This is a genomic window from Pedobacter suwonensis, from assembly GCF_044762335.1.
Taxonomy (GTDB): Bacteria; Bacteroidota; Bacteroidia; order Sphingobacteriales; family Sphingobacteriaceae; genus Pedobacter.
On the sequence record NZ_JBIWEB010000003.1, the window covers coordinates 403,080 to 459,302 of the forward strand.

Consider the following 56,223-nt stretch of genomic DNA (forward strand, 5'->3'; position numbering starts at 1 on the left):
AACCATAAAGCAACTTAAACGATTTAGTCCTAAACGTTAAATCTATTTGGATTTATTCTAAATAAATATACCTTTGCAAAAAAATGCCACAGCGGACCTGAACTCCGTGTGGCATTACCGGATTTAACCCGGATACCTTTAACGTCTAATTAAAAGTAAATGCAATTTAAGAAAATTTTATTCTTAGGTATGTGCTGCACCGGAATATTTGCAGCTCATGCCAGTTCTGGGAATCTACTGACAGGATATTGCGTAATTCCTACAGATAGCCTTGTTAAAAACCCCAATGATGAGCAAACCGGTGCAGTGAGAGGAAGAATTACTACTGCCGATGGTAGTGTAGCGGCGGGTGTAAGCGTGGTGTTGAAAGGCACCCGTTATGGCTCGGTTACTGACGAAGATGGATTTTACCAGATCAGGCGTGTGCCGGTTGGTAATTATACACTAGTGGTTTCGGCAGTTGGCCTTTATCCAAAAGAAAAGCAAATACAGATTTCATCACGTGGTACCGTGATTGCTGATTTCTCTTTGAAAGAAAACCGTTCTGAATTAGACGAGGTACAAATCAGTACAAACAAAAAAAGATATAAAGTCGATAAAGTATCCCCTTCACTGCGCTTACAATCCCCCTTGATCGAGGTACCACAGAATATCCAGGTAGTCACCAGCAAAATACTGGCAGACCAACAGGTATTTGATATTGTTGATGGTGTAACCAGAAATGTGAGCGGTACCTTACGGGTAGGCCATTGGGATGCACAATACGCCAATATTTTTATGCGCGGCACCAGCATTCCGGCTTTCCGGAACGGCATGAACCAAAAAATGCCATGGGGCCCATTAGCTGATGACGCTGCAACAATCGATCGCATCGAATTTGTAAAAGGTCCCTCCGGCTTTATGATGGCTAACGGCGAACCCGGTGGTATTTATAATGTGGTAACCAAGAAGCCTACCGGTCAAAACCGCAGTTCGGTAAGCGTGGCTGGCGGAGGTTACAACCTCGGCCGTGTAGCTGCCGATTTGGACGGTAAGTTAAGCCGCGATGGCCGTTTACTGTTCCGCCTGAATGTGGCCGCACAAACCAAAGATAGTTACAACAAATACAACTACACGGATAAATACATTATTGCTCCCGTGGTTAGCTACCAGGTAGATAGCAATACCTTGATCACTGCTGAATATACTACGCAGCATGTGGAAGCGCAGGCATTAGGTTCTTACGGTTTTTCGCCAAAAGGATTTGGTGATACAGACCCTAGTTTCTTTCTGGGCGATCCGGCGCTTGATCCTGCAAAACTTTATGACCACAATGCCACTGTTTATATAACCCACCGTTTAAATAATAATTGGAAAATTAACGGCCAGGCAGCCTATCTGCGTTATGGTTTAGATGGCGGTACACCGTGGCCATCTAAAATAGCAGCCAATGGCGATATGCGCCGCTACCTGAACATCAGTGAAGAACTGGCCATTAATAAAAATATCCAGGTAAGCCTGATGGGCGACCTGACTACCGGCCCCATTGTACACCGTATTTTGGCTGGACTTGATATGGGCAACCTGAAAACCTGGGGCGATTTTTCCAGCAAACAGGAGCCTGATCTGCAGTTGGCAAACAATGCTACCTTTAATATTTATAACCCGGTTTATGGTATTCCTTTTGACAAGATTCCTGTCTTCGATCGTTCGCGCAGCATTCAGAACCGTTCGGGATCAAATGTATATGCCACTAACCTGACCTATACCGGCGCCTACCTGCAGGATGAGCTTCGCATGCTGGATGGACGTGTTCGTTTAACCCTGGCCGGCCGATTTACACATGCCGTAACCGTGGGAAAAACAAACCTGACGCAACTATCTGATAATGTGTTTAGCCCAAGGGCCGGCTTGAGCGTAACCCTGGCAAAAGATTTTAGTGCCTATACCCTTTACGACCAGAGCTTCTTGCCTGTTGCCGGCCAGGATTATGCCGGAAACCCTTTCAAGCCGATCCGTGGCAATAATATCGAACTGGGTCTTAAAAAAGATTTCTTCGATGGCAAATGGAACGTCACTGCTGCTGCCTTCCGCATCAAAAAGAAGAATGTATTAACTGCCGACCTGGATCCGGCACACCTTGCGCTGAATCCAAATGCCCAGATCCAATTGGGTGGTATCATCTCCAAAGGTATTGAACTGGATATCAATGGCGAAATTACCCCTGGATTAAACGTTGTGTTAAACTATGCGCTAACGGATGCCATGGTAAGTGAAGATGCTAAACCGGAACTGGTAGGCAGGCATACGCCTAACTCGGCGAAACACATTACCAATGGCTGGTTGTCTTACCGCTACCAGAAGCAAGGCGCCTTACTGAACGGTTTTGGATTGAGTGCAGGCTACCAGATCCAATTGGATCGTTATGCCGGATCTACTTCGGTTCCGTTAATGTTACCAGCCTATTATCGTTTTGATGCAGGCGTTTCATACGAAAAAGGTAAAATAACGATTGCCGCGTTAGTAAATAACCTGTTGGACCGCAGGCTGCTGACGCAGGGATCATATACCAAACTGGCTACCGAAACGGCAACATCTGTTTCGTACTACACCTATATTTATGAGGTTCCACGCAATGCAAGATTGAGCATTACCTACCGGTTTAAATAATCTATTTCCGATCAATAAAACAGGCACCATGACCAAGACCCGAAATCAAGGAAAGAAAAAGCAAAAAGACACGCTTTTAAAGCGCATCAACAATTGGCTACACTTGTGGCTGGGTTTGATATCCGGCGCCATTGTACTCATCGTGTGCCTCACCGGTTGTATCTGGGTATTTAATGAAGAAATTACCGGGCTGCTGGAACCGGAAACAAAAGTAACCTGGCAGGATAAGCCCGTGGTTAAACCCTCTGAACTGATGCAGATTGCATCAAAACTCTACCCGGAAAAAGTACCGTCGTACGCCAATTACCAGCAAGGCAGGGCCATTAACTTAAATTTGAGGGCCGCCAATGCTGGTCCGAAAGATCGCCGTACGGGCAATACCATCCTGAAAGTAAACCCTTATACGGGCGAAGTGATTAGTACCGAAGTGCACAAACCCGGTGAATCGGATTTCTTCAGATTTATTTTAAACGGACACCGCTTTCTCTGGATGCCGGCTAAAATAGGACGAGCCATTGTCAATTATGGTACGCTTATTTTTGTTGTTTTACTGATTACCGGGCTGATCTGGTGGTACCCGAAGAAATGGAATCAATCCACGCGTGATAAGAGTTTTAAGATTAAATGGGGTGCCTCTTTTAAACGGGTAAATCTCGACCTGCACAACGTACTGGGCTTTTATGCTTTATTGTTCCTGCTGGCAATAGCGCTTACCGGAATGGTATATGGTATTAAATGGTATAGTGAGGGCGTATATTGGGTTACATCGGGTGGCGATAAGCTGGCAGAATACAAACGCCTGGATTCAGATTCCACACTAAAAGGAAAAGGTTACGCACCGGAAAAAGCGATGGATATGGCCTGGAACCAGGTCATCACGCGCCACCCTAAATCAATGGGCTTTTATTATAGTTTTGCGGATACGGCAGATGAAAAGGCCGCCATTAACATTACGGTATATCCAAATAAAGGGCAGTTTTACAATAGCCAGGGCTACACGTTTGACCAGCATAGCTTAAAGGAACTAAAGCGGCAAGATGCCTATTCAGTAGCGTATGCGCAAGCTTCTTTTGGGGAGAAATTGCGGAAGATGAATTACGATATTCACGTAGGTAGTATTTTAGGCTTTCCTGGTAAGGTACTCGCCTTTTTGGCTTCACTTATTGGTGCCAGCTTACCGATTACCGGATTTCTGGTATGGTATGGAAGAAAATTTAAGAAAAAGAAACCGGGTAAAGTTTTGGCGAAGCAGCCCAACGCTATCCGTCCGGAACCAGCGGAAAAATTACTTGTGAAAATATAAAAATGGAAGGCCCCGGACGTAAAAAGCCGGGGCTTCCATTTTTAAAATCTGAATGAACGAATTTGCCCATGCGGAGCCAATTATAAAAGTTAATGAGCCAAAGTGCTGCCTGTCAGATAGCGGTGCCGAGACCAACAAGCAGCTATATTGAAGCAGCCTGCCCCAGGTGAACATGACAGGGCATACAGTAAATATTTACCATAATAAAACACATTGTTTACCTTTTAGGTAATGAATAGGTAAAGGATAGGTAAAGAATAGGTAACCATAGGGTATCCCTGGGGTAAGCCTGGTACCAAGAAAAGGTAAACAACAGGTAAAGAATAGGTAACCAAATCTAGCCGTGCCACTTGCCCCATAAGCGGCGCTGAAAGCTTTTCAAATGTTTACAATGACAAAAGTTTCCCTCCGTGAGCAAGGGCAATGCAACTCAAAATTGAATAACAAAAAATGAAAGCATTAATAATTTCTAAATTCTGAGGCTTTATTTGATATTGCTCTTTTAAAATCACTTAACTGTGCGTGATCTGCAACAACTTCAGTTAAGTCAAAAGGGTAATCTTCTTTTTGATTTGCACTGATCCATCTTCCAGTGATTTTATTTTTTCTAATTGTACCTAAAAAAGTTCCCGTGAAATTTACGGATGACCATTCAATCAAACTGATATCACCATCATTATTTTTATGTCCGTTCAACAAAATGTATCCCTTTCCCTTGTCATACTGATAACTTCCGATAATGGGATCGGCGTTTGTTCCTTCATTTAATCCTTCGAGATAAAAGGCGATTTTTATTTTATGATTGATAGTGCCTTTAAATAATTTGCCTGTTTGGCAAAATGTTAGGCCAGGTAGACTCAAAATTAAAAAAGTAATGATGATTTTCATCGTTTAAAACATTTTATCATGTACAGACTAAACCGCTGTGCGCATTGCCGCCCGTCTCGACATTATTTTTTCGATCAGGCCATGCAAACGGCTCCTGTAGTCGCTTCCCAACCACTTAATATAGTTTTTGGTTACAGAACCCAGGCATTTCGCGTATTGTTTTATCCTCCAGTCGATTTCCTTATCAAGTTCAGTTACCAATGCTAATGCATTGCTCACCGTGTCAGCATTGTCAATGCACATCATGGCATGTTGCCTGATAGAATCGCGGAGCACTGTTTTTGATTTTTCCCCTTTATCCATAGCTGTTTGGTAAGCGGCAAGCACATCGAATGCGATCTCCGTGCTATTGGGAAAGCTGTTTCTCATTTCGGCAGGCATCTGATGGATATCCTCGCTGGCCTTTGCCAGGATCTGGTGGTAGATTTCGGGGTTTTCGAATACATGCTGCCAATCCACCGGAGCATCCCATTCTCCAAACCTTTCTGCATTATTACCCAGGTCGATAATATTAAAAGTCTTTTTACCCGACAAACGCCTTGCTCCCCTGCCGATCATCTGGTGATAAAGTGTAAGTGAGGTAGTGGCACGGTTGAGGATAACCGACTGCACAGACGGTTCATCAAAACCGGTAGTTAATATCGATACTGATGTTAATATCGCACCTTTTGTCTTTTTAAACCATTTTAATATTTCAATCCTTTCTGCATTTTCGGTATGGTTATCGAGATGTCGGATGGGATAACCTGCCTGCTCAAAAACTTCCAATACCTTTCGGGAGGTAAATATGCCGTTATTGAAAATCAACGTCTTTTTCCCAATGGCATGTTCCCTGTAGGCATGAACCAAAAGATCGAGCATTACTTTCGACGAATATAGCTCATCTGAGCTGCTCACCGTATAATCGCCATGTATGCCCCTGTTCAGCGTATTGAGTTCTACATCATAGGCAAAACTCTTTGGTTTTGCCAGAAAACCCTTTTCGATCAGTGAGTTGATCTGCTCTCCAAGCACCAGCTCAGTATAAAAACTCTTCATCGGCAGCGCTGCATCTGCCGAAAAGGGTGTGGCTGTAACCCCTATTATCCTGGCAAACGGAAATTTTTTAAGCAGTTTATGGAAGGAATTGTGATGGGCCTCATCTACAATGACGAGGCCTACCCCGTTAGTATCGATCAGACCATCATCTATTCTGTGTTTCAGGGTTTCCACCATGGCTACATAGCAGTGATAATAATCTTTTTTAGGTATCCGTTTAACTTTCCTGTCTACCACCTTATTAAAAACGCCGGCATTTTTCATGGCAAGCGAAGTTTGTTTGCATAACTCTTGCCTGTGTGTGAGCACGATGACCTTTTCTCCAAATTGCTTTATAAAACGATTGGCAATTTCAGAAAAGATAACCGTTTTACCCCCGCCCGTAGGCAACTGGAAGAGCAAACGCAGCTGCTCACTGCCGGCCTGCATTTTTTCGAACAGGGTTTCTATCGCATACTGCTGATAGGGATATAATTTTTTCGCTGACTCCTGCGCAGCCGTAGGGGATAAAATCTGCATGGTGTTACAACCAACGAAACTGACTGAAAGTTTTAAGACAAGCCTGCCTTTTCTAAAACCTTTATCGCGGAAGCATTTTCAGTATAACCTCACCTCTTATTTCGGCAATGACCTGGAATCTTATCCAAACCAGCGGTGAAGTTTCCGGTAGCTGGCTTATTGGGGGCCACGCCGGACAGAGCGGATAACCTTTGCATAACGGATAGCAGCAAAAATTTGCGCTCAATCCGATATCTTCGTCTGGAACTCCTTCGGATAAGAATCTTTATAATAATTTCTCTATCTTAAACACGCATTTTTTGGCTTGCCCGTCGTTGTCAATATAGCTTACTTCAACCTCTTTATTTTCATTCAAAAGCATTTTCCGATAGTCCTTTAAATCTTTGGATTCCAATTTATTGATTGCAGTAATTACCTGGCCCTTCCGAAGGACGCAACGGTAGGCTGCAGATTGCTCCATGATTTCGTCTATCATCACCTTCCCTCCCTGCAGGATAATTTTAAAAGGCGCAACAGCGGTAGTAAAATCCTGTTGATATAAAAAATTTGGTTTCAGGTAGAGTTTCCTGGCACTAAAGTCCAAAATAAAATCATAACGATGTATAATCTGGCTGCCCAATATACCCAGGTACTTTTCAGAAGCACTCACCCCCTCCCCGTCTGACGATATACTTACAGGCAGTTTCCCTTTGAAAATATATGGACCAATAGAAAGAGAAGCAATGACTGCAAGTGTAGTGGCACTTTTGGTGGTTAAACTGTTCTGCGTACTCGAAACAGTTTTGCCTATTTTTGTTAATAAATCATGTTGTTGCTGGAAAGGGGTATTAAAAAGCAGTCCCAGGCCCGCGCCGCTATCAAACAATATATCTCCGGAAAACTTTTCCCCATTCAATAAATGCACATCAACGCCAAAACGTGGGATAGGTATTCCGTCATCCAGAACAAATCGATGGTCTTATAATCAGCCGTGTTTAATTGTGTTTTAAAAGGATACAACAATATCTGTCTTTTTGTAATATTTACCACAGTTAAATAATTGCTCAGGATATCATTCCCAATAATACCGTCAAACTTTCTACCAACCGTTGCATTAAGTCTGGAAAGATCATCAAGAACAAAATTTAAATGATCAATACTTACCGATTCATTTAGAAAAATTTTTTGTCCCGTAGTATAGCTGTACATTTTAATGCCCCCTGCCCCGCGGATCTCCTGGTGAAGATCTGCCTTAATCTTGAATTTTTCGGCTACATGGCTATCGAGTAAAATGGTCGAGGCACCTGTATCAAAAAAGAAAGTTAACGAATCCTTGCCGTTCAATGCAGGCAGTTTGATCAGAATACTTTTATTATCATATAATTCAAAAGGAAGTATAATCTGTGAAAAAGTTACTGAATGCAATAAATTGAACAGGAGAAAAAAAATAAGGGCTGTATTAAATTTCGACAGCATTTTAAGGGAGTTTAAGTGAATTGTACAAGACCAGTCTTGCTTAATTTATATAAATAAATCATTTTATTTATAATATTGAAAAACTAATTTATAGCTGAACTCAGCAGAGCAAATTATCTAATTAATATTAAAATAAATAAATTTTAACTTGAACGATGAAACATATTACCGAAGTAATTTCTACGGATAATTTTTAAAATATTGCAACGATATACATTTTAAAGTGTCTGTTAAAATAAAAACATGTTTAAATTATTTACCGTTCTATTTATTTTACTGCACGCTGTTTCCTATGCTCAGAATTTTGTTGATTTTAAGCAGAATGATAAAAAGACTGCATTTAGTGGCGAAAACGAATTAAACTATAATGTACGGCTTAAAAAGGGTGAAGTTTATCTGATTAAGGTTTATCAGGAAAATATTGATATTGAAATTAATCTCTATAATGAAGCTGGTGAAAAAATCCTATCAACAGATCTTGCCGACGGAAATAAAGGAACCGACAAGTTGGAGTATGAACCCGCAAAAGGCGGACTTTATAAAATCAACATCAAATCAGTCTCTCCAAAACCTTCACCAGATGGGGTAATCAGTATGAATTTTGCCCGGCTAAGTAAAAGTGTGCTGGAGCGGAGAAGAAAGATTGCCAAAGCCCTTGAACCCGAAAACGCCAAAGATGTTTCAACTATTGACATCAAGCATTTCTGGGAAGCATTCGATGCCTTAAAAGCTGCTAAAACCTATGGCGACAGCGTTAATATTATTCAAAGTAAATATCTTGACAGGGCTACAAACGGTTTGAAGGAATTTGCGAAAGTCAGGTATTTTTCGCCCGAATTTTATACTGACAGGATTAGAAAATATAAAAAATTTTATGAAAGCGTACGTCAAAACACCCTGTTATTTTCAGATTCGGAACGCTTATCGGATATCATCAGGCAGACCCGTTCGTTATATCCCAATGGAAAGGAGGCCAAGATAGCCATCACTATCGGACCAATGTCTTCTGGAGGTACCATTTCCAACAATTATGTTTTAATAGGGCTGGAGATGATCGCCGGGGATAAGAATTGTGATGTTTCAGAAATCACTAATGAAAATTTAAGATCAGATATATTAGCGCGATCAGATCAGGCAGACGTTTTAAATTTTGTAAGGGAGACCATTGCCCACGAATATATTCATACCCAACAGCGAAAAATGAATCCGACAGCCTGTGAGTGTGTTTTACTTGAAAATGTGATTAAAGAGGGTATTGCCAGTTTTATTTCTGAGGTGTTGATTATGAGGAGAAATCAGGAAACCGGTAGCCGCGCTTCGCTGTATGCAACTGCACACGAAAAGGAACTTTGGCAGGAAATGAAGAGCGAACTCTGCGCCAAAAATCTCCAGAATTGGTTATTCAATGCGGCAAGCAGCAAAAACAGGCCTGGCGATCTGGGCTATAGAATCGGATATAAAATAGCGGAATCTTTTTATAACAAGTCTGACGATAAAAAGATGGCCATTAAAGAGATGATTGAGACCGATAATCCGCTTGTCTTTTTGGACAAAAGTGAATATGATTTAAAATTTCGATAAGCTGTAAAGCTTGCTCTATGATCAATAATACATCAATCCTCATTGTTAAAACCGGAAATAAAGGTTTAAAAGAGAAAGATATTGTTCAGTAATATAACCTGAGACCAGGGCAGGATTGTAAAGACCAATACGAATTAAACGGACCATGAAACATTTGATTATTTTACTTTTAGCACTCACCGCCTGCAACAACCGCAAACAACAACATTTTGAACTCAAGCCCTTAAGTCAAGATGTTAAACAATTTAAATCAGGAACAAATAACAATCGCATTGACTATTTTTATATCAGGGGAAACTTTTTCTATAAAAAATCAACCTATGCACTGCTTGGGGATAAAATCAGCAGGAAAATCAATTCTGCGATTTTACCAGACTATGATTTCTATTCCGTTTATGTTTACCGCGATTTAGATCTGCCAAATAAAAAAGATGAAGGTAGTAGTAATACTTTCGATGGACAAAACAAAAACCTGGTTGCGTATATCCGGTATAAACGAGGGCAGATGGATATTTTTTATATTATTAAAAATGGGAAAGTAGTGTATAACCTTATATCCGGAAAAGAAATGGATTTTGAGTTTGATCAGTAATAAGTCGAGAACTGACCTGCTTACCCTTTAATGATTAGCATATCAATCATGTTCAAAAACAATCAGAAAGAAAAAGCAAAGTAAATGTCATATTAACTCATGCTAAGCTTAGTATGAATGCCAAACCATCATTTCGAAAGCACGTGTCAGCAGATTATCAACATCAAAAGGTTTACCCATAAAGCCGTCTGCTCCGCATTCCCGTGCTAAAATATCTCCGTCAGACTCAGCCGACATCAATAAAACAGGTGTTTTATTGTTAGGATAGCTCGATTTGAACAATCTGCATAATTCATTACCATTATATCGTGATCCGATGAGTCTGATATCCATTACAATCAAATGGAAGCCTCCCTTATCGATAAATTCAGGATTAGGTGCAATGTTCAATACAGTAGTATGATAACCTACCGTTTCAAAGATCATTTGAAATAATTCACTGATTTCTTGATCATCTTCAATGATGAGTATGTGTTTTTCCATCGGTATCGATTTTAAGTGATTCCAATACGGTCACAGCGATCGATTTTCGATGGCGATAGTAGTATCTGCGTTTGTTAACGTATAACAGCGTTGAAAGTTTTGATTTTCTACCAATCTGTTGAGAATCTTTTCGGTGTATGTTTTTAATAGAGCTGCCTCCTTCCCGCTCCATGTTGCTCATCATTGACATCACTTCAAATCTGCCGGGTATCTGATGAATTGTGCGACCGGTCTGTTAAGTTTTCCAGCAAGCTTATCCAACTGTCAACAACAAACTGCTAGCTCATTTCTTTCATTGCTTCCAACGTATCAATTCCTTGTTGAGCATGTTGAGCGAACGGTAGATCTAAAAAAAATGATCAGTTAGTACCAAACCAACTTAATATATTTTTGTAAAATGCTTGCCGGAGCATCACCGGCATCTGCTGGGATGGCAAGTCCCGTAAAGCCGAACGTCGGCTATGATACAATAAGGAGTTAAAAGATCAATAAATATATGTTAATTTGTATTTCATGTCATAAATGTGCTTTACATGTTTATGGATATTATAAGATCAACATTCAGGCAAATTGAAAACCGCAAAATATTACCTTGCTGCTATATTCGCATATGCGACCTGGGGCTTTTTTAGCTTAGTTTTAAAACCGCTGAGCGGATATGCTTCGGTAGATATTTTATTTTACCGCATTTTTAGCTGCGCCATATTAATGGTTTTCATTACCGCCTTATTTAAGCGTGCCGATTTGCTTAAAGCTTTCTCAGATATTAAAGCTTTACCTGCTAAACAAAAACGAAATATGCTTTTACTGAATGTAAGTGGAAGTATTCTTTTAAATATTAACTGGTTCTCATTTATTTACGTGCTCAACCACGTAAGCATTAAGGCCACCTCACTTGCCTATCTCGTGTGCCCGATTATTACGACATTGCTTGCTTACTGGCTTTTGCACGAAAAGCTCAATAAAATACAATGGATAGCTGTTGCATTGAGCATACTTGGATGTTTACTCCTATCTTATGCCAATATTATGGATATGGTTTATGGTATCATTATTGGATCAAGTTATGCCGCGTACCTGGTAAGCCAGCGTAAAAATGTTGGGTTTGATCAGTTCATCACCCTCACCTTCCATATTGTACTTTCTGCCCTGCTGCTGCTTCCATTTTACCCTGCCTACAGTGGGCGTATACCTAGCAAGACGACGTTTTGGGTACTGATAGAATTGATAGCACTTGGCTTTACAGTAATTCCATTATTTCTGAATTTGTATGCCTTAAAGGGTTTAAATTCATCAACAGTGGGCATGTTGCTTAATATCAATCCCATTATTGCATTTGCTATAGCAGCTCTGGTATATCTTGAGCCGATCAGTCCCTTGCAAATGGCGGCCTACAGTATTATCTTCCTGTCGGTTATCGTTTTTAATGCGCATTACCTTTTTAAAAATAAGCAAAGGCAGATGCATGGCAGAGATCAGCCTGATTTTGCCAAAGATTCCGGTTACTCAGAGACATAAAGATATTGCTGCTTTTCGATGTAACTGCATAAGGAAGGCCGGCTATATATGCATTCCGTAGGGAAGCCTGTCATTTAATTTAAATTAATCACTCCGCCTTTGATGCCACCATTATCCCCAAAATTTTAATTTCTTTTAATCGTTTGTATATCATACAGAAACAAGAAAGCGGAAAAAACCAAAGGCTCTTCCCGCTTATCTAAATTAACGCTCTCAGTATATAAACATCATTATCGCCAATATGTTTGCTGCGATTTTAAAAAAAAATCGAATTCGGCTATCTCCAACCAAGTCCTGGCGCAACATGCTCCAGAATGGCAGATAAAATATGAATGTTGTAATCTACACCCAGCGTGTTTGGAATGGTCAACAATACCGTATCTGCTTCCTGTATGGCCTCGTCTGCTGCCAGTTGCTTTATCAGCTGATCGGGTTCAGCGGCATACCCCCTGCCGAAAACTGCCCGTTGAGTGGGTTCAATATAACCAAAACTATCTGCAGCCTTCCCCTGCTGTCCGAAATAATACCTGTCCTGATCGTTCATCAGCGCAAATATAGAACGGCTGACAGACACCCTTGGCTCGCGATCATGTCCAGCCTTTTTCCAGGCTTCCTTATACAACCTGATCTGCTCAGCCTGCTGAACGCTGAAGGGCTTGCCATTTTCATCAAACTTCAATGTAGAACTCTGCAGGTACATGCCGTGCTCTGCCGCCCACACCGCAGTGGCATTAGAAGCAGCTCCCCACCAGATGCGTTTGCGCAGCCCCTCAGAATAGGGCTCTAACCTTAACAATCCCGGAGGATTGGGAAACATTGGATTTGGATTCGGCCTTGCAAAACCTTCGCCATTCAGTCTTTCCAAAAACTCCAAAGCCTTTTGCCTGCCCATATCCGCATCGTTCTCGCCGTCCTTTGGCGAAAAACCGAAATGCCGCCAGCCTTCAACCACCTGCTCGGGCGAACCCCTGCTGATGCCCAGTTGTAACCTGCCACCAGAGATCAGGTCGGCGGCACCCGCATCCTCAACCATATACAAAGGGTTTTCATAGCGCATATCGATAACCCCCGTTCCGATTTCGATCTTTGAAGTTTTTGCACCAATTGCCGAAAGCAGCGGAAAGGGCGATGCCAGTTGTCTCGCAAAATGGTGTACCCTAAAATACGCGCCGTCGAGCCCGATCTCTTCAGCCGCAACGGCCAAATCTATAGACTGCAGCAAAGTATCACTGGCGGTACGAGCCTGATATGAGGGATGTTCGGACCAATGCCCGAAAGATAAAAATCCGATTTTCTTCATTTCATTAATTGCTAAATTCAAAGTTAGCATTACGCTCATTGCCCGAGGGTCATCGTGTAGTCATAACCACTACTGTCTTTTATCAAACAATAGCCCTGGCTAATTGTTCCGAAATCAGTTATGTTTAGACGAAAACAGATACAGTCAAAGGAGCAGTTTGATGCTGCGCTCGAACTGGAAAGAGCGGGCGATAGCGCTGCCGCATTAAAACGCTACCAGCAAGCTTCGCGGACAGACCCCACAAATTCTCATGCATGGAACAGGCAGATGGTACTGTTGCGCAAAGCTAAATCAAAAGAGGATGAAATCGAGCTCATTCAAAAGGCCATAGCCGAATACCGGAAAGCCTACGAAACGAAACAACAAGACTGGATGAAAGAAAACAAGGCCAAAGCAGACAGCACACGTGAGCTGGCGCATGTACTTGGTCTGTTAGAATCAACAGGCTTTCCAAAAAACATAGATACCACCATCGAAAAATGGCAGACCAGACTCTACTTGCTTGAATACCGGGTCAAAAATGCCCCAAAGAAGAAAACTTCGTCAAGAAAGCCTGTAAGCAAATCATCAAAAAGCACAACTGCTGCAACGATAAAGTCTAAGCAAAACGCCGCTACCAAACCCAGGCTTAACAAAAAGCAATAAGATCAGTCCGATATGAATAGGACTCAATAGCCCTAACCAACGATTATTTAAATCTGATTTTTTAATAGCTCAAATGTCCGGATTTGTTCAAAATGCTTCTTTCGTAGCCTAAATTATTTTTTTCTGCCATCGCTGGTGGATAATAGCCCCTTAAGTTGGAATGATCTCCTAATTCTCCTTGTTATAATTGATTATCCAATAGCTGTCTCTATCGTAATTTCACAGGAATAAAAACATAACCATAAGCGGATATGTTGCTTAGCTATGCCAGTAACAGGAAAGCCAACTTACCTTGATTTTGACAACCAAAAATATCCTTGGAAAAAAGATATCAATTATAGAAGTAATCCCGAAAAATACAGGGTTGGCAAAGGCGAACAAGGTGTTCTGATCTGCGAGCCTTATAAATCTGAGATTGGCCAGTTTTGGAGGTTTCGGACGCCAGAACTCGCAAAAGATAGCAGTGAAAAGATATTTAAAATGTTCCTTTTTTTTCTAATGTTTAAGAATTTTTTATGCAGTTTACCCATATTTGAATACGCTAATTAAATCGTTACTCTTCTAAAATTTTCGAACATCAATGTTTCAATTAATCCCACCACAAAAATAGTTCGAATGACGCACCACTACTTAGCCAGAGTTTCAAAGCAGTTCTGAAAAAAAGCTGTTTTTTTGTTTTAGGGATTTTTAAATTAATGCCTAGCGCAGCCTTTCTTCTGATCTGGCCGTTCAACAATTTTTCTATTCTACTTGTTTAGTTCATATGGACATCGCTTTTGAAAACTATTACTCGGGTACCAGCGGGCTGTTGTTGCCCGTTCCCAATAAATTGCACTACCCCAAAGAATTTCAAGAGAAGAGCAGGCTGTGCTATTATGCCTCGCTGATGGATTCTATCGAGATCAATTCTTCCTTTTATAAAATACCGCAGGCTTCCACGATGAAAAAATGGGCAGCTGATGTGCCTGAGAAATTTCGGTTCACTTTTAAGCTTTTTAAGGAGGTGACCCACAATAAGGACCTGTCCTTTGATCCCGAGATTGTATCCAGATTCTTTTCAGTTATTTCGCATGTGGAGGATAAAAAGGCCTGTCTTTTGGTGCAGTTCCCCCCGAGCATAAGGATTGCTCATTTTGCGCAGTTGCGCTTTCTCATGTCGGTGCTTAGAACTCATGATCCTTTTTTTGAGTGGAAGATCGCTTTGGAATTTCGACATCCCTCCTTATATATAGATGAGGTGTATGAACTTTTGGACGAGTTTGAGCTTGGTATGGTGATACATGATAAGTCGCCTGCCAGTTCTCCGGTAAGGGAAAGCCATCCCGGTTTTATCTACCTCAGGTTTCATGGTCCGGGAGGAAACTACAGGGGAAGTTACGCTGACGACGTAATGTACGAGTATGCAAGTTATGTGACCGAGTGGCTTTCAGAAGGTAAAAAGGTATTCGTGTATTTCAATAACACGATGGGGGAGGCACATGCCAACCTGAATATGCTGCGCCAGATCGTTAGGGATACCTATTAGTATCTGCTGAAGGGTAGGTCTAAAACTTTCGGGCATGAACAGTGTTTCAATCCTGCACATCGATCAGTAAGATCCGTAAGAATATAAAAATTGGCGTGTTTAATCTTAAAATATGTTATGGCTGAACTACCAGACTTAGAAGTGTTTGCGCAGATCCTTTCGCGCCGGTTCAAGGGTAAAACCCTAAAGGAATTGGAAGTAAAAGTGATAAAAAAGCTAAACGTGACTGCTGCACAGCTCAAGGCCAAGCTCGAAGGAAAAAAGCTTTCGAATGTTTTACGCTATGGAAAAACTTTGCACTTTCATTTCGGTAAGGAAATTCTACAGGTTCATCTGATGCTTAGGGGCGAACTGGAGGCGATGCATAGCGATTCGGAGCTGCCAAAATATACCATACTTGCTTTTCATTTTTTCAGGGGGTGAGGGCTTTGCCTTAGTAGATAGCTTGCGTGCGGCAACACCTACCTTAAATCCTGACGCTGCTAAGGCACCAGATGCGCTTGAAATGGATAAAGATTATTTTACCGGGGTGCTGTTCAAGAGCAAGAAAATGGTTAAGGAGGTGCTGATGGACCAGAAGAAGATACAGGGCATTGGTAATTCATATGCAGATGAGATCCTGTGGGATGCCAGAGTATCTCCGTTTTCGATCAGCTCAACCATACCGGAAAAAATCGTCAATAAATTGTTCCATAGTTTGAAGTCTGTTTTGAAAGAAGCCATTACAGCTATTGCAAAAGAGAACGGAGATGAGCTTCGCGGCGAGCTGCGCGACTTTATGAAAGTACATGGGGCAAAGCTGAAAAAATCTCCTTCCGGAGCAGTCGTGAAGTCAGAAAAGATCGGCGGAAGGACCAGTTATTATACCGATGAACAGCAATTATATTCCTAAAAAGCAATTCTGAATATTACCGGACAAATCTTGCTTTCAATTATGGTGGCATTTGAATTTGTTATCCCAGCCGTTTTTTCCAGACTGCCTTCATTGACTTGTAAACCGGATGGGCCTCTGCTAATTTATAGGTGGCGTAGAATATTGCTGCGGATTTAGCTTTCTCTATCGACCCAGTGCCCCGCTCAAGTGGCGTATAATCCTGGTTTTATCGTATTTCTTTCCGCCTTTATAATTGGCGTATCGCCTGGCGCGGGTATAACCCATCTGCAAGTATTTTCTTGCCATGTCTGCCCCAACAAAATTATTTTCTTGTATATAGTTAAGGAACAATAAGTCGCAACAAAATGAGGTAATTGTGTTTTGAACTAAGTCAATTCAAAGAACGCCTGAAATCCAGGGGCGAGACACTGGTTTCATTTTTTAATGATTTAAAATTTGATATAGTACAAAGGTCAGCAACCATGGATTCCCTGACGTAGTGAAATCGGGGCATTTTAGCCAATTCAGGGAAAGGTAATTTCATCGCTTGATTAAGAATTATAAAAGCTTAGGCTGTATCAAAAAGGCAGCCTCTTTCGGGTCAATGTCGCTACGTATTTGAAAACATTTATTAGTAAACTGATGGAAACAGGCCACTTTTTTTTTGAAAATTTTAGAAAAAAAACAAGCCAGTTTATGTTCATAATTTTGCTAGCCTAATACCGATAACAAAAGATATGACTTTCTAAACAAAGCAAATTGACACGCCAAACAAAATCCACCGTTAATCAACCTCCTACATTTGTCTTATCACATTTAATCAAAACAAAATGAAAAAGAACAACTATCAAGGCGCGTTACAACACCCATTGGGTTCAGGTTTTTGCGCTAACTCAACAGCAACCGAAGTCATCAAAGGCATAGACCTCACAGGAAAGATCGCTATTGTAACCGGTGGTAACACCGGCATTGGTCTCGAAACTACAAAAGTACTGGCAGCAGCTGGCGCAACTGTAATTGTACCAGCAAGGGACATCGAAAAAGCGAAGAAAAACCTAAAAGGCATTCAAAAAGTGGAAACCGAAACAATGGACCTTGCCAGACCCGAAACCATCGATGCATTCGCTGAAAAATTCCTGGAATCTGGCAGGCCATTGCACTTGCTCATCAATAATGCTGGAATCATGTGGATGCCTTTACAAAGAGACAGCCGCAGTTTCGAATCACAACTGTCTACCAATTACTTTGGACAGTTCCAATTGGTAGCAAGATTATGGCCAGCACTAAAAAACGCCAAAGGCGCACGCGTTGTCAATGTCTCCTCATTGGGACATCACATTTCTCCTTTCAATTTCGACGACCCCAACTTCGAGCACAGGGAATACCAAACACTTATTGGATACGGACAATCAAAAACGGCGAGCAATCTATTTGCATTGGAACTTGATAACCGCGCAAAAGCGCACCAGGTAAGAGCATACTCCCTGCACCCTGGATCAATCGCCGGAACAGAACTGGCCAGGGATGCTGATATGGAACTTTTCAAACAGATGGGCTTTTTTGATGAAACTGGGAACATACGTCCGGACATCTTGGCCAGCCTGAAAAAAATTCAACAGGGTGCGGCAACATCCGTTTGGGCTGCTACCAGTCCGCTGCTCAATAACATCGGCGGCGTGTACTGCGAAGATACCGATATCGCCGAACTGATATCGGAAGATCCCGCCATACAGACAGTCGCTAAACCGCATCAAACTGGCGTAATGGAATATTCGCTGGACGAAAACAGTGCTAAAAAACTGTGGAATTTGACCGAGGAAATGACCGGTATAAAATTTAACGTGAACTAAGCCGTGAAAAACTTAAAAGGATAAACCACCCAGATTACTGGCGGCAATGGTGGTATAGGCTGTGCCACTGCCAAACAGCTAAAAGCAAACGGCGAACAGTTGATCATCACCGGCAAGTAAAGCGGCCTTGAATGCGGTCATGAAAATCGTGGAACTGGAACTTTACGGACGCAAGATTAGGGTCAATGCCGTTAGCCCTTTCCTGTGGAAGATCATGGATAAGATCGGGTTGAACCAATCCCTTGAAGAGTAAATGATCGGTACCATTCCATTGTCTGGGTTCGGTAAAGCGGAAGAACTGGTCAAACTGATTGCCTCTCTAGCCAGTGGCGAGGCCACTTTCATCACAGGTTCGGAGTACCTGATCGACGGCGGCCAGTGTATCTAATGGAATCTAATTAAAAACCAATAACTTTATCACAATGGAACATATCTCTAAATATCTGACAAATGACATCAAGCTCTCCAGCTACGAAGACAAACTGTTCAAATCCGACCTGATGTTTCATGATCACATGCTGGTATGGTTTATTTCAGGGGAAACCAAAATCATACAGGCAGAATCTACCTTCAATTTCAAAACAGGGGATATTTTTCTGATCCCAAGGAACGAACTTGCCACGATCATCAACTATCCTAAAAACGGATTGCCACATAAGACCGTGGTCATGCATCTGTCTACAGAAAGATTGAAGAAGTTCTATGAAAAAACCGAGCCTAAAAAGAAAACAACTCCCCTGCAGAAAATATACCGGTTCTGTAACCACCCGCTGTTGGAAAGTTGCCTGGCATCATTAATACCCTATTTTGATGTGAAAAGTGAATTCCCGGAAAGTTTGGCCAACCTTAAAATCGAAGAGGCCATCAATATCCTAAGGCTGATTGAACCTAGCGTAGATAGCGTCCTGGCCAATTTTGATGTACCCGGCAAGATCGATCTGATTGATTTTATGCAGCGCAACTTTATGTTCAACATGTCACTGGAAAAATTGGGCTATCTAACAGGCCGTAGCCTATCAACCTTTAACAGGGACTTCAGGAAGCTGTTCCACACTACTCCCCAAAAATGGTTAACCGACAAAAGATTGGAGCTGGCTTATTACCATCTGGTTGAAAAAAAGAAAAAGCCAACGGAGATTTATCTGGAGGTCGGTTTTGAAGACCTTTCTCATTTTTCATTTATCTTCAAAAAGAAATTTGGTGTTTCACCTAATCAGCTTCTCTTAAAAAGTTATTGATTGAGTTTATCAAAACACCCCAAATCAGTAACGGGACTCGAACCTAAAAATCAACGTCCCAGACTAAGGTGCATTGTTTTTATCCTACTCCACAACTTTTGGCATTTATCCGTGTTGATCCATTGTTATAAACTACAAAAGAAAGAAATTATTTAATTCTCCCCAACTTTTCCGCTTGATCCCTAACTCAATGGTATGCCTAAAAAAATTATCCCACAACTTTTGGTATTGATCCATGACGACGGTAGGTAAAAACAAAAAAAGCAGCTCTTTTCAGAACTGCTTTTAAAACTCGGGGTCGCTAACAAGACATTTCTCGAGCTCTGATATTGCTCAAATCGCTCAAATCGCATCACTTTTTGAAAAACTTGAAAATCCTGAAAATGGATCAAATTCATAATTTAAAAACAGTAAAATAATTAAAAAAGAGAAGCATATGAAAACAGCAGATTTATATATAAGAGTAAGTACGGATGAACAAGCAGAAAAAGGCTACTCATTAAACCTACAAAAACATATACTTGAAAAGTATTGCGAGCTAAATAAAATTAATATCAGACAGATAGTAATAGAAGATTTTTCCGCAAAAACCTTCAATCGTCCTGAGTGGAACAATTTATTAGCATTCTTAAAAAGAAATAGAAACGAGTCCAACCTTTTATTATTTACCAGGTGGGACAGATTCAGTCGGAATACAAGTGACGCATACCAAACGATAGCCGCATTGAAAAAGTTAGGCATAGAGGCTCAGGCTGTTGAACAACCCTTAAACCTCAATGTGCCAGAGAACAAATTAATGCTTGCTATTTATCTTACAATGCCGGAAATTGAAAATGATCGCAAAGGACTAAGTACTCAGGCAGGGTTGAGAAGAGCGAAAAAAGAAGGTAGATGGACCGGACCTGCCCCCTTAGGCTATATAAACAAAACAACCGAGGAAGGGAAAAAGTATGTGGCAATAAAAGAACCACAAGCATCTATAGTGCAATGGATTTTTTATTGCCTTGAAAATTACGACTTTGCTCCAGAAAACGTATTGCATATAGCAAATAAAAAGGGTTTGGTTTGCAGCAAAAATAACTTTTACTGCATAATCAATAACCCAATGTATTGTGGCAAAGTTAGTGTCCCAAAATACCAAAATGAAGAAGCCTATTATGTAATTGGAAGGCATCAACCACTCATTACAGAAGAACAATTTGATAGTATTCAAAAAAAACTTAAAATAAAATCAAAGTCTCATGGCATTGGAATCCTAGAGCCGGAGCAACTACTAATGCGTGGATTTTTATATTGCAGTAAGTGCAATAAAAAGCTAACCGGCAGCGCTCCAGGAGGAAGTAAAACAAAAATTTATTATTACCACTGTACCTCCAAATGCGGAATGAGATTCAGAGCTAGTTTGACTAATCAAAAATTTATTGAACTGATCAATGATTTGTTTGTAGATAAGGAAGTAATAAGACTTTTCATCAAAATGATGATCCAGGCGCATACCAGTCAGGTAGGCCCAATACCCGAAAAAAGAAAACAGCTGTCGTCAGAGATAAAAGCAGTAAACAGAAAAGCCGTTAGGGCTAGAGAACTAATGCTGGAAAAACAATTAGAAAGTGAAGAATATGAGCTAATAAAAAATTCCAGCGACAAAAAGATCAGGCACCTTGAATGGGAGCTTGATGAAATAAAGGCAGAGCAAATTTCCTGGAAAAAGTTAAAGTCCGTATCAAAATCCGCCCTTCAGTCATTTTCTGATTTAAGCAACCTCTTCGCAGACGCAAATATAGGCGGGAAGAGACTGTTGATTTCGACCATCATAAAACCTAAATTAATATCTGATGGAAAAGAGTTTCGCCCAGATCAGTTTAACGAAGTTGTTCAGATTCTGATATACATTAATACTTTAATTAAAAGGAATTATAAAAAAGATTGTCAGGAACCTGCAATCACAATCAATAGCTCATTTGTTTCAAAACTCAAAGCTATAGGAGATTTATACGTAACTGTGCCAGAATTTGACAGCTACGCAGAGTTGATAAAAGAGAGGCGAGAACTCCAAAATCTAGAACCAAAAACAAATACAAAAAAATCGAAAATTAGAAAAAAAAGATTGGCAAGGAAAGTAATTATCAGAAAATGGATTATGGAAAGTTCAGAGTTTAGGGACGCATAAATGGAAATCCAATAAACATAAGACGTGATAATACCTGGTGGGTCAAGGCTCCTATAGATTAAACAACCTATTATCAAAACCTTAAAATTGAAGATTTTGATAATAGGTTTCTAAGGGCCAAGAGTTTAGGCACCAAAACTTTAGTTTACGGAACTTACATAAAGTATCTAAATTCGTAAGGTTTGTTAATGAGTTTGTTCATCCTTTTTATTGTAGTTGCAAGTGACTGGGCGTAACCCAGCGTCACGGGTAACCTGTCGTAAAGTGCATCGTGGTTCCAGTTCATTTTGGTAAGCCCAAGAATGGCTTGACAGTTCCTGTCCCAACCACCGTCTCCAGCGAATCTTCGGATGAGGATTGGCGAGGGAATGTTTTTTCCTTCCTTAAAATATTTTTTATTATTGAGATCAACATTACCTTGTGTCCATAAAAGCACTTCCTGAGGTCCGATCTGAAAATAAGTACCTCTGTTCAATGGATAGCCATCGGCACCTTTCTCCCCGTTTTTGTCAAGATAATGAATCCCCCTAAAATTGGTGTTCTGCACAATCTGTAAAAGCTCCAAATTAATGTTTCCGGGGATAGCATCAAAGGCACCGTCAATCTCACTTTGTGTAAAATGGCTTGTTTTATGAACAATTAGACGTTCAGGTCTTCTTCCTGCATGCTTGCGCTGGTAGAGCTCGAGGCTTCTTGACATCAATTTCCTCATTTCTGCCCTGGTGAGGTAGGGATTCTCCCCGACCCTGGTTTCAATCTCGGCTGCATCGTAAGCTACAAATTCCAGTCCTGTACCGTCTGCATCAAAGACCTGACTGCAACAGGTAGTATAGTCATATTGGTTTGTATTTGGGTTAAGCCGTGTGGCATAACTCAGGCCTATAAACGCTGAATTTTGGTCGATGTTTGAGAGTTTCCAAGGAATTCCGCCAGTCTTAACATATAGGGCGATAGAAAGTCTCCACATTACACTGCATCGGCACTTATATTTAATTGCACTGCCCTCTCTTATAACCTGGCTGGCAATATTGAGCATTGCCGATGTGGCCTTGATAAAATCATGCAGATCAAATCCTTTTTCGAGGTCCTCAAATCCCGGAGACCAAAAATCCGGAAGATAGATCATCAGCACGTCGTATTCGAGTTTTCGTTTGGACATTTCCCTTATGCATCCGCTGATGGATTCGCTCAATGAAATATATGGAGCTACGCCCTCCTTAAATACATCTTGCGTGGATAAAGAGATAGATGTAGCTTCTGGAACCAGTTCTACTTTTACTCCGAAAATATCCTCAATACCGGTAAAACTTTCCAGATATGCGGTCCGTTCCTTTGGCAAGTGGGTTGAACGAAGTTCTGTTATTAGATTTGATATGATATGGTAAGATCCTTCAGGATAAATAGCAGCAATTCTGATCTTACCGATGGGGTTTAGTTTACTAGAATAGGGCTTGAACGTTTTAAGTCCCCTTAATGGATGTATGTCATGCGCATTGGATAGCGCTTCGAAAGTTAGTTTTGGTTCGGGAATAATATGATATGCTGGAAATTCCATCTTTAGAGCGTTTTAGTGAATGCGGTAGTTTTTGAAATGGTGAATGATGCGTTTACGCCTTCGATGGGCCTTGTGAACGCAGAGATAGTAACTTCTTTTTCGTCTCCAAATAAAATTTTCAGCCAGCTATTTAAAATTCCGTCATATTTCTGATTGTACCATCTTGCGGTTATTTCTTTAACGAATGGCGCTACGAGTTTACTCTCTGTCCGCTCTGATGTCTTAGAGGCGATTATAGTAGGGTTAAGTACCAGCAGAGGTTTGGAAAGAACATATTGTATGCTAATTTCAAGCGCTGCAACCCAAGTTAATTTTGACCGGGGAATTGTTCCGGATATGCTTAACATTGAATTCTTTAGAACCACGAAAGCAGGGTCACTGATCTTTTTCAGATCGGGAAAGATGAAATACCGATCCCTCTTTTTTGTCAATCTAAGTGGTTTTCCATCAATCAGTGCCATTTGCAGTGCAGTTGTTAAGAGGCTTTTCGTTGCAGAATCGTCATACATTAAATGTTTTTCGCCTACCTGAAAAAGATCTGTATCAAATTCACCATAAGACTCAAACGCCTTTTCGAAACTAATATCAGGTCCAAACCCCACAATACCGGATTGCTTCCTGATTCCAATGATTTGGGTCTTGCTCTCGGCAATAAGTTTTTTAACCTCCTTTGTATTCCCTGCCTCGCATTTATAAAGTCTTGCCGTAGCGGGATAATTTATGATTGGGATAGCGTTTAAGCGAATCAAGGGATATTTGATTCCAGCATCGGGGATGGGCTGATTAGTAGATCGATGGTAGTGTTCGTTCAGCTTTTCCATATCTGAGATAGGAATATCATCAAATCCTTTTATAAGATCTGCCCAAGCTGTATCAAATGTTTCTATCTCCACTATCTCGGCCTGTTTTCCATTCGATTTTGCGAGTTCTATAAGATCTATTACTTCCTGAGCAGGACTTCCTCCTGCCCTGTTGAACCAGAAAAGACCATTTGATAGCGCACTGGATTTAACAGCAGATTCTCTCAATACGTCCATAATTGACTTGTCTCTTCCACTATAGCCCATAACACAAAGGCCGTTTGTGTCCAGTGACATTGAAAGTATATCGCGGAGCCGCCTATCCTGGCCCTGGAGTTCCATACTGGTATTTTTTATTTTGTCGGAAAAATAGTCCCCATGGAGCTTTACAATCAGTGGCCGCTTGCCGGACTGAAAGAACTTTAATCCATTGTCTCCGCTATCCAGGTCTGCGGCATACCAGTTTTCCAGTTTTTCAAACTGGGCACTGGCAATGTTTTCAAATGCCTTGTCAAAGTTTGTTGTGAAAATTAGATTTAATTTGGCATGCTTCATTAGTATACCCATTACCTTATGGCCATAAGTGAGCTGCATGCCAGATGTTTGCCTGGCAATATAGTCACTCCTATCCCTAGGACTCAGGAATGCACGTTCGAAATAATAAGAATATTCTTCTGAACTATCTCTTTTGGGACAGCCAGTCTGTTTATCAAAATAGCTCTGGATCTGCTCACGGATACCATTATCTGTCAGATTGCTAAAAAGATGTAGTGGATATGCCTGTTCTGCACAATAGATCCGTCTTTTAAAGTCCCAAGTTAAGTCATATGCCGAAGGGACACCAGCGGACACGGAGCTGCCCGCGCCAAATAGCCAAGCCATGGAGCTTGCGCGCAAAGGATAGAATTTTACAAATTCTGAAAGTGAGATTGCCAATGTAGAATATTAATTTAGTGATAATTTATGTACTGCAATATAAACTATAAATCTATTTTACAGAATAAATCATTTTATCAAAAAATTATATTGCCATCCAATGACCAATTATCATTTAAAAAATTAGCCTTGATTTAAAGAGAGCTATCAAACGGGGCTTATATCGGGAAAGTCAACACCGATATCACTACAAAGTTTCCGCACCTTTCTTCTATAACTTGACTGTGCCATCCTCCAGTTCTTTTTACCTGGCTGGGGTAAAATCCTGTAATCACTATGATTAGGCCGATTTCTAGCCGCCGCGGCTTTTGCCTCAAATAAAAGCAGGCGCAAAGGATCATCTACAGGACTTATTTCATTATCAAGATCAAATATTGTCCGGTGCTCATCTCCATTAAAAGTTTCCTGTTTATGCTTCAAGTCTGCCATTAAAGAAGTCAAGGAAATATCTGCAGTCAAATAATCCAAATCATAGATATCCTTAAAGTTCGCACGGTTCGACGCTGTCATCAGTTTAAGAAGGCCAATGTCCCTAACGGTTGCGAGCCTTGCCCCTTCTACAATATCAGGTTCATCCAAAAGGCTGGCATTCTGGAGTATCTCTACCTTAATGCTGAGTGTACCTTTTTTGATCCAGAAGCGCATAAACATATATTGGTCACCCTCGTCACAGGGGTAATCAAAGCGCGAAGCATTTTCACCAAAGTGTGATTTCACTTCCTCATCTATTTTTTGATACCCTGATTTCCCAATTATCCCTGAAAAGAAAAGATCAATATCTATCGATTCCCGATGGTCATACCTAATCGCGAGATTGGTTCCCCCTCCTAATACTGCTTTCTGGAGACTTGAAAGATTCTGAAGTTCAATGATTGTTTCTAACAGTTCTGCGGAAACAGCAGCCATTAGTATCTTGAAAACTGCTTGATGTGATATCTCTGAGCGACCATCGCACACACTTTATTACTGATACGTTCTTTTGTAGCTTTAAGCTCTTCAACAATTTCAGCACGATCGTATAAACGCTCTAAACGACTAATATCTTCTGGAAAAGTACTTTCTGTAGTTGCATAGAGCGCCCTTGGGATAATTAAATCCTTATCTTCCTGTCTATCTAACTTAGAGGGATTAACATCCCAGAAAAGATCTTTTGGAAATATGGTTGCTATGTTATCTACCGATTTCATTTATACAAATATATGCATTAATTCAATAAACCTGTGAAATTTAAATTAAAAATTAAAGCTATACTAATGATTATCAAGCAATTTACGTGCCGTCAATTATCAAAAACGACTTGAATAGAATACACCAATAAGACAAAATGGTTTCTTAGAACTGTTCACAAATACATTTTGGTAACTTCGAGTCAAAGTTTAGAGTTGAAGAATTGCAATAGATAATAAAGTTAATACCATTATTTCAATGCTTTTATCAGGCAAAAAGCCAGATTAGGGTGTAGAGAAAATGATTTTAAAATAAAACACATTTAAAATCACTTGCCCCTCTATTCTGGTACAGAATACAATATTTAGCTTTTGTGATTTCTAGGTTAGTCTAGTAAAGCTTCATAAACCCATTCTAAAAAACAAATATATTCATCCAATAAATTTTTATCTTGAGTAATTCGGGCACTCAGGTTCATTTCCATAAACCTGACCATCCCTATATAGTTCAAATCCCGAAACCATATTCTGATTGTAAATAGCTACCGTTTTTGGAGGCCATATCCTAGGATCATTTAATTTACCCCAGTCAATCCCGATATCGCTTGGATAATAGTCCCAGTTCATCCATGCGCGTTCATTTACCATCAAGGCATCGTAACCTAAAGCCTTACATAAATATTCATTTCTGTTCCCTTCCCAATCCATTCCATAACACAATAAATCTGCTGCCTTGTAAAATTCAGTCAGCTGGTCATCGTGGCGGTAATTGAGATAAACTTCCGAAACTCCGGCACGCAGCAAGATACTCCGGACGCGGGATGCGTCCAGAGCTTGATCAGCATCCAAGATGCTGAAATCCTCATTTAAGGATATTTTGTAGATTTTGGCAAAACCAAGATTATCAAAAGCCTCCTCGCCCATCAACCTTGATTTCTGAAGCACAAGATGGCTAAAGAGGCAAGCAGCATCTTCACTTAGAGAGGTATAAAATGCGTCTCCAAGGGTGAGCCCGTTCCAGCCGACACCTTTACCGGATTGTATATTGATTCTGTCGCCAATAATCCCTAGAGAACCATGAAAGAGGTCCATAGCTTTTGGATTTGACACCCTTACATTATCCATATATTATGATTTAGCGGCCGAGTTTAAAGTCCCAGCTCCACCTTAAGATCAATTGGGTAATTGGCCGTGAGTACCTCAATCTTACTTTTCTGCTTACCCCCTTTTGCATTAACGGAGACCTGTTGCTTTACCGACCATTGATGCCAGCGATGTTCTTTGGCATATTTTTCAAGGAGCGGAGATGGGTAGGAAGAGAGTAAGAACTTGCCCTTTATTCGGGCCAATAAAAAAAGAAGCGCTTCAAAATCCCCTTCAGAATAGCCGTCATAGTGGCCGCAATCAGAATTATAGTATGGCGGATCACAGTAAAAAAAACTACCCGGTGTATCTCGGCTCGCGATGATATAAAGCGCATCCGCGCATTCAATCTGGCAGTTTTGTAGCCTGATCGCCATTTCCTCAACAAACCCTTCTTTCTTGGAATTAATTTTTTTGGTAGTTGTATTGCTTGATTTATCATATCCCCAACTGCTGTCAAACTGCGAGGAAAAGCTCTGTGAAGAGGTAAGCCAAACTGCCCATGCCCTCTTGATCTCAGAGAACATGTCCGGATTGTTATAGATGACTGAGGCCTTTCTATGCAGATCCCTGGAATGGAGGGAAATCCTGATCTCCTTTTCAAGAGAAGTGAAATCCTCTTTTGCCACTCTATAAAAATTAATCAGTTCTTTATTGGTGTCATTGATTACCTCAACCTGTGACGGCTCTTTAGCAAAAAACACCGCTGCACCACCAATAAAAGGCTCACAATAAAGGACATGTGGCGGAATTACCGAGACAATACGTTTGGCCAGTTTTTGTTTACCCCCATAATAGCTTATGGGGGTTCTTAATTTTAGTTTGGTCATAAATTCTAATACAAGTCGTCAATATTGAAATCAACTTTTTCACCCGCTATCATAACCGATACCCTGCATTTGATATCCGGCGTGGCCATACTTTCTACTTGGAAGCGCTTACCATTTAATTTATAAAGCGGGTGATTTTCCTTAAGATCAAGGGTAACCCATCCGGTCGCCCGGATGTGGTCTATCTTAGCTAAAAGCTTTCTCATTTTTTCTTTGCCGTGAAAAGCGTTTATCGTCCTATTTCCTGCTGAGCGATATTGTCATCCCGCTGGTTTTCCCATGGGAAGCGCTCTTCAGTGTTGCTGGGATCAATCTCGTTTTTTTGAGAAGTCTTTTGCCCGGCAGTCTCAGTTAGTTCTTTTCCCTCCTCCTTTTTGGGAAAGATTTCGTCCTGACGGATTATGGCCATATTCTTATCGTACACATCCAGTCCCTTAAACTGGGGGTTGGCAGTTACCAGCACTGAAACAGCTTTCTTGCCTACCATCATTTCAGCCGGAGCCATATGACCACTTCTCAGCATTTTCATCATGCTATCCTTTCCCTGTTCGGTCATGCTTTTGAAAGGATATTTGTCGATGGCATCAGAGAGTTCAAACTTGAATTCAGGGTAAAACTTTTTCAGAGGATGATTGCCATAGGCATCCTGCACGTCAAGATTAAGCTTGAACCATACTTTTTTCTTTTCCGGGCTTTCACTGTTTTCTGTTTTAGTGTAAACATCACGTTCCAGGGAATTCCCGTTGAGCAGTTTATAGGCCTGCAAAGCTGTGATGCGGTTGTCCTTTTCCAGATCAAAAACCTGTCTGACCGGGAGAGCGCTCCCCGCCTTGTTCAGGGTTACCTCATAATCGTTGAGAAAATACATATCGCTCTGCTTGGAGCGGTTGAAGTTCAGCATGAATTTGACCTGGTCCGATCCAAGGGCCGGATTCTTTTTAGCCTGGGCAGATGTGTAACTTTGCGTTACCCCCAAGGTAAAAGCCGGGAGACCTCTTGAAACCGCTGACTCAAGAACGTCGTTAAGCTTTGATCCAAAGCCCAGGTAATCCAGGCTCTTTTTTAGGTAATCTAAATTTTGTTCATTCATAATAATAAGTTTTTAATTAAAATAGGCTGAGCTGCTGCTCAGGCTGGGGAGGCTCATAGCCATTTTCTCTGGCGAGGTGTTCGCCAAGGGCGACTGCCAGTTCCTGGATCGATCCATATCCGCACTTGGTTAAAAAAGCAGAAAATAGAAAATGTGACCGGTATCCGGTACCAGAAATGATCTGGGAATCTGAGCGGAATTCCAGGTGCACGACGGTTGGCTCTTTCTCATCAGTTCTTTTGCTGGGCCAGTTATACACATAGTTTACATTTACATCAAATCCGAATACCAGGATATCGATATTTGCGTCCTGTCTGAAAATTTCTGGAATCATGGTATTGAATTTTACCGCATTCGCAAAGGCCTGACATTGGTCCTAAATCCGGTGAGCTTGCAAAATCTATTGAGTGAAAAGCGTGATTCCGCACAGGAAAATTCACATGACTTGAAAGTGAAGATCACTTTATCATTAAAGGTTAGAAAAGTTGCATCGAGACCTTTGAGCCATAGGGAAATCTTGCAGGCGAGCACTATCGCTGACATATCGTTACCGAATGCTGTTCTAAACCTCGCATTCTGAAACATTGAACGGATAGCGCGTATGTTTTCTGGGAGCGGAAGAAAACCTACAGTGACCAAGGCGGCATGTTGAACATTAACTGCTGTGCCTTCGCCTAAAACTTTCAATACCTCCCTTTTGTCATAAAAGGCATAGACATTTAGGATACTAACCGGAGGGAGTCCAGATGGAATTAAATAAGAAAAACCACCATGCTCAATCCAATCAACATCCATTCTTATCTGGATACACCATGGCCATAGCCCCTTGTATATTCACTTTTGAAGTTTATAAGTTCCATCTGCTGCAACTTTTCATCAGAAAGCGAACCGTCACTTTTCTTCATTTCCAGAAACGCGGTCTCAAAAGCAGGAGAAAAAGGAGTTTGGTGAATACTTACATCCATGATCGGAGAAATGTTCTTGATCAAAAACCTTGTTGCGGCTCCATCTTTCATAACAGTAAGGATTAAAGCTGTACGACTGGCTAAAATCCCTTGGGGTTCACTGGCCCTGTGCTGAACCATAGTCCCATCGGCGAGCTGGACAATTTTTCCAAGGGCGAAATCTGCTCTTTTGTTAGTATCCAATTGTTCTCCATTGATCTGAAAGGGAATCTCTACCGCTGCCGGATCATAGGAAATAAACTCCCTGGTCTCACTATCATACTCAAACACAATGGTTTTGCTGCCGCCATCCGAAAAACCAATTCTTTTTGCAATATTCTTTACTTCTCCAGAAATCAGCTCATTAGTTTCGATATCCGATAAATCAACAGAGCGTTTTGGCTCTTTGTAGATAGGGTGCAATCTGATTTGCTGAAGACTATCTGGATCGGTATTTAAGGATAGTTTTGCATCAAGACTATCGATTGTGAAAGACTCGCTGACCAGGTTCTGAAGATTAATCAAGGATGTCCTTCTACCAGAAAGAAGTGCGGAAAGATCCGTTTCATCCAGTAAGTGCCTGGCTCCGTCGTATAGACCCAGCCTGGATAGATCTGCGATCGGCAGCGCTTCTTCAATAATTAAATTTTTCATAAAATCCTTTTATCTGTTTAAATCAAGTTGTGATTGGTTTCCTTCCTGCGTAATTTGGTTAGCCTGTTTCTCGTTTTGAAACTCAGCACCAACCTGAGTTTTGAGGTATAAAAGGGCCGCATAAAGTTTGTCTTCCCGGCTTAAGGTAAATGCATTGCCATTGAGGCTTTCCTGCATTTTAAGCTTGCCTTGTTTTAAGTGCCCCATCACTTCATAGACAGAACCGTTATAGGGGATTTTATCTCCAGTAGTGAGATATCCGGGAGTTTTTACCGGAGCGGGCTGCATTGCATTTAAGGAAACCTTTTCATTGGTGATCTCCTGTTTTCTTTCTATATCCATGATATAGCCAAGTATGCGCTCGGCATCCATTGCCGCCAAAAAGATCTCAAAGGGATTGTTCTTTAAGATCGATATCCAACTTTCCACATAGGCGTAATGCTGCCCGGGATCATGACCGATGCCAAGTTCCTGACCTAGGAGCATCGAAGCGATTTCTGCTTTGAGCTCTTCCCTTGCATACAATGGATCACCGAATCCGCCGCCCATCTCCCTGTTTAAGCGCTCGGGATGCCCGGTCCAGTGGCCCAGCTCGTGAAGCAGTGTCGCATAATATTTTCCGCTTTCAGAAAACCAGTCCTTATAGGGTAGCGTGATCGAATCTTTTTTTAGATCATAAAAAGCATTGGCCGAATACTGATGATGGACAACCGCCCCCGAGGAGGTGATCAGTTTTTCTGCCCGTTCGATAGGCTCCCACTGGTTGCCGGGTTTTTCTTTTTCCAGCTTAGGCATGCCCTCGATCTGGGCGGCATTAAACACGTAAGCATTGCGGATAATGGCATGGGGAAGCTCCCTGGTTTCCTTAAGGGGTTTCCCCAGTTCATCGTAGATGACCTTCCCCGAGCTGTCTCGCTTTAGCTGTTCATCTTTGGTCTTTACAAACTGTATGAGCATTGATTTTTCTCCCTTTCTGACCTGCATGCCGCTTTCCTCTGCTTGTCTGTAGGTCATCCACCTTGGATCTTCCCTGCCTGCCATCAAAAGCGATAATGCATTGATCCCCTTATATCTATTGCCACTCTGAAAATTATAAGGTAGTAACAAAGGCATGCCAGATGAGTCCCAGGGAATCTGCCATGGAGCGGTTCCTTGGCGAAGTGCATCGATTACCTTTTCGGCCACCTGGACATGCAGGGGTTTATGAACTTCTTTTTTATCCATCTTGCTCTTCCTCCATATCGGCAAAGCCAATTCCGTAGAGCCATGCCTCATCCAGGTTCAGCTCCACCTCTTCCACCATCGCGAGCAGTTCCAGCTTTTGCCTGAGGGTTAAATAGGCTGAATTTTCCATAAAATTTATTTGATTAATTTTGACCACTTGGTAATAGCGGAGAATAAAATTTACCGGATCGATGTAGACTCCACTGCTGCGAAGACTAAAGTGCAGGTGTTCACCAGTTACCCTACCGGTAGATCCAGTAACCGCTATCAGCTCCCCGGAACGCACCTTCTCGCCATTTTGAACCAGAATTACCGAAAGGTGGCCATATATACTTTCAAGTCCGGAATGATCAATCCTGATAAACTTTCCAAGAATTGGATTGAAGCCTACACCAGATACCTTTCCGGCAAAAAAAGAAAATACAGGCTCATTCCTCGCGCGAAGATCAATGCCACGATGGAAGTCATTTTCATGTGTTACCGGATGGATCCTTTTACCAAATACACTATTTACCTTCATTGAATTTAGTGGCATGGAGATCTGGGCGTAAGCGGATAAAGAAGAGAAGACAGAAACGAAAAGTGCACTAGCCAGAAGCCTAACGCTCAAAAGAAACATTTTCACTGATATCCATAATCTGATTTCGGGAAATATAATCCTCGAGGGAGATCATGCTTCTTTTCAAGACCTCAGGACTATCTAAGGCAATTTTCATTGCGGCAGAGACATTGCCGTAACCAGAACGTTCCTGTTTCATATTGAGATCGAGCAGGTCGTGAAATGTCTTAGCATCCATATCCTTTACTCCGGTCAGGGCATCCTGATAAAGCTCATTTTTATCTTTGAGCACTAGCAGGGCATCCGATGAATACCTGCCCAGCGGACCGCCACCAAAGCCGACACTAATGGTATCCTTTTTTAGATCTACTGTTGCAATCACGCCTATTTGGCCTTGCCTGGAAACGGGATCTGTTGTCAGCTGTGGATGTACCACCACAAGCTTTCCGGTTAGTTCTTCCATAAGAATTGATTTTAAGAATGAAAAAAATATTTATCGCTTCATACCGCCCGTCATTGACGCTTTGGGAGTCTCGCTACTTTTTGAGCCGGTGGTCTCGGTTCTGAATTTTGTAACCAACATCTGTACTTCATTATTGATGCGCATGAAGTTTCTATGTAGTACCTCTTCTTTCTTCCCTGCGAAATCGTAGTATATTGGCATATCCGGATAAGCGCTTTCCTCTTTAACTATTGCTTCCATATCCAGATTTACCCTGCAGTTGATTGCCGAGGTCTCATACTTTCCGGTGTATTCTTCTACCGCATCCGCTGCCAGCATGCCGACAAGCTCTCCGGCTTTTAACGATGCTATTTTACCGGCGGGTATGAGTGATTCGAGTTTTTCCGAAAGTGAAAGCGAGGTCTTGGTTCTATCGATAGATAGGCTCTCGGACTGCTGCTTAACCTTTCCAAAAAGACGCTCCAGCCATTCCAGCGTTTCTTTATTTCTTACCGATCCGGAAAGCACATTCCCAACTACTGAGGTAATCGTGCTTGCTGTATCCTTTCCATACTGCTGCTGGAACTGGGGAAGCTCCTGAAGGCCCATGAGTACCGCAACCTTATTGGATCTGGCGGTAGCGATGAGATTTTCGATGCGGTGCACAAATAGAGTAGGCAGCTCATCAATGATCAATGCTGATGGCCGGTTACCTTTTGAGTTGATCAGCCTGGTCAGCCTGTTGAGCACTACAGAATAGCAGGCAGAATTGATATTCTGCGTATTGGGATCATTGGCGAGGATTAACATAGAGGGTTCAGTGTGCGAAGAAATCTTTAAGTTGAAATCATCTCCTGAAAAAACCCAAAAAGTTTCCTTTGTAGCTAGCCTGGAGATGAAAACTTTTAGCGTTCCAATCTGACCTTCCAATTGATTGAATGCCTTTGCCTGCCATGCAGTGGCAAATGGCGAAAGCAGGCTTTTAAGCTCGGGATTGGAAAACAGTACCGAAAAGATCTGCTCATAGCTGCAGTTTAAAAATGAGAGTACATGGGGAAAGGTGGAATACTTCCCTCCCTCGTACTGGGAAAAGAAATAGATACAGGAAGAAAGAAAGTTTACCGCACTCTGGGTAAAAAACTGATCGCTGCCGCCTGATTTATCACCTTTCTTAAGCGCTTCTACCAGTGCTTCCGCCGTTTCGCCTGCATCTGCCAGTGTTAGGATATAATCCGGCCTTAATACATTTATTCTCCTGCTGCGTTCTACCTGGGTTAAGTTAATGACATGAAAGTCAAACCCTGAGAGCTTTCCATTCTTTTTGTTAAGCAGATAATGGTAATAAGCAATGTGCCCAAGGTCGGGAAACTTAAAATCGTAACAGCAGATACAAAATTCCTTAGCGGTCAGCTGCCTGATGAAGGGCATAACGACCCCAAAACTTTTTCCAGAGCCGGGCGTTCCGATCAAAAGTGTGCCGCGAAAGATGTTTTCAATGTTAATAAAACCCTGATGCACCCTCTTGCGATAATAAAACAGTGAGGGAATACTAACTGCAAATGGTCCTTTAACCGGCTTTTTTGCCTGCATAAAGGATTCTTCCTCGGTATTCCACTTATCCTTGCCTAAAGAAGAGCTGATAATTTTGGAAACATTGTCCATTGCGATGTGCACCAGAATCGTCCCGATTAGCAAAAGAGAGATATAGCCGACATCTGGCCAGCTGGTCAGGTAAAAAACTGCATTCCCCTCTTCTCCAAAAAAGAAGATGCTCATGGCCAGTAAGGCCAGTCCCGAAAAGAGCGGATAAAAGATTGCTTTTCTGCTATCGAGATCTTTGTCTTTTTTGCTCAGGGTTCCGATCGACACCAGCGAAATCAGCAATAGGGAGAAAAACCGGCTGTAGAGCGGGTGCTGATAAATAATAATACGCGACATTCCGAGCAGAAACCTGCTCAGTCCAATTTTCTCCGCACCGGCTTCCGTAAGCAGCTTAGGTGCATAAACAAACATAAGAACGTCTAGCAAAAGGACCAGATAAATGGCAAACTGTAAGAAGCGGTGCAGGCTCTGTTGCTCCTTGCTTTCTTCCATAAATAAAAAATTTGATCATAAAAAAACCACCGGAAAGGGTGGTCAGAGGTCTTGATAGGTAATAAAAGTTAATTTTCCTTAAGAAAGGTCTAATAAAGTTGATGATATTTTTTGGCCCTTACTTAAACAGAGAGTTTTTGAAGGTCATAATACATGATTCTAGTCTTTTTATCCTCATCGTTTTTCAATAAGAACTGAAATCCATTCCTGTCATAATACTTAAGCTGTTTGGGCTGATTAACCGCATCAAGGATTAAAAGTCTGCAGGCAGGTTTGTGATCTAAGATGGTCCATCCTTTTATAAAATCCATGAGTTGATAGGCGATCCCTGTTCCCTGAAGATCCTGATGAACCCCTAACCTACCGATTTTGATTGCAGGATACTGCCGTATCCTTTTGGGATTTGAAAGTCCGAGAAAACGGTGAAGTCTATTCCAGATATTATTGGTAAATCCTTTTTCTTCTCCCAGATCATTCAGACAATCATTTGAAACGCTAAAAAAAGCCATCACATTACGGTCGTCATCTTGAAAAAGGTAGGTATTAGCCATTTTTTCGGCTTGATAAGCTAAGGCGTCATCATGAAGGAAAGAGGTGATATCCTCAAGCCCACAGTCAAAGGTATGAATAAGAGATTCTTCGACTAATGGAGAAAAGTTTAAATCAGAAAGTTCCAAATTTTATTTTTCGGTAGCCTTATCTAACACCTTAGATACAATACTGGAAATACGCTCACGTTCGGAAGCAGATGCCTTGACATCCTGTCCAGACGTAAGTTCCCTATTGAACTTCTGTGAAGAAGAACCGTATAGAATTGGAGTCGGTTTTATTGGAGTTGCCATAATTATCTTTCTTACCTAACATACAGATGAAAAAAGAGGTGATCATGCGATTGATTCACTTACTCATGCTGTTGTTATTATACAGTACAAATATAGTGCTAATATTATAAATACAGAATAAATATTTAATAGTATTTATAAATAAGAAGTTATTAATGAGTCATAACTAACAGTAGGAGACGATACCCTAAAAGCTATCAGCCCTTAAAATATCAAAATATCGGAGTGAAAGACGAAGGTTTCTTCCTGAAATCTGCTTTTCGGAAAGTTCAATATTGAATACCTTGTCACCTGGGAATGTGGCCTTTTTGATTACATAGATGTTCCGATAGGATTTTGTAAACCTTTCAAAGGGATAGAGCTGAAAAACAGGCTTTATTTCTACAGACTGGACATTGGTTGATTTATTTATCTTTCTGTCCTCTATCTTAAAACGGAGCTCATCTACCTCAAATATAAGATTGGTGGAGTTGCTGAAACTCAGGTCCAAAAGAATACAATCGCTAAGGGTAAAAACCTGGTTTACCACCATCGATATCCCAAAACCAGAAGCCTTCCTTACCGGACTTCCCCCCCGCCGCTTTAACAGAGAAAGTGCATTGCTCTTCATTTCGTTCTGTGATAATCCAATCCCGGAAATATCCAGTGGCCGCATCTGCGATGGGATGATATCTACCATAGAAGAAATCTGCTGCGAACGTGAAGGCGATAATAAGCAGATCCTGTATTGCGCAATAAAGGTTTCTCCAACAATGGTTACAAGGCCACCATCACCGCTGGAGGAAAGAGCGGCAATAGAGTCCGGGACCGCCTTTATCCGCAGAACGTTCTTTTCCGGGAGATCGCCTATGAGCGAGCTGCTGGAAAGGTCCACGTAGGAAATTTTCTCGGGCGAGATGAAGTGGAGCGAAACTGATCCGGACATAGCGATCAGGGGAATTTCGGTAAGGGTAACCGAATTTGGCACTTGCGCATAGAGCGAAAGTGCGCTCAAAAACATTTGAGCAAGGAACAATATTTTTTTCATAAAATTTAATAGGATTGCTGTTTTCTTTTTAGCTCTTCAGGATCGATGAGATAGACCTGGGTATTGTATTTTACCTTGACCTTATTAGACCTGATCAGCTTATTTACCGCTGTTGTGGTAGACTGGAACATTTTGGAAAGCACGCCCATCACCAGCTGGTTGTTGTTTTCTGCCATCTGCTGAATGGTAATCCCACCAGTACCTGAACTGCTCATATCCCTGGTAAATTCGCGGAAAGCGGATGATGGAACATAGATCCCGGCCATCCCGTCGTTATCATAGATGTGAAGATTTACCGGCAGGATTTCCCCGCCATAAAATACTGAAGAAATTACCAGTGATACCCTTTGGGCAGAAAAGCCTGATATAGTTGCATACAAATAGGTTCCTTTACGGATCAGGAACTTCCCGGCCAGGATATCATCAGTTAATCTGACGCGTAGGCGTGATCCCGAAAAACCGGTGACATCCTGATCAATGATCGCAGAAATCGGACGTTGAACGTCTCCTGATACTATAGTATTAAATCTGGTCGAATTACCGGACGCCCTTTTGACCGGCATACTTTTTTTGCTCTTGGCCTCGGCTTCTGCCGCTTTCAGGGAACGCTCTTGCTCCCGCCTTTCTACTACCGCCGGATCGTTCGCTTTTCCCATGCTGTCCACAAGGGCCATCTGTGCCCGAAAGAGCTGCATGGGGTCGGATGAATTAGGAGAATTTCTGTTCTCCCTTTTTTCACCGCTTTCCTGCTGTTTGATCTTGGACAGCGCTGAGGCGAGGGCAAGATCCTGCTCGGATCTGCTAGGGTTTCGGGACCTTACATAGTCCTTTCCGGCTGAAGGATAACTGCTGACAACATTTCCCTGTTGAACTGCCAGACCATACTTTTTCTTCATGACCAGATCAATGGAGTCAAGCATCCGTTTCTCCCTTTCATTGTAGGATGAGTTTACCTGCGCCCGCTCCTGGTTTTCCTCGCCAATACTCCCTACAGCGGTGTATCCATCCGCCTGTTTGAATTTATTTCTAAAGGCATCCAGCTTTCCCGAAAGCTCCTGGCTCCTCACCTGTTGGGAAACATTTGCCACATTGGTCTGCAGCGAATCCTTTCCAACCAATATTCCCACCTCTTTCCCAAAACTGCTTTTATAAACATAAAAGAAAAGCAAAAGAAAAGGCAGACAGATCACGGGAAGCACATACCGCGGCTTTTTGACATCTATTTTATTCATATTTTAATTATTTTTTTTGGTGGCTGGCCCGCTCAAGTTCAGTGATCATACCGGCCATAAGCAAACTATCCTGAGTGCTAAGGGTGTCCTTGGTCAATAAAACTTTCAGCGCTTCCCGGATTTCCAGAGTCCTTCGAAGCCTGCTAACGGTTGTTCCTATTTCATTGAGACCGCTTTCCACCTTTAACAGTGCTTTTTTCTCTTGCGGGGCTTTCTTAGATTCCGTTCTCAGGAGCGTAAAGCATAAAAGAGTAGAAATGCCCATTAGTATGACCATCAGAGAAAAAACAGCCCTGGGGTATTTTTTGAAGAATCGGGATAAGGAGGCCGAGATCCGCCCGATTAGACCAGAGAACTCATTTTGGAGTGCTGAAAACACGGTTATCTTTTTCATTGGAATGCATTTTTTTCTGTTGTTGAAATATCCCTGTTCTCTAATGTCTTCCATCTGGTAATCAGCACCGCATGGGGATTATTGTCCGATCTGGTTTGAAGATCTGTAAGGCTTCCTTCAGTGACCAGCGAGCGGGTTACGCTGGAGCTTCTTCTGTCTATCTTTTGGGTTCCATAGTAGCGGAAATACATTCGTTTTGCATCCAGAAAAATAGAATCGGTACGGAGCGTGAGTACAGCAGATGAAGAAAGAATGGAAGAGAAAAAGCCTTTTTCCTTCAGGTTATTGTACTGAAGAGCACCGCTTTCATCCACTAAGTACATGGCCTGCTTCATCTGGTATTCGATAAACTTATCATCCGGTACAAGGGAAAAGAAAAGGGAATGAAATTTTGCGATATGTGCGCGGTATTCTGCAGCCCTGTTTAACTGCACATCGGTCTGTTTTGCCAGGATCGGCGTTCCCGATGGATCAAGGATATAAATACTCTTTCTGGAATCCCTGACATATCTATAGGCGAAAAACGAAACAGTAGCCACGACCAGAAAACAGAGCACAAAACTTCCAAGGGAGAGGAAGGTAGCAAGACGGATCTTGGATTCGATACTTTTTATCATCATCACCCTATCCTCCCATCATCTGTCCTGCAACCCTGGTCATGCTTGATGCGCCTCTTCCCATGGAACTTGCCGCCGAAGATACGCCTGAGGTAGACACTATCCATGTTGAAATGCTCGGCACGGTAAGCATGGTAAGCGCCCCGATGATGAAGGTTACGATCACCATCCCAAAAGAAAGAACCCCGTTACTTGCAAACCAGCCTAGTTTTTCAAGGCTTGCCCCGCCTGTCCCAACGAGTTCCTTATACCGGGTAATTTCCGCTTCGAGCGCATAATGCTGGAAGAGGGAAGCTACATACATGACCAGATATGCAATACCTGAATAAAGGTTTACCGATATGAACCTGGCAACCCAGGTTGAAAAGGAATCCCTGAAAGCTGGCAGAATAGAGACGGCTACTGAAAAGGGGCCTAGGATAATCAGTATGGTGGAAAAGATGATCTGAATGATAAAAATAATGTAGGTGCAGATCCTGAGTATCCAAATCGCAAGCGTTTCCAAAAGAGAGGTAGCTAGTAACTGCAGCCCTACCTCCAGCCGGTTTCTCATTTCCACTATCGGGTTCCAGACCTCAGAAAAGCCTTCCTTTACTGAAGACTTTACAGATTCCCAGGCATTTTCATACCAGGTATCCGCTTCTGTCTTTGCTGTCTGCGTCTCGGCCTGAATTTTATAGAGCTGATCGGAAACCTCTACCATGAGCTTCGCCCGCTGGAGCCTGAGATCATTGATCTCTGCCTGGCTTCCATCAAACATCGCCGATGTCTTTTGCTCAACCACATCTGTCGGATAGGCAAGGACCCGGGTAAAGATGCTCCACCATAAAATCACCATGGTCAGACCGAACGGACGAAGGAGCGGCATAATTTCAAGCTGTTTATCACCAGAAATCATTTCATAGCTCTTGATGGCAAAAAAGATGAGCATAAAAATTGCCGCCAGTGCCTGTGCATCTGCAATAAAGGCATCATAATGGGTCCAGATCGTACTTTTCATCTCATGCAAAAAGTGCATCATCCCCTCTTCGTACACGCCGTTACCCTGAAGAAAATTAAAAGTGTCCTTAAACGAATCAGGAACAGACTGCACAAAAAAACCGGCAATGCCGGTCATCATATTTAAAATATACATGGGTTACAGTTTAGATTTTTTAAGAATATCATTGGCAATCTGGGTATCGCTCTTTGGTGATGCTGGTCTTGGAACTTCACCGGCCCGTAACTTCTGGGCAGATGAGCGGATAGCGAGATAGGTTTTTGCCCTGGATTTCTTAGTTTCCCAACTTGCCGAGAGCTTCCTGAATTCAGATAACATCCTGTGGTAGGCGATTATCCTTGATCCCCGGTCTACGGTCGTTGACCTCGCGATTTCGAGCCTTTCAAGAAGTCCACGGCTTTCTTCGGTGTACCATTCCAGCAAACCCGAAGAGATCATATACTGTTTTTCATTGGGCGAAAGTCCGGAAAGCATGTCAGCATCCGCCTGGTTTAGCAGCCCATCAAACTCATTGCGATAATACATCAGCCACAGAGGGTCCGCAAATGCCAGAGCCGAAGAATAATTGGAAGCCTCGCTCAAAGCGGTATTGCGAAGGGTATCGGCGTGCAGTTTATAGAGATTATCGGTGTTCTGCATGGCAGCTGCCAGCATCAGTCGCTGCGTTTGTGGCCCGAGCGGGCCCAGTGGCCTTAGATCCGTTTTAGGATAATTAGGGTGAAGTGCCCAGGTAATCCAATACTGCGGATTAAGCCCCAGAAAACCTGGCTTGGGCGTAAATTTATCCGCATCCCATTGCTTGAAGACCATGCGTTCCTGCTGGTAGGTAATGTGTTTGTCGGTAATCTTCTTCTGAGCGCCCACGACGCCTGAAAGCAAACAGAGAAAAAGAAGCAAAAAAGATTTTTTCATGGTTTTAAAAGTTTTGATTTGAATAAAATATCATTGCCCAGGCGCAGATCCTGATTGATAAAGCCCTGATAAGGATTAAGGGAACGAAAGACCCCGTTCATTTTTGCCCAGTACATGGATTTTTTCATGCTGAATACCAGCGCGCGGATTACCCGTAATTCCAGCGCAATTTTCTTAAGCAGCGCATCCCGCTTTTCAAAATCCATCAAAACGTTCTCCCCCTCTTTAAGCACAAAAGCAGAAACCTCTGAAAAAAGGCTTATGCCTCGATCCTTTACCTGTCTGGAAACATCTTCTGCAAAAAGCAGCAGATGTGGATCTGATTTGGCTATATCGATCATCCCAGTACTTTCCGATGAAATCTCGGCAACTAGCGAGCTGATCTGTCTAACCGCGATTGCGCTTTTAAGGCCCTGATCAACTTCTCTTAAAGAAGACAGGATTAAAGACTGAACCATTACCACAGCGCCCAAGTTGAGGTTAATATCCGAAAGGCGGTTGTTGATCGTATTTAAATAACTGCCATAGGTATTTTCAGCTGCCAGCCTTACCGCGCCGTTTTCATTTACGATATTAAAATGTCCGCGGTCAAAAACTACCCTTTGAGCCTTAGTACAATAATGACTAATCAGCATTAGAAAAATTAAAATAAGCAATTTCATAATATCAGTTTTTGAGGATATCTTTTTTCCGAAGGATTTCATCCACCAATTTCTTATCGGTATTGATAAATCCTGAAAAGGGGTTCAGGCCATTCAAGACCTTCTTTCTGGAAGAATATTGAAGGCTTACTGCAAGGCCCCTGGAGGCTCCTGATATCAGGCGGAGCTCGGTGAGCACATGGGAAAAAAGCAATTTCCGGTCACTTTGCTTCATCTGGTTGATGTCTTGCATGGATAGGGTGAGTCCATATAAAAAATTCAGCAGCGCATAGGCCCTATCCTCCATATCCAGCTCGGCCTTTATGGCCAGAACGGAAAGCGCGGGATCATCCATGCATAAATCATAAATTATTCCCTGGCTCCTGGCAATATCACTGATTAACGGATAAGCCTCAAGACCGATCTGCGCGGCGTCAATGGCCAGCCCCAGAGTCCTGAACCTCGACTGAATATCCCTGTATTTATCCTTTAGTCTTATCATCAGAGTCTTGTTCGCCTCCTCATTGGTAGTAGATTCCGCCTGCCTGTCCCGGGCGTCCGACTGTTTTGCGTGTTCGGTTTTGCTATCTCCAACAAGCTGGTGCAAGAGTCCAACATTCAATTGCGCATAGCTATGACTTGAGAATAAAATCAAAACAGCAACAACTATTAACCTTTTCATTGTTTGAGCATTTTCGCATTCCTTATGATATCGTCCGCAATGCGTTTATCGATATTGATATACCCGCTGTACGGATTTAGGGAATTTAAGATGCCCCGCTGTTTCGCCCAGTACATTGTTCGGTACATTCCATAAGCCACTCCCCGAAGTATGGTCAGCTCGGTTACGATCCTGTTTAACAGTTTAGCCCTTTCGCCGGAATCCATCAGCACCTCCCTCCCATCTTTTAACACAAAAGAGCTGACCTCGGTTGCAAGATTTATAGACCGTGCTTTAAATTCCCTTGCGCCACCTTCGGCGAAAAGCAATAATACAGGATCACTTGAGGCGATATTTACTGCCTTATTTACATCGATGACGATATCCTGGGAAATCTCATAAATGTCTTTTACCGAAAGCAGAGACCTCATCACGCCAGAAACTTCAGAGAGTCCCCTGTAAATAGTGGCCTGCAGATCGTTTACGATTCCCAATTGCCCGGTTACTGCGAGTTGCGCTCTTTGTACCAGTGTTAGATTATCGCTGGTTCGGGACAGACCGCTGCTGATGACCCCGGCATGGGCCGCGGTGGCAGATGCTGTTGTGGGATCGACATAGATCTGCGCAGAGGCAGACTGCGATAATAGACCAAATAAAAAATAGATGAATATTTTTCGCATGATAACAAAGTTTAAATGGTGGATAAATTGACTTTTTTGACAAATTCAGCAAGCGAAAGCCCGCTGGATCTCATATCTGCGATGAATGCCTCAAGACCTGCAGGATAAGAGCCAAAACGCTTGACATAGGATTCAACGGCAGTCTTTTCGGGCCTTTCGGTCGTGAATGTCAGATATTGAAACATCGATACTTCCACGCCATATACCTCACCTGTATTTCCGCGCTTGATATACACTTCCTTGAATTTCCCTCTACCCGCTTTATTTTCCAGCGAATTGATGGTAAAAATCTTGCGCTGCTCCACTTCACTCAAAGAAAGAAGTTTGGCGACCTGGGTATAATCCCCCCTGAACTTGGATTGGTCCATCAGACAGATGGTATCGGAACTGGCCAAAATGGAATCCTTGATGACCGCATTTCCGATAATATCGCCCAGTTCCTGGGTCACCACAATAGGCTCGCCCCAGAATTTCCTCATCGTTTTATAAAGGTAGAGGATGTAGTTTGCCATTAACGGAGAGGCTATTGCCTTCCATGCTTCCTCTAAAATCATTGCCTTTCGCTGTCCTGTTCTGTGCCTCATTTTCTGCAGAACCAGATCCATGATCACCAGGGTTACAATTGGAAAAAGAACACGATTTTCCTTTATGGAATCAATTTCGTAGACAATGAAGCGCTCGGTAAAGTCGGAAGCATCAGCAGTTTCGTTGAGCAGCCTGCCATACTCTCCCCCAAAAGCGAATTTTTTGAGTACATAGCGGTATTCATCCAAATCAAAACTGATCTTCTCGTTTTCCTTGATCTGCGAAATCTTATCGAGTGAATAATAATAGAAAGAATCAAAGCATAGCGCGTAGCTGGCCTTTCCCAGAAAGAAGTCTGAATAGTAGGCAGAGAGTACATTTGAAAAAACGGTATCCTCAATCTGCGAAACGCTGCCATCTGCCCCCTTTAACAGCAGCCCGATGAGTGTTTTAAGAAAATCCTTTTTCTCTATATTATACTCTTCTTCAGAGATAAAAAAGGGATTCATCGTTATAGGATGCTCCTCAGTATAGGTATAATACTTTCCGCCAAAGTAACTGCAGAGCCCGGAATAGGAATGCCCGACATCCACAATCACGATATCGTAGTTGTAGAGCATGTACTGTTCGAGCAGACTGTTCATGAAAAATGATTTCCCGGTGCCCGAACTGCCCAGAACGAATTTTGATCGGTTGGTGATTCTTCCGCTATCCATCGGAAGATCCGCAAGGTCCACGCCTACCGGAATGCCTCTTCTATCGGTAAAGCGCATCAGAAAATCCGAAGGCTCATCCCTCATCAACCGCTCTTTATAAAAGAAGCATAGCGCAGCATCCGAGGTGGTCAAAAACCAGTCGTATTTTTTCAGTCCCACCGCATTTCCCGGCAAAGCGCTTCTGAAGAGCTCCATCTGATTATAGGCATTTTTAGAGGGAATGATTCCCTGCTGAAATAACGAGGCCTCAATAAAATTACAGCTGGTATCTAAAGACTGAAGTTCGCAGCAGACCAATAAAGAATAATGCGCATTGACCAACAACTGGTTTTCCCTTGCCACATCTACAAGCAGCTTATCGATATCCTCAACACACATCTGATTGGCCGGATCCGGAACGCCCGAATGCCGCTTTCGCTTTAGCTGCAGCTTGCTTAAGGTCAGGCCCTGCGAGGGAATTTCAATTAACTGGTTATAGATAAGGCTATGAATCCCTGGAACCGAGGACAAAAAAGAAAGATTGTCCATTGGAAATTCCTGAAGCCCTTTGCCGTCGCTGGCCGTTAAATATGGCCCGATAGATTCTGGCATGTCGATGGAGTCAATATTAACCAGGCTCATGCATCGGATAGCCTTCTCGCCAATACCAATTTCAGTATCCCCGGCCCTTAAGTTGTTTAGCGAAAAATGATCTGAGGAGAAATCCATGGCCAGCATCCGCGATACATAGCGCTCTATCTCAGCGCGCGAAAATAACTTTGGTGATAGCGATGCGCCTTTTAATAGTTCACAGACTTTGGAAATATTGGATACGAAATCCAAAAGCGCTTTCTTGTCATAAACATACATTGCCCTGCGTTTAACCTGACGGGTAATAATCAGATAGCAAGTGTGATCGATATATGCCCGCCCTGAGAAATGCTCATCATATTTTTGCTGCAGCGGCTCATTTTGCGCTTTAGCCTGATATATTTTTTTGGCAAATACATCCTGTTTCTGGATGATATACCCTTCTTCCAGAATTTTAATCACATTTAAGAGCAGATGGTGAAAGCCTTGATAGGCGTCGGGGTCTGCAGAATAGATAAGTACGGGATTTTCGATAGAAATGATGACCGAAAAATCGCCCGACTCACCATATAGAATAGAGAGTCCGCTTATTTCTTCAATTCCGGCATAAGGCAGTTTAAATTCCTGTTTTCCCATAACCTCGCCTTAAATAAATGCCGTGAATGAATATCCCCCTGGACCTGTTCTTATCATGAAGACCGGAGGACTGCTTGAAATGAGTATAGAAGAGGCCGCCGACTATTGAAACAATGGTGACAAAGCCGCCGATATACATATTCACCAATGCACCGGTTAGTCCTCCCAAGACCAGTCCGAGGCCTAATGAAGATATGCCATAAGCAATGAACTTTCCTTTGAAGCCGCGGTAGACAAGGGGCTTCTGCAACCCCTTGTACACTGGATACATTTTCATGCTATACGCCAAAAAATGCCTTGATTACTACCGAGACCAGAACCAGAAAAAGACAGGAACCGCCCCAGCCCATAATTTCTTTATTGATGTCCTGATCACCGGAGTTCCATTTGATGTAAACACGTACCCCGCCGATAATACCTACCACGGCACCAATGGCAAGGGTGAGCGTAGAAACAGGATCTACATAGGATGTCAGCGAAGAAGTCGCTGCATTGATTCCCGTTGTTCCCCCGCCTGTCTGGGCGGAGACTGCCTGCGCCAAACCTAATAGCGTGGCCAATGACAAAAGTCTTTTACTTTTTCCTGTCATATAAAATTGATTAACTTGAATAAAAAATGTGTTTAGAGCCCGAAGAGACCTCGCAGGAATACGCTGATGAGCGATAAAAACAGGCAGGAAAAGAACCAGCCCATAACCTGCGCGTCGATGTGGTGCTTACCCATCTGCCAGTTGGCATACACCCTTAAGCCCCCAAGGATTCCCGTAATCCCGCCGATGACCAGTACTAGGTCAGAGAGTGAAAAATACCAGCCCTTAACCTCTGCCGATGCGGAATAGAACTCTGAGATTCCGGGCTGGGCATTGGCAGAAAAATCAGAGAGCAAAAAATGAGCAGCTAGTGCTGCTTTAAAAAGAATAGAGAAAACCCTCATAGATTTAATACGGTATTGCCCGGGTATGCTCAATGAGGTTGTCCTTGGCAAGCGAGAACAGCTGCTTTAAGCCAATGCCTCCACTGGAAGAGACCGGACCGCTTGAGATAACAACTGCCGGCTTTTCCTCTTTGGCGGAATCCGCAACAGCTTCCTGTGTTTTCTCTTCCAGGGTGATCAGCTCCGGGCTGAAGGTCTCGGCAAAGAAATGCTCATCTTCAAAGTTTTCCTCCGTCGAAACCTTGGACGATAGAAACAGATCAAAGAATAAGTTGAGTAAATAGTAAAGGAGATAAACAATGAAGATTGTGGTCAGAAAATCAGTCCAGCTCATGGGTCATATTTTTTAGGGTTTGAGAAATATATTCGTTCAGCCAGGGATGGCTTTTTAAAAAGCGGTCTAAGGAAAAAACAATTACCCTGCTCATATCAATATTGGAGGCGGTCTTTAGCTGCCTTAGTTTGCTCATCGTCCGCTTATCGATCCGGATGAGAATTTTCTCCTGCCCTTCCATATTGAATTCCTGAAGGGAGGACAGGAAGTTTGAAAGACGCTTGGGGTCCACGGCAACAGTTTTGGCTTTCGGTTCATTACGGTCAGTTTTTCCCGCTACCCGGCTGCCGGGAGATTTTTCGGATAATCCCTTTTGCTCTTCGAGCCTTGTTTTGAGCTGATCTGCAAGAGACTTGATTTCGCTCATGGTGATTTACCTTTCTTCATAAAGCTTCCGTAGACAAAGTCCATTGCCGGCATAAAAACCGGAATTAAGGGCGCCGGGATATGTACAGTTCCCACCCGCTGAAAATCAATACGGTCAGAAATGCAGGGAGAGACTTTCCCGAACCTGGACAGTACCCTATCCACCTCTTCCCGGGTTTCATACTTTACGGTCGTTTTGATCCTGTTTGGCACATATACGACTGGAGCAAAACTGTTGATCTCTCTGCAGACCAGGGAAAAGAGCACTGTACTATCCACGGAAAATTCATCATAATTGAACGGGCAGATGATGAGTTCCGCTGAGCTGATAATGGGAATCAATAGATCATCATCCATTTTGCCCGGAAGATCAATGAGCACAAACTCGTCCCGGTTTTGGTTCAATAGCTCTAAAAGCGCCGGAAAATATTTAAGGTCTGAAGGAATAACTTCATAAATAGGATCGTTCTCCAGGATCTTTGCCTTCTCAAATTTACCGGAAATCGATGCCTGGTAATCCATATCCAGTACTGTAACTTTCTTTTTTTTGAGCATAGAAAGATAATAGGCCAATAACAGACAGAGCGTGCTTTTACCGGCGCCACCCTTCTGGTTTCCGATTAGTATAACCATAAGCGTAAATTTTAACGTGTATTTGTTCTTGCCTTTTTCTGCCGCCTTCTGTTTCGACCCAGAATCTGCTCATCATCAATATCATCAGAGATATCAAAGCCAAAAGATAAATCAGCTATAGAAAATCCTTCCGATGATTCGCTAGCCAGGTCAGCCACATTTACATCAGCCGGCGCAGAAAGCAACATCTTTTCATCTTGGGCGAAACGATTTTCAGAATGACTAGTCTTGACTTCCGAATCCTCAGCTGGCAACATGTCAGCCTGAAAACCTGGAGCAGTTTCGATAAATTTACCAAGCGCCATAATCTCGCTGCCTTTGAAAACATTTTTCCCTGAATGGTCCAGAATGGTATAGCCATAAGGCGGCTTGTCATTTTTGAAATGGAATACAAACTGCAGACCAAATGAGCTGGAAAGCTTCTCACAAAGAAGTGATGAATAGCCCAGCACCCTACCCTCTGCGCCGCCCGCAAGCTTTTCCTTAATGGGATAAACCCTGGCATCAGTGATCGGTCTATATTTCTCAAATATCTGTTTCAACTGCGACCACCGATCCTGGGAGGAATTCCCCATTGAAATATGCTCATCTATCTTTGATAGCGCAATACTTCCAAGCTGCTGGCCAAACTTAGAAATCTTATAAATCCCGTCTACTGGAGCAATGGCATACCCTTGCTTTTCTAGGATCATTAAAAACTGCGCATGTGTAGAAAAGCTGTACTGGAGTGCCTTGGACAAAGCCTTTTCAGTATTTATTTTTTCATCTTTGCCAATTAGCTTACCAAGCACCTTATAGGCCCTAATCTTTTCATAGCTGTCTGAAATCTTCTTTCCCTCACGGTCAATTCTAGAAGATACCATATGGATATGATTGTTACTCGTATCCTTATGAAAAATAAGAAGATAAGGCTGATCACCATACCCCATTCCTTTAAGCCAACCCTCAGCTAAAGTGACGAGTTCTTCTTTGCCAAGAGATCTTCCCTTAGGAGATATCATGGCATGGAACTGCGGGTACACTACACTTTTATTTCGGCCAGCCATTGAAGACAGGTAATTGATATAATCCTGGGGTTTTACTTCCGATAGTCCTTCAAGTGCACCAAATCCCGAAACCTTTAACAGCTCTCCCTTATTTTTCTCTACCTTATTGGTATTGTACCTAACCGCTCTAAATGTTTTGGACTTCCAGAGGATTTTTACGATCATACCTTATTCCTTTAAAAGTCTGAGCAGCGCGCGCGTTGATTTCTCCATTTCCCTGAACAGGGAAATATAATTGGAAAACAGCTCATTGAATTTCTCGATCACTTCATTAGAGAGCATCCCACGTTTATTTAGGAAGTTGGCATGCCTGGCAAGCTGATTGATGTTATTGCCAGACCTTCCGATCTCAGCACCTATATCATCAAGCCTTTTCAAAACCTCAGATGTGTTTACCTTCATGGAAACGGAAGATGAATTCAATATCTTTACACGGAGAAAATCACTCTCTTTCAATCCCAATGATATCCAAAGCGAACGGATCAGCGCATATTCCTCTTCACTGACCCTGGCCTTTATGAACCTGGTTCGTTTTCCCTTAAGCTTTAAAGGTCTTCCATTCTTTTTCCCAGTCATATCAAATGCTTAAATGGTATCCTCCCTAAAAAGAAAAAACTAGTTGCGACGTTTTTTCATCCCGCTCGCCAACAAGGCGAAAAAAAAGCGGGCAAGTTAAAGGGTTTTTGAGCAACAAAAACACAACTTGCAGGCTAAAAAACCAGAACATACCTATATCAGCATCTGGATTAATGCCAAGAATAAAGTTCAGTTTATATGTTTTCCGATAGAAAGCAGTTCCGGCAAAAAAATAGAAGCAAAGCTCCAGTTATACGCTTTTAGCTAAAGCAGTCTTTGGGGCAGTTCCACGCTACCGACATCCTTAAATCTTTAAAGCAATCCACTTATGCAGCTTAGCAGCTTTAGAAAGAATATGATCCGGGCTGAGAAGTATATATTTACATATATAAATATTCAAATACACAACTATACAGATATATGAATATAGCGGTGTAAATAACTTATAACAGCTAAGAAAAAAACAGATTATGTGTTAACATATTTAGATATATAGAACTCAATATTTACCGATATACTGCTATCTGAATATGTAAATATCCAAATATGTCCATATACAGCAATGAACCAGTCTTGGATCCCATCAATCAGTAGAACAATCCATAGCTCCCCATATAACCGTATTTATAATTAGTTGATAAATAGCTGTGCAGGTCCAACCCTCATTATACGCTTTCACAAACACGTAAGTAAAACGGCTTAAAAACAAAAAAGGGGCAAACGCCCCTTGCTAAATTTATCACGCCAAAACCCTGGGGCGGAAAATTTTATATAATGCGGAATTACTCACGTCAGATCCCCCGATCCGGGCCATAAAGGCCTGCCAATGCGCTTTCACCAAGTTGACGTTATCTCAAGGCTTCGCAGAATTTCCGGCTTTCGGCCGGATAATGTTTCATTCCCAAATGTCAAAGACCAATCGTTTTGTTGGTCAAAATTCATGAGGAAAAAAGTGGGGATTTGACACTCTGGCTAAAGTGCCTGCGATTTTTCTAAAAATTTAAATAACTCATAAACCAAAGGAATCAGAGGAAACTTAACGCTATTTGATTACCCCAATTGGCCTTTTGCCTTTTTGAAAGGTAAATTTTGGCACAGTGGGATTAATTCTGCGTGAGAGTTCGATGGCGGAAAGTACCGCGCAGCACTTCCCCATTCCCATACCCTTAAAAGAAGATAGTTCAGAAAAGCTCATCTGAGAAAGCTTTTGCAGATCACCACCTACGCTATAGAGCATCTTTTCTGCCAGCTCCACTGCGCTTGCTTCCCTACTTCCAGATCCTATAAGCAAGGCGATGAGTTCCTTTGTCTCCAGCGCCCGTGCACCAAGTTCAGCCAATCTTTCCCGTGGGCGCAAGGCAGGATCCCAACCTTTTATCCCACTGCTCCCTTTCTCCCCCTTCCTTTGAGAAAAAAGATCATAGACGCTACACTCTTTAGCTTCAGCATGCGCAGCCGAATGCAGCAGAGAAGAAAATCCCGAAAGCAGCCACTCAAAATCATCCATAAAAATAGCCAGCCTCCTAGTGGTAAACGAGCCATCGTCCGCTCGGTCTCGCTTGGTAATCTGGATATAGTTGCTGCCAGTGCGGGCAACCATAAAATCTAAAAAGAAACTCCTCTTGCCGTAAGAAAAAGCTTTACTTGCAATTGTTCTTTTTTCCATAACAGATACAATTAAAATAAGAGATAAGACCTATAAAGGCCCCTTTGACTATAACTGTTCCAAATTTGCATTTTGAATTTTATACAGTCGGTTGTATTTTTAGGTACCCGATTTAACCGCTTATAAATCGGATATACATTTGATTTACAGACCGATAAATTTAAATAATCATGGAAAGTCAGATAGAAGAACAAAAATACTGCGCCTATAGCAAATGCGGAAGGAGCTTCGGGGGAAGGGCAGATAAGATCTATTGTGGTGACCAGTGCCGCAACGCAGCAGGCAGGGAAAAGAAAAAAAGAGAAAAATGGGAAGAACCCGAACATTTCGGTCAGACCAACCGCATCATCATGCGCAACTACCAGATCTTAAAATCACTATGCAACGAAAAAGGCTTCGTGGTCAGCAACTGGAAACTTCGAGATGAGGGATTTGAGTTTAAATTTATGACCAGCATTTACGAAACAGAAGATGGTTTGCGACTGAACATGTGCTATGACTGTGGCTGGATCCAGTTGTCTGAAAACCAGGTCAGAATCTATCTTGTCCCGCCGCTAATGGTATTGGGTATAGCAAAAGTGACAAAACATCAAAAATAAAAACACCGCCGTTCAGACTTGGGCCTGGATATATGTTAATCATAAGCCTTTAAAAAGCTAGCTAAATAGCACGAGTTATAAAACTAATTCAGATTCATGCAAACATAACAGGCACTTCCACGTTAAAACTACATTAAAAGAGACTTATAAGGAAGAAAATTTACAGCTAAAGCGTTATTCTAATGGACCACAGGTATGGGTTAATGAGCAGTGAGGAATTACTGGAGATATATAGTTTAACGAAAACAGCAACCTCGGTTCACCGTGGTGAAGATGCAGTTATCCAGAGTGCAAACAGGGCAATGCTGAAAATATGGGGAAAGGACAGCAGCGTCATCGGCAAATCCTTGCTGGAGGCATTACCCGAAATTAAAAGTCAGCCCTATCCCGAAATGTTCCACAAGGCATGGCTGGATGGCAAGACCTGCTCCGGACAGGGATCTCCCGCGGAACTCGAAATTGACGGAAAAATCAGCACCTATTACTTTGATTTTGAATACCTACCCATAAAAAACGGCAAATGCGAAGTCATTGCTGTGCTGAATAGCGCGATAGATGTAACCGAGAGGGTCCTGAAAGAACAGGCGATCGAAAAGGCAGAAAAAACAATTACCTCTCTTCAGGAACAAAAGGATATGATCTGCGCTTTGGAAGAAACTAGAAAGGAGCTTCATGAGCTTAATTCAGAACTCGAAGAGCGCGTGGAGCGCAGAGTTATCGAACTCTCTGAGAGTGAAGAGCGCTTTCAGATCATGGCAGAAGGCACCGAATTGCTTATCGCGGTGGGAGACGAAGACAATAACCGTGTATATTTCAACAAACGCTGGGAAAAGGTAACAGGAAGAAAGATGGAAGAACTGCTGCGTAAGGGCTGGGTGGATCTTATCCATCCAGAAGAAAAGCAGCATTTCATTAACGCCTACAAGGAAAGTTTCAAAAAGCGGGAAGTCTTCAACATGGAATTCCGCATGCCAGATAGTAAAGGTGAATACCGCTGGTATTTATGCCAGTGCCCTCCGAGGTTCCGGTCCGACGGTTCCTTTGCAGGATATATCGCCTCTTGCCTGGATATTACCATGAGAAAGAACGAAGAGATCAGAAAAAACGAATTTATAGGGATGATAAGCCATGAGCTCCGCACCCCGCTGACCTCCCTGAATGGCTTTATCCAGATTATGAAAACACGGCTTGATACTATGAACCGTGATAGTCTTGAGCACGCACTGAACAAATCGCAGATTCAGATCAATAAAATGTCAAAGATGGTTGCAGGCTTTCTCGACATCTCAAAACTGGAATCCGGCAGTCTTGAACTCCAACAGGAATCTTTCCAGCTGGAGGAACTACTTAAAGAGGTCATCGAAGAGCTCTCCTTTATGTACAGCACACACAAGATCACCTTTGCGTCAACCTGCAGCCTGAAAGTATTTGCAGACCGTAATAAGATCTCTGCTGTGATGTACAACCTGGTCGGCAATGCCATCAAGTATGCGCCCTTTGGCAGCAATATAGAAATCCTCTGCAGCAAAGATGAGGCAGGACTGATGGTCAGGGTAAAAGATCAGGGACGCGGGATAGAAAAAAGCGAGGAGGAAAAGATTTTTGGCCGCTATTACCGCTCTAAGGGAAGCCCTACAGTATCGGGTTTCGGAATAGGACTTTTTCTGTGCAGGGAAATCCTCATCAAACATGAAGGCAGCATTTGGGCAGAAAACGCGAAAGACAATGGTGCACAATTCTTTTTTACACTGCCAGAACACGCAGCATGATCTGTCTGCCACTTTAGAGTCTCCATCTTAATTCAGATATTATTCAACTTACTGTAAAGCACTTATCACAGGACCGCGCCTTTTATATAATCCCCCGGTCTTTAAAATGGCAAATCAACTGCGCCAGAGTAGAGACATCAAAGACAGTTTTTAGACGGCTGAGCGCCTTTTCAACGCTGCTTAAACTATATGGTATAATAGTATGCTCCTTCAGATAATCCGCTACCCACTTCTGGGACCGGCCCTCTGCAATCAAGTTGATGATGATCACCTCGGTCGAGGTCAGCTCGTAGATAATTCCATCACCCTTTGTCCGCTTCAGATTTGGGGGATAAAACAGCTTACCCTGATAAATAGCTTGGATTGCAGACCTGAAATGAACTTTCGCGCCACGGTTTTTAGGCACATAACCGTTGATGCCTAAACCAGAGAAAAGTGAGTCCGCGGTAGTTTTAAGATCGGTAACTGAAAACACAAGGACTTTTATATCCGGTTGTATTTCTCTCACAGCCTTGATCAGTTCAGATCCTGATGGAATCTCCTGCTTTCGGAAGTCTTCCTTAAAAGAAAGATCAGTGATCAATAATTCATAAGGGTTTCCATCCCGGACCGCTTTCTTAACACGGCTGAACGCATCATCACAATAAGACACGTAATCACATTTCTCCAGCACAATACCCAACGCTTCAAGCGCCGCACCCAAGGAATCATTCATAAAATCCTCATCTTCGGCTATGAGCACTTTTTTAAACATCGATTATAAATTAATTAGGAAATAACTGAACTTTAGTTCGTTTTGAACAATTATTCAAAGATAAGTGTTGCAAAAACCCAGCCTTACGGTTTTCCGTAATAGATGTCAATCATTTTAGAAATTATTGACACATAACAGCAAAAAAATAGATTACCTATTAACATATTTAGATATATAGAAATCAATATTTACAAATATAGTGCTATCTGAATATATAAGTATCTAAATATGTCAATATACAGAAGTGGATCAGTCTTGGATGTCATTACTCAGTGGAGCAATCTATAGCTCCTGCTATAATTGTGTTTATAATTAGCAGATAAATAGCTACGCAGGTAACTACCATCATTATACGCCATTCAAAACAGGTGAGTAAAACGGCTTAAAAAACAAAAAAGGGGAAAATGCCCCTTACTAAATTTACCCTACCAAAACTCAGAGGCGAAAAATTTTATATTATTTGGATTATTCCAGTCAAGGTAATATAATAAATAGCTGATCAGCAAAAAACATGCAAAAAAGCTACTAAATTCAGTTAACTTCTACGTGTGGCTCAATCTCTTCCTTTTTCTTATTCTCTCTCAATTTATTCTCCCAGGCATCCTGCTTTTCTTTGGGTTCAAGAATTATTTTATATTCTATAATGTCTGCAAAACATAGGAGCAACTCTTCTTTACATACATCCCTGACCAATTTGATTATGGAGGTTAAATGAGATAGAACCAGTGATATTTTTCCGGTAGCCAAAGCATATAGAAATTCGATTAATCCCTCACCCTGCTCCTGCACATGGTATTTAATCAGCGTTTCAAAGGTGCCATACATCTCCAGAGACAAGTCCTGGTCAACATGATAGGCTAGTTCCTCCGGTCGGGCAGCACGTAAAATTGAAGCCTGAATAATCCCATCGTTAAAACGATCAAAATTTCCTGGATCTAAAAGATTCCTTACAAAAGGTGACTGGGCGAGAGATTTCTCAGGCTTATCAGAATTAGGCGCAGTAATATCATTGTTTCTGAGAGAATTTAAAATGTTTGATATCGTGAAATAGATGTCTGATTGAGTGACATGTTTGGTATAATCATCAAAGTCAAAAAAAGCAAAATTCTTGCGTATTTCTAATTCTTCTATTTTTCCGCCCACCAATCTTGGATAAAAAAGCTGAAGTGATAAGCCCTTAACATCATCACCAACACTTTTTTGTAGCATTTCCTTGCGTTCGATGAGATACGCTAACGCTAGTTTCGGAGGACTTGCCTTATCATTCAAAAAGTTTATGAACTTTGATAAGAAATTGATTTCTTTTAACCAAGAAGTCTCAATAGAAGCATTTTCACAGAATATTTTTTGTATCTCATGAAAACTGTTTGTATCACCACCATAAGAACCTTGTTTTAGATTACTTTTAAGTTGATTTAAATATTTATTGTTTTTAGTCCTTGTTATTCCAACAAAATATAAAATCCGCAATTTCTGAAACTTTCTGAGCGCTCGGCTTATGTAGAGAAGATTCTTTCCATTCGAAATACAAGAACCAACAACAACTATACTTCCCTCAAGATCTTCCTTTAAATCTCCAATACCATCTTGGCTAATTACCTCTGGCAGCATATCGTCTCTATAACTGGACGCTATCTTATTCCTAATTAGTTCACCCAGCGCAATAGAGCCGTTATCATTAAGGGTAATAATTTTTCTTGTGGTACTTGGAATGTATTGGCTTATAAAATCATTAAGCTTGTTAGCGAATTTTTGGTATTTACCCTCTCCTAATCCTTTAAGGATCTGGTTAAAGTCAATATAAATTTCATATTTACCTTTCTCCCCATCCTTGTAATTCACTTTCAAGACACTGTCTTTGCGCCCTTCAGACATAAATTGTTTTACGAAGGCTGAGAGGTATGTCTCCGGATCCTTGACGCCAATCATAATCTGCATATACCAATAAATTTGACCCCCTTTCGCCAATTTCAAATTGACCCCCAGAGTTGTTGCTTGAAAAAAGCAGAAGTTGTTGTGCAAAAAGGC

At 42.0% G+C, this 56,223-nt stretch carries 59 protein-coding genes; 16 read left to right on the forward strand and 43 right to left on the reverse strand.

All coding sequences use genetic code 11. The annotated features are described in order from the left end of the window. Nucleotides 1-159 precede the first annotated feature (159 nt). Both ACIQXP_RS07540 and ACIQXP_RS07545 read left to right on the forward strand, forming a co-directional pair. On the forward strand, nt 160-2,649 hold the full coding sequence (locus tag ACIQXP_RS07540; protein WP_387504921.1) for a TonB-dependent siderophore receptor: 2,490 nt from the start codon (nt 160-162) through the stop codon (nt 2,647-2,649). A gap of 28 nt (nt 2,650-2,677) precedes the next feature. Then, the gene (locus tag ACIQXP_RS07545) at nt 2,678-3,952 is read left to right on the forward strand and encodes a PepSY-associated TM helix domain-containing protein (protein ID WP_387504920.1); all 1,275 of its coding nucleotides are present in this window, start codon (nt 2,678-2,680) and stop codon (nt 3,950-3,952) included. A gap of 459 nt (nt 3,953-4,411) precedes the next feature. On the opposite strand, the gene ACIQXP_RS07550 is transcribed toward ACIQXP_RS07545, so the two are convergent. The 4 genes from ACIQXP_RS07550 to ACIQXP_RS07565 form a co-directional block, all read right to left on the reverse strand. After that, entirely contained in the window at nt 4,412-4,840 is a 429-nt protein-coding gene (locus ACIQXP_RS07550; RefSeq protein ID WP_387504919.1) for a hypothetical protein, read from the reverse strand. A gap of 27 nt (nt 4,841-4,867) precedes the next feature. Further along, entirely contained in the window at nt 4,868-6,397 is a 1,530-nt protein-coding gene (locus tag ACIQXP_RS07555; RefSeq protein ID WP_387504918.1) for a DEAD/DEAH box helicase, read from the reverse strand. A gap of 265 nt (nt 6,398-6,662) precedes the next feature. Further along, nucleotides 6,663-7,292, reverse strand: a complete 630-nt coding sequence (locus ACIQXP_RS07560) for a hypothetical protein (RefSeq protein ID WP_387504917.1) — start codon at nt 7,290-7,292, stop codon at nt 6,663-6,665. Further along, on the reverse strand, nt 7,289-7,852 hold the full coding sequence (locus ACIQXP_RS07565) for a retropepsin-like aspartic protease (protein ID WP_387504916.1): 564 nt from the start codon (nt 7,850-7,852) through the stop codon (nt 7,289-7,291). The genes ACIQXP_RS07560 and ACIQXP_RS07565 overlap by 4 nt, the downstream gene beginning before the upstream one ends. 243 nt (nt 7,853-8,095) lie before the next feature. On the opposite strand from ACIQXP_RS07565, the gene ACIQXP_RS07570 reads away from it, so the two are divergent. Together ACIQXP_RS07570 and ACIQXP_RS07575 are read left to right on the forward strand one after the other, a co-directional pair. Beyond that, nucleotides 8,096-9,433, forward strand: coding sequence for a gliding motility protein GldB-related protein (locus ACIQXP_RS07570; RefSeq protein WP_387504915.1), 1,338 nt, complete (start codon nt 8,096-8,098; stop codon nt 9,431-9,433). Nucleotides 9,434-9,578: 145 nt separating this feature from the next. Then, a complete protein-coding gene (locus tag ACIQXP_RS07575) occupies nt 9,579-10,025 on the forward strand; it encodes a hypothetical protein (protein ID WP_387504914.1) in 447 nt (148 codons plus the stop codon). 108 nt (nt 10,026-10,133) lie between these two features. Here ACIQXP_RS07575 and ACIQXP_RS07580 read toward each other — a convergent pair whose 3' ends face one another. Further along, nucleotides 10,134-10,508 carry a response regulator transcription factor gene (locus tag ACIQXP_RS07580; RefSeq protein ID WP_387504913.1) on the reverse strand — a complete coding sequence of 125 codons (375 nt, stop codon included), beginning with the start codon at nt 10,506-10,508 and terminating at the stop codon, nt 10,134-10,136. A 570-nt stretch (nt 10,509-11,078) separates the two neighbouring features. Between ACIQXP_RS07580 and ACIQXP_RS07585 the strand changes: the two genes are divergently transcribed. Next, nucleotides 11,079-12,026: an EamA family transporter gene (locus ACIQXP_RS07585; RefSeq protein ID WP_387504912.1), complete on the forward strand. Its 948-nt coding sequence runs from the start codon at nt 11,079-11,081 to the stop codon at nt 12,024-12,026. 277 nt (nt 12,027-12,303) lie between these two features. Here ACIQXP_RS07585 and ACIQXP_RS07590 read toward each other — a convergent pair whose 3' ends face one another. Next, nucleotides 12,304-13,326, reverse strand: a complete 1,023-nt coding sequence (locus ACIQXP_RS07590) for an LLM class flavin-dependent oxidoreductase (protein ID WP_387504911.1) — start codon at nt 13,324-13,326, stop codon at nt 12,304-12,306. Between the two features lie 120 nt (nt 13,327-13,446). Between ACIQXP_RS07590 and ACIQXP_RS07595 the strand changes: the two genes are divergently transcribed. The 5 genes from ACIQXP_RS07595 to ACIQXP_RS07615 all read left to right on the forward strand — a co-directional run bounded on the left by ACIQXP_RS07595 (nt 13,447) and on the right by ACIQXP_RS07615 (nt 16,388). Continuing rightward, nucleotides 13,447-13,971, forward strand: coding sequence for a hypothetical protein (locus ACIQXP_RS07595; RefSeq protein WP_387504910.1), 525 nt, complete (start codon nt 13,447-13,449; stop codon nt 13,969-13,971). A 264-nt stretch (nt 13,972-14,235) separates the two neighbouring features. Next, entirely contained in the window at nt 14,236-14,520 is a 285-nt protein-coding gene (locus tag ACIQXP_RS07600; protein ID WP_387504909.1) for a DUF4385 family protein, read from the forward strand. Nucleotides 14,521-14,734: 214 nt separating this feature from the next. Then, on the forward strand, nt 14,735-15,496 hold the full coding sequence (locus tag ACIQXP_RS07605) for a DUF72 domain-containing protein (RefSeq protein ID WP_387504908.1): 762 nt from the start codon (nt 14,735-14,737) through the stop codon (nt 15,494-15,496). Between the two features lie 117 nt (nt 15,497-15,613). Next, a complete protein-coding gene (locus ACIQXP_RS07610) occupies nt 15,614-15,919 on the forward strand; it encodes a DNA-formamidopyrimidine glycosylase family protein (RefSeq protein WP_387504907.1) in 306 nt (101 codons plus the stop codon). Next, nucleotides 15,894-16,388: an Fpg/Nei family DNA glycosylase gene (locus ACIQXP_RS07615; RefSeq protein WP_387504906.1), complete on the forward strand. Its 495-nt coding sequence runs from the start codon at nt 15,894-15,896 to the stop codon at nt 16,386-16,388. Before ACIQXP_RS07610 ends, ACIQXP_RS07615 begins: the two co-directional genes overlap by 26 nt. 165 nt (nt 16,389-16,553) lie before the next feature. Here the strand turns inward: ACIQXP_RS07615 and ACIQXP_RS07620 are convergent, their stop codons facing one another. Next, complete coding sequence (locus ACIQXP_RS07620; protein WP_387504905.1) at nt 16,554-16,676, reverse strand: DUF4385 family protein; 123 nt, start codon at nt 16,674-16,676, stop codon at nt 16,554-16,556. 524 nt (nt 16,677-17,200) lie between these two features. Here ACIQXP_RS07620 and ACIQXP_RS07625 point away from each other — a divergent pair. From ACIQXP_RS07625 to ACIQXP_RS07640, 4 genes are all read left to right on the forward strand, one after another. Then, nucleotides 17,201-18,220 carry an SDR family NAD(P)-dependent oxidoreductase gene (locus tag ACIQXP_RS07625; RefSeq protein ID WP_387504904.1) on the forward strand — a complete coding sequence of 340 codons (1,020 nt, stop codon included), beginning with the start codon at nt 17,201-17,203 and terminating at the stop codon, nt 18,218-18,220. Between the two features lie 253 nt (nt 18,221-18,473). After that, the gene (locus ACIQXP_RS07630) at nt 18,474-18,608 is read left to right on the forward strand and encodes an SDR family oxidoreductase (protein WP_387504903.1); all 135 of its coding nucleotides are present in this window, start codon (nt 18,474-18,476) and stop codon (nt 18,606-18,608) included. Nucleotides 18,609-18,642: 34 nt separating this feature from the next. Continuing rightward, a complete protein-coding gene (locus ACIQXP_RS07635) occupies nt 18,643-19,458 on the forward strand; it encodes a helix-turn-helix domain-containing protein (RefSeq protein ID WP_387504902.1) in 816 nt (271 codons plus the stop codon). A 436-nt stretch (nt 19,459-19,894) separates the two neighbouring features. Beyond that, nucleotides 19,895-21,628: a recombinase family protein gene (locus ACIQXP_RS07640; RefSeq protein WP_387504901.1), complete on the forward strand. Its 1,734-nt coding sequence runs from the start codon at nt 19,895-19,897 to the stop codon at nt 21,626-21,628. 154 nt (nt 21,629-21,782) lie between these two features. On the opposite strand, the gene ACIQXP_RS07645 is transcribed toward ACIQXP_RS07640, so the two are convergent. The 34 genes from ACIQXP_RS07645 to ACIQXP_RS07810 form a co-directional block, all read right to left on the reverse strand. Next, the gene (locus ACIQXP_RS07645; RefSeq protein ID WP_387504900.1) at nt 21,783-23,183 is read right to left on the reverse strand and encodes an argonaute/piwi family protein; all 1,401 of its coding nucleotides are present in this window, start codon (nt 23,181-23,183) and stop codon (nt 21,783-21,785) included. A 2-nt stretch (nt 23,184-23,185) separates the two neighbouring features. Then, complete coding sequence (locus tag ACIQXP_RS07650) at nt 23,186-24,919, reverse strand: SIR2 family protein (protein WP_387504899.1); 1,734 nt, start codon at nt 24,917-24,919, stop codon at nt 23,186-23,188. A gap of 147 nt (nt 24,920-25,066) precedes the next feature. Continuing rightward, nucleotides 25,067-25,825: a nucleotidyl transferase AbiEii/AbiGii toxin family protein gene (locus ACIQXP_RS07655; protein ID WP_387504898.1), complete on the reverse strand. Its 759-nt coding sequence runs from the start codon at nt 25,823-25,825 to the stop codon at nt 25,067-25,069. After that, nucleotides 25,825-26,106 (reverse strand): DUF6922 domain-containing protein, encoded by a 282-nt coding sequence (locus ACIQXP_RS07660; RefSeq protein WP_387504897.1) that lies wholly within the window; start codon nt 26,104-26,106, stop codon nt 25,825-25,827. Before ACIQXP_RS07660 ends, ACIQXP_RS07655 begins: the two co-directional genes overlap by 1 nt. Nucleotides 26,107-26,532: 426 nt before the next feature. After that, complete coding sequence (locus ACIQXP_RS07665) at nt 26,533-27,210, reverse strand: hypothetical protein (protein WP_387504896.1); 678 nt, start codon at nt 27,208-27,210, stop codon at nt 26,533-26,535. Nucleotides 27,211-27,233: 23 nt separating this feature from the next. Continuing rightward, nucleotides 27,234-28,058 carry a DNA adenine methylase gene (locus ACIQXP_RS07670; RefSeq protein ID WP_387504895.1) on the reverse strand — a complete coding sequence of 275 codons (825 nt, stop codon included), beginning with the start codon at nt 28,056-28,058 and terminating at the stop codon, nt 27,234-27,236. Between the two features lie 5 nt (nt 28,059-28,063). Next, nucleotides 28,064-28,264, reverse strand: a complete 201-nt coding sequence (locus tag ACIQXP_RS07675; RefSeq protein ID WP_387504894.1) for a hypothetical protein — start codon at nt 28,262-28,264, stop codon at nt 28,064-28,066. Between the two features lie 23 nt (nt 28,265-28,287). Further along, on the reverse strand, nt 28,288-29,148 hold the full coding sequence (locus ACIQXP_RS07680) for a hypothetical protein (protein ID WP_387504893.1): 861 nt from the start codon (nt 29,146-29,148) through the stop codon (nt 28,288-28,290). A gap of 16 nt (nt 29,149-29,164) precedes the next feature. After that, nucleotides 29,165-29,482, reverse strand: coding sequence for a hypothetical protein (locus ACIQXP_RS07685; RefSeq protein ID WP_387504892.1), 318 nt, complete (start codon nt 29,480-29,482; stop codon nt 29,165-29,167). 463 nt (nt 29,483-29,945) lie between these two features. After that, on the reverse strand, nt 29,946-30,746 hold the full coding sequence (locus ACIQXP_RS07690; RefSeq protein ID WP_387504891.1) for a DUF4099 domain-containing protein: 801 nt from the start codon (nt 30,744-30,746) through the stop codon (nt 29,946-29,948). Between the two features lie 9 nt (nt 30,747-30,755). Further along, nucleotides 30,756-31,970: an ArdC family protein gene (locus tag ACIQXP_RS07695; protein ID WP_387504890.1), complete on the reverse strand. Its 1,215-nt coding sequence runs from the start codon at nt 31,968-31,970 to the stop codon at nt 30,756-30,758. After that, nucleotides 31,963-32,580 (reverse strand): M23 family metallopeptidase, encoded by a 618-nt coding sequence (locus ACIQXP_RS07700; RefSeq protein ID WP_391527751.1) that lies wholly within the window; start codon nt 32,578-32,580, stop codon nt 31,963-31,965. The genes ACIQXP_RS07695 and ACIQXP_RS07700 overlap by 8 nt, the downstream gene beginning before the upstream one ends. Then, nucleotides 32,570-32,992, reverse strand: coding sequence for a hypothetical protein (locus ACIQXP_RS07705; protein WP_387504888.1), 423 nt, complete (start codon nt 32,990-32,992; stop codon nt 32,570-32,572). The genes ACIQXP_RS07700 and ACIQXP_RS07705 overlap by 11 nt, the downstream gene beginning before the upstream one ends. A gap of 30 nt (nt 32,993-33,022) precedes the next feature. After that, the gene (locus ACIQXP_RS07710) at nt 33,023-35,065 is read right to left on the reverse strand and encodes a type IV secretion system DNA-binding domain-containing protein (protein WP_387504887.1); all 2,043 of its coding nucleotides are present in this window, start codon (nt 35,063-35,065) and stop codon (nt 33,023-33,025) included. A gap of 122 nt (nt 35,066-35,187) precedes the next feature. Continuing rightward, entirely contained in the window at nt 35,188-35,742 is a 555-nt protein-coding gene (locus tag ACIQXP_RS07715) for a GNAT family N-acetyltransferase (RefSeq protein ID WP_387504886.1), read from the reverse strand. Nucleotides 35,743-36,094: 352 nt separating this feature from the next. Continuing rightward, a complete protein-coding gene (locus ACIQXP_RS07720; RefSeq protein ID WP_387504884.1) occupies nt 36,095-36,934 on the reverse strand; it encodes a DUF4138 domain-containing protein in 840 nt (279 codons plus the stop codon). Between the two features lie 5 nt (nt 36,935-36,939). Further along, nucleotides 36,940-38,166, reverse strand: coding sequence for a conjugative transposon protein TraM (traM, locus tag ACIQXP_RS07725; RefSeq protein ID WP_387504883.1), 1,227 nt, complete (start codon nt 38,164-38,166; stop codon nt 36,940-36,942). Between the two features lie 7 nt (nt 38,167-38,173). Continuing rightward, nucleotides 38,174-38,560, reverse strand: coding sequence for a hypothetical protein (locus tag ACIQXP_RS07730; protein WP_387504882.1), 387 nt, complete (start codon nt 38,558-38,560; stop codon nt 38,174-38,176). Then, a complete protein-coding gene (gene traK / locus ACIQXP_RS07735; RefSeq protein ID WP_387504881.1) occupies nt 38,557-39,180 on the reverse strand; it encodes a conjugative transposon protein TraK in 624 nt (207 codons plus the stop codon). The genes ACIQXP_RS07730 and traK overlap by 4 nt, the downstream gene beginning before the upstream one ends. A gap of 4 nt (nt 39,181-39,184) precedes the next feature. Beyond that, a complete protein-coding gene (locus tag ACIQXP_RS07740) occupies nt 39,185-40,312 on the reverse strand; it encodes a TraJ family protein (RefSeq protein ID WP_387504880.1) in 1,128 nt (375 codons plus the stop codon). A 3-nt stretch (nt 40,313-40,315) separates the two neighbouring features. Further along, nucleotides 40,316-41,089, reverse strand: a complete 774-nt coding sequence (locus ACIQXP_RS07745; protein ID WP_387504879.1) for a hypothetical protein — start codon at nt 41,087-41,089, stop codon at nt 40,316-40,318. Then, nucleotides 41,086-41,751, reverse strand: a complete 666-nt coding sequence (locus ACIQXP_RS07750) for a hypothetical protein (RefSeq protein ID WP_387504878.1) — start codon at nt 41,749-41,751, stop codon at nt 41,086-41,088. Before ACIQXP_RS07750 ends, ACIQXP_RS07745 begins: the two co-directional genes overlap by 4 nt. Before the next feature lie 4 nt (nt 41,752-41,755). Beyond that, a complete protein-coding gene (locus ACIQXP_RS07755; protein WP_387504877.1) occupies nt 41,756-42,412 on the reverse strand; it encodes a hypothetical protein in 657 nt (218 codons plus the stop codon). Then, nucleotides 42,409-43,071 carry a hypothetical protein gene (locus ACIQXP_RS07760; RefSeq protein ID WP_387504876.1) on the reverse strand — a complete coding sequence of 221 codons (663 nt, stop codon included), beginning with the start codon at nt 43,069-43,071 and terminating at the stop codon, nt 42,409-42,411. Before ACIQXP_RS07760 ends, ACIQXP_RS07755 begins: the two co-directional genes overlap by 4 nt. Before the next feature lie 11 nt (nt 43,072-43,082). Beyond that, entirely contained in the window at nt 43,083-45,518 is a 2,436-nt protein-coding gene (locus ACIQXP_RS07765; RefSeq protein WP_387504875.1) for a TraG family conjugative transposon ATPase, read from the reverse strand. After that, nucleotides 45,499-45,795 carry a DUF4133 domain-containing protein gene (locus ACIQXP_RS07770; RefSeq protein WP_387504874.1) on the reverse strand — a complete coding sequence of 99 codons (297 nt, stop codon included), beginning with the start codon at nt 45,793-45,795 and terminating at the stop codon, nt 45,499-45,501. The genes ACIQXP_RS07765 and ACIQXP_RS07770 overlap by 20 nt, the downstream gene beginning before the upstream one ends. Before the next feature lies 1 nt (nt 45,796). After that, the gene (locus ACIQXP_RS07775; protein WP_387504873.1) at nt 45,797-46,108 is read right to left on the reverse strand and encodes a DUF4134 domain-containing protein; all 312 of its coding nucleotides are present in this window, start codon (nt 46,106-46,108) and stop codon (nt 45,797-45,799) included. Nucleotides 46,109-46,140: 32 nt separating this feature from the next. Then, entirely contained in the window at nt 46,141-46,452 is a 312-nt protein-coding gene (locus ACIQXP_RS07780) for a DUF4134 family protein (RefSeq protein WP_391527750.1), read from the reverse strand. Nucleotides 46,453-46,456: 4 nt separating this feature from the next. Next, complete coding sequence (locus tag ACIQXP_RS07785; RefSeq protein WP_387504871.1) at nt 46,457-46,786, reverse strand: hypothetical protein; 330 nt, start codon at nt 46,784-46,786, stop codon at nt 46,457-46,459. Continuing rightward, nucleotides 46,773-47,153: a hypothetical protein gene (locus ACIQXP_RS07790; RefSeq protein ID WP_387504870.1), complete on the reverse strand. Its 381-nt coding sequence runs from the start codon at nt 47,151-47,153 to the stop codon at nt 46,773-46,775. Before ACIQXP_RS07790 ends, ACIQXP_RS07785 begins: the two co-directional genes overlap by 14 nt. After that, nucleotides 47,150-47,785 (reverse strand): ParA family protein, encoded by a 636-nt coding sequence (locus ACIQXP_RS07795; protein WP_387504869.1) that lies wholly within the window; start codon nt 47,783-47,785, stop codon nt 47,150-47,152. Before ACIQXP_RS07795 ends, ACIQXP_RS07790 begins: the two co-directional genes overlap by 4 nt. 11 nt (nt 47,786-47,796) lie before the next feature. Next, nucleotides 47,797-48,996, reverse strand: coding sequence for a relaxase/mobilization nuclease domain-containing protein (locus ACIQXP_RS07800; RefSeq protein WP_387504868.1), 1,200 nt, complete (start codon nt 48,994-48,996; stop codon nt 47,797-47,799). Nucleotides 48,997-48,999: 3 nt separating this feature from the next. After that, nucleotides 49,000-49,407 carry a plasmid mobilization protein gene (locus tag ACIQXP_RS07805; protein ID WP_387504867.1) on the reverse strand — a complete coding sequence of 136 codons (408 nt, stop codon included), beginning with the start codon at nt 49,405-49,407 and terminating at the stop codon, nt 49,000-49,002. 1,042 nt (nt 49,408-50,449) lie between these two features. Further along, a complete protein-coding gene (locus ACIQXP_RS07810) occupies nt 50,450-51,073 on the reverse strand; it encodes a UPF0758 domain-containing protein (protein ID WP_387504866.1) in 624 nt (207 codons plus the stop codon). A gap of 170 nt (nt 51,074-51,243) precedes the next feature. On the opposite strand from ACIQXP_RS07810, the gene ACIQXP_RS07815 reads away from it, so the two are divergent. Further along, on the forward strand, nt 51,244-51,672 hold the full coding sequence (locus tag ACIQXP_RS07815; protein WP_387504865.1) for a hypothetical protein: 429 nt from the start codon (nt 51,244-51,246) through the stop codon (nt 51,670-51,672). Between the two features lie 182 nt (nt 51,673-51,854). After that, nucleotides 51,855-53,441, forward strand: a complete 1,587-nt coding sequence (locus tag ACIQXP_RS07820; protein WP_387504864.1) for a PAS domain-containing sensor histidine kinase — start codon at nt 51,855-51,857, stop codon at nt 53,439-53,441. A gap of 82 nt (nt 53,442-53,523) precedes the next feature. On the opposite strand, the gene ACIQXP_RS07825 is transcribed toward ACIQXP_RS07820, so the two are convergent. Beyond that, the gene (locus tag ACIQXP_RS07825; protein ID WP_387504863.1) at nt 53,524-54,195 is read right to left on the reverse strand and encodes a response regulator transcription factor; all 672 of its coding nucleotides are present in this window, start codon (nt 54,193-54,195) and stop codon (nt 53,524-53,526) included. 531 nt (nt 54,196-54,726) lie between these two features. Further along, nucleotides 54,727-56,223, reverse strand: a 1,497-nt coding sequence (locus ACIQXP_RS07830) for a hypothetical protein (RefSeq protein ID WP_387504862.1), incomplete at its 5' end; no start/stop codon positions are given.

Bases quoted from the DNA above. Each gene is read 5' to 3' on its own strand.
- ACIQXP_RS07540 (WP_387504921.1), top strand. From the start codon at position 160: ATGCAATTTAAGAAAATTTTATTCTTAGGTATGTGCTGCACCGGAATA.
- ACIQXP_RS07545 (WP_387504920.1), top strand. From the start codon at position 2,678: ATGACCAAGACCCGAAATCAAGGAAAGAAAAAGCAAAAAGACACGCTT.
- ACIQXP_RS07550 (WP_387504919.1), bottom strand. From the start codon at position 4,840: ATGAAAATCATCATTACTTTTTTAATTTTGAGTCTACCTGGCCTAACA.
- ACIQXP_RS07555 (WP_387504918.1), bottom strand. From the start codon at position 6,397: ATGCAGATTTTATCCCCTACGGCTGCGCAGGAGTCAGCGAAAAAATTA.
- ACIQXP_RS07565 (WP_387504916.1), bottom strand. From the start codon at position 7,852: ATGCTGTCGAAATTTAATACAGCCCTTATTTTTTTTCTCCTGTTCAAT.
- ACIQXP_RS07570 (WP_387504915.1), top strand. From the start codon at position 8,096: ATGTTTAAATTATTTACCGTTCTATTTATTTTACTGCACGCTGTTTCC.
- ACIQXP_RS07575 (WP_387504914.1), top strand. From the start codon at position 9,579: ATGAAACATTTGATTATTTTACTTTTAGCACTCACCGCCTGCAACAAC.
- ACIQXP_RS07580 (WP_387504913.1), bottom strand. From the start codon at position 10,508: ATGGAAAAACACATACTCATCATTGAAGATGATCAAGAAATCAGTGAA.
- ACIQXP_RS07590 (WP_387504911.1), bottom strand. From the start codon at position 13,326: ATGAAGAAAATCGGATTTTTATCTTTCGGGCATTGGTCCGAACATCCC.
- ACIQXP_RS07595 (WP_387504910.1), top strand. From the start codon at position 13,447: ATGTTTAGACGAAAACAGATACAGTCAAAGGAGCAGTTTGATGCTGCG.
- ACIQXP_RS07600 (WP_387504909.1), top strand. From the start codon at position 14,236: ATGCCAGTAACAGGAAAGCCAACTTACCTTGATTTTGACAACCAAAAA.
- ACIQXP_RS07605 (WP_387504908.1), top strand. From the start codon at position 14,735: ATGGACATCGCTTTTGAAAACTATTACTCGGGTACCAGCGGGCTGTTG.
- ACIQXP_RS07610 (WP_387504907.1), top strand. From the start codon at position 15,614: ATGGCTGAACTACCAGACTTAGAAGTGTTTGCGCAGATCCTTTCGCGC.
- ACIQXP_RS07620 (WP_387504905.1), bottom strand. From the start codon at position 16,676: ATGGCAAGAAAATACTTGCAGATGGGTTATACCCGCGCCAGGCGATAC.
- ACIQXP_RS07625 (WP_387504904.1), top strand. From the start codon at position 17,201: ATGAAAAAGAACAACTATCAAGGCGCGTTACAACACCCATTGGGTTCA.
- ACIQXP_RS07630 (WP_387504903.1), top strand. From the start codon at position 18,474: ATGATCGGTACCATTCCATTGTCTGGGTTCGGTAAAGCGGAAGAACTG.
- ACIQXP_RS07635 (WP_387504902.1), top strand. From the start codon at position 18,643: ATGGAACATATCTCTAAATATCTGACAAATGACATCAAGCTCTCCAGC.
- ACIQXP_RS07640 (WP_387504901.1), top strand. From the start codon at position 19,895: ATGAAAACAGCAGATTTATATATAAGAGTAAGTACGGATGAACAAGCA.
- ACIQXP_RS07645 (WP_387504900.1), bottom strand. From the start codon at position 23,183: ATGGAATTTCCAGCATATCATATTATTCCCGAACCAAAACTAACTTTC.
- ACIQXP_RS07655 (WP_387504898.1), bottom strand. From the start codon at position 25,825: ATGGCTGCTGTTTCCGCAGAACTGTTAGAAACAATCATTGAACTTCAG.
- ACIQXP_RS07660 (WP_387504897.1), bottom strand. From the start codon at position 26,106: ATGAAATCGGTAGATAACATAGCAACCATATTTCCAAAAGATCTTTTC.
- ACIQXP_RS07665 (WP_387504896.1), bottom strand. From the start codon at position 27,210: ATGGATAATGTAAGGGTGTCAAATCCAAAAGCTATGGACCTCTTTCAT.
- ACIQXP_RS07670 (WP_387504895.1), bottom strand. From the start codon at position 28,058: ATGACCAAACTAAAATTAAGAACCCCCATAAGCTATTATGGGGGTAAA.
- ACIQXP_RS07675 (WP_387504894.1), bottom strand. From the start codon at position 28,264: ATGAGAAAGCTTTTAGCTAAGATAGACCACATCCGGGCGACCGGATGG.
- ACIQXP_RS07680 (WP_387504893.1), bottom strand. From the start codon at position 29,148: ATGAATGAACAAAATTTAGATTACCTAAAAAAGAGCCTGGATTACCTG.
- ACIQXP_RS07685 (WP_387504892.1), bottom strand. From the start codon at position 29,482: ATGATTCCAGAAATTTTCAGACAGGACGCAAATATCGATATCCTGGTA.
- ACIQXP_RS07690 (WP_387504891.1), bottom strand. From the start codon at position 30,746: ATGAAAAATTTAATTATTGAAGAAGCGCTGCCGATCGCAGATCTATCC.
- ACIQXP_RS07695 (WP_387504890.1), bottom strand. From the start codon at position 31,970: ATGGATAAAAAAGAAGTTCATAAACCCCTGCATGTCCAGGTGGCCGAA.
- ACIQXP_RS07705 (WP_387504888.1), bottom strand. From the start codon at position 32,992: ATGGAAGAACTAACCGGAAAGCTTGTGGTGGTACATCCACAGCTGACA.
- ACIQXP_RS07710 (WP_387504887.1), bottom strand. From the start codon at position 35,065: ATGGAAGAAAGCAAGGAGCAACAGAGCCTGCACCGCTTCTTACAGTTT.
- ACIQXP_RS07720 (WP_387504884.1), bottom strand. From the start codon at position 36,934: ATGAAAAAAATATTGTTCCTTGCTCAAATGTTTTTGAGCGCACTTTCG.
- traM (WP_387504883.1), bottom strand. From the start codon at position 38,166: ATGAATAAAATAGATGTCAAAAAGCCGCGGTATGTGCTTCCCGTGATC.
- ACIQXP_RS07730 (WP_387504882.1), bottom strand. From the start codon at position 38,560: ATGAAAAAGATAACCGTGTTTTCAGCACTCCAAAATGAGTTCTCTGGT.
- traK (WP_387504881.1), bottom strand. From the start codon at position 39,180: ATGATGATAAAAAGTATCGAATCCAAGATCCGTCTTGCTACCTTCCTC.
- ACIQXP_RS07740 (WP_387504880.1), bottom strand. From the start codon at position 40,312: ATGTATATTTTAAATATGATGACCGGCATTGCCGGTTTTTTTGTGCAG.
- ACIQXP_RS07745 (WP_387504879.1), bottom strand. From the start codon at position 41,089: ATGAAAAAATCTTTTTTGCTTCTTTTTCTCTGTTTGCTTTCAGGCGTC.
- ACIQXP_RS07750 (WP_387504878.1), bottom strand. From the start codon at position 41,751: ATGAAATTGCTTATTTTAATTTTTCTAATGCTGATTAGTCATTATTGT.
- ACIQXP_RS07755 (WP_387504877.1), bottom strand. From the start codon at position 42,412: ATGAAAAGGTTAATAGTTGTTGCTGTTTTGATTTTATTCTCAAGTCAT.
- ACIQXP_RS07760 (WP_387504876.1), bottom strand. From the start codon at position 43,071: ATGCGAAAAATATTCATCTATTTTTTATTTGGTCTATTATCGCAGTCT.
- ACIQXP_RS07765 (WP_387504875.1), bottom strand. From the start codon at position 45,518: ATGGGAAAACAGGAATTTAAACTGCCTTATGCCGGAATTGAAGAAATA.
- ACIQXP_RS07770 (WP_387504874.1), bottom strand. From the start codon at position 45,795: ATGAAAATGTATCCAGTGTACAAGGGGTTGCAGAAGCCCCTTGTCTAC.
- ACIQXP_RS07775 (WP_387504873.1), bottom strand. From the start codon at position 46,108: ATGACAGGAAAAAGTAAAAGACTTTTGTCATTGGCCACGCTATTAGGT.
- ACIQXP_RS07780 (WP_391527750.1), bottom strand. From the start codon at position 46,452: ATGAGGGTTTTCTCTATTCTTTTTAAAGCAGCACTAGCTGCTCATTTT.
- ACIQXP_RS07785 (WP_387504871.1), bottom strand. From the start codon at position 46,786: ATGAGCTGGACTGATTTTCTGACCACAATCTTCATTGTTTATCTCCTT.
- ACIQXP_RS07790 (WP_387504870.1), bottom strand. From the start codon at position 47,153: ATGAGCGAAATCAAGTCTCTTGCAGATCAGCTCAAAACAAGGCTCGAA.
- ACIQXP_RS07795 (WP_387504869.1), bottom strand. From the start codon at position 47,785: ATGGTTATACTAATCGGAAACCAGAAGGGTGGCGCCGGTAAAAGCACG.
- ACIQXP_RS07800 (WP_387504868.1), bottom strand. From the start codon at position 48,996: ATGATCGTAAAAATCCTCTGGAAGTCCAAAACATTTAGAGCGGTTAGG.
- ACIQXP_RS07805 (WP_387504867.1), bottom strand. From the start codon at position 49,407: ATGACTGGGAAAAAGAATGGAAGACCTTTAAAGCTTAAGGGAAAACGA.
- ACIQXP_RS07810 (WP_387504866.1), bottom strand. From the start codon at position 51,073: ATGGAAAAAAGAACAATTGCAAGTAAAGCTTTTTCTTACGGCAAGAGG.
- ACIQXP_RS07815 (WP_387504865.1), top strand. From the start codon at position 51,244: ATGGAAAGTCAGATAGAAGAACAAAAATACTGCGCCTATAGCAAATGC.
- ACIQXP_RS07820 (WP_387504864.1), top strand. From the start codon at position 51,855: ATGGACCACAGGTATGGGTTAATGAGCAGTGAGGAATTACTGGAGATA.
- ACIQXP_RS07825 (WP_387504863.1), bottom strand. From the start codon at position 54,195: ATGTTTAAAAAAGTGCTCATAGCCGAAGATGAGGATTTTATGAATGAT.